This window comes from Mesorhizobium sp. WSM4308 (genome assembly GCF_002294905.1).
Taxonomy (GTDB): domain Bacteria; phylum Pseudomonadota; class Alphaproteobacteria; order Rhizobiales; family Rhizobiaceae; genus Mesorhizobium.
The window spans coordinates 398,333-455,197 of sequence record NZ_NSFW01000001.1 but is presented as its reverse complement, the minus strand read 5'-3'; the positions used below and the strand labels follow the sequence as shown (position 1 = coordinate 455,197).

General features: G+C 63.8%; 52 protein-coding genes and 1 pseudogene (2 of these 53 only partly in view). 29 read left to right on the top strand and 24 right to left on the bottom strand.

Annotated elements, in window-relative coordinates:
• The 3 genes from CK227_RS02145 to fghA form a co-directional block, all read left to right on the top strand.
• Positions 1-1,454: the 3' portion of a GMC family oxidoreductase gene (locus tag CK227_RS02145; RefSeq protein WP_095771298.1), read on the top strand. The gene continues 166 nt to the left of window position 1, outside the view; only the last 1,454 of its 1,620 coding nucleotides appear in the window; its start codon lies off the left edge, out of view; the stop codon is at positions 1,452-1,454.
• A gap of 12 nt (positions 1,455-1,466) precedes the next feature.
• On the top strand, positions 1,467-1,598 hold the full coding sequence (locus tag CK227_RS37775; RefSeq protein ID WP_280951006.1) for a hypothetical protein: 132 nt from the start codon (positions 1,467-1,469) through the stop codon (positions 1,596-1,598).
• A 107-nt stretch (positions 1,599-1,705) separates the two neighbouring features.
• Positions 1,706-2,575: an S-formylglutathione hydrolase gene (gene fghA / locus CK227_RS02140; RefSeq protein ID WP_095771297.1), complete on the top strand. Its 870-nt coding sequence runs from the start codon at positions 1,706-1,708 to the stop codon at positions 2,573-2,575.
• Between the two features lie 120 nt (positions 2,576-2,695).
• On the opposite strand, the gene CK227_RS02135 is transcribed toward fghA, so the two are convergent.
• Positions 2,696-3,979 carry an FAD-binding oxidoreductase gene (locus tag CK227_RS02135; RefSeq protein ID WP_095771464.1) on the bottom strand — a complete coding sequence of 428 codons (1,284 nt, stop codon included), beginning with the start codon at positions 3,977-3,979 and terminating at the stop codon, positions 2,696-2,698.
• A gap of 170 nt (positions 3,980-4,149) precedes the next feature.
• Entirely contained in the window at positions 4,150-5,253 is a 1,104-nt protein-coding gene (locus CK227_RS02130) for a histidinol-phosphate transaminase (RefSeq protein ID WP_095771296.1), read from the bottom strand.
• 231 nt (positions 5,254-5,484) lie between these two features.
• Between CK227_RS02130 and CK227_RS02125 the strand changes: the two genes are divergently transcribed.
• From CK227_RS02125 to CK227_RS02090, 8 genes and pseudogenes are all read left to right on the top strand, one after another.
• The gene (locus CK227_RS02125) at positions 5,485-6,258 is read left to right on the top strand and encodes a glucose 1-dehydrogenase (protein ID WP_095771295.1); all 774 of its coding nucleotides are present in this window, start codon (positions 5,485-5,487) and stop codon (positions 6,256-6,258) included.
• 82 nt (positions 6,259-6,340) lie between these two features.
• Positions 6,341-7,663 carry a histidinol dehydrogenase gene (hisD, locus tag CK227_RS02120; protein WP_095771294.1) on the top strand — a complete coding sequence of 441 codons (1,323 nt, stop codon included), beginning with the start codon at positions 6,341-6,343 and terminating at the stop codon, positions 7,661-7,663.
• A 15-nt stretch (positions 7,664-7,678) separates the two neighbouring features.
• Positions 7,679-8,704, top strand: coding sequence for a zinc-binding dehydrogenase (locus CK227_RS02115; RefSeq protein ID WP_095771293.1), 1,026 nt, complete (start codon positions 7,679-7,681; stop codon positions 8,702-8,704).
• A 31-nt stretch (positions 8,705-8,735) separates the two neighbouring features.
• The gene (hutC, locus tag CK227_RS02110; protein ID WP_019856675.1) at positions 8,736-9,467 is read left to right on the top strand and encodes a histidine utilization repressor; all 732 of its coding nucleotides are present in this window, start codon (positions 8,736-8,738) and stop codon (positions 9,465-9,467) included.
• 110 nt (positions 9,468-9,577) lie between these two features.
• Positions 9,578-10,857, top strand: a pseudogene (locus CK227_RS02105) (hypothetical protein).
• Positions 10,858-11,072: 215 nt separating this feature from the next.
• On the top strand, positions 11,073-12,080 hold the full coding sequence (locus CK227_RS02100; protein ID WP_095771463.1) for an ABC transporter substrate-binding protein: 1,008 nt from the start codon (positions 11,073-11,075) through the stop codon (positions 12,078-12,080).
• Positions 12,081-12,225: 145 nt separating this feature from the next.
• Positions 12,226-12,966: an ABC transporter permease gene (locus CK227_RS02095; protein WP_348628951.1), complete on the top strand. Its 741-nt coding sequence runs from the start codon at positions 12,226-12,228 to the stop codon at positions 12,964-12,966.
• A 10-nt stretch (positions 12,967-12,976) separates the two neighbouring features.
• On the top strand, positions 12,977-13,759 hold the full coding sequence (locus CK227_RS02090) for an ABC transporter ATP-binding protein (RefSeq protein ID WP_095771462.1): 783 nt from the start codon (positions 12,977-12,979) through the stop codon (positions 13,757-13,759).
• Positions 13,760-13,786: 27 nt separating this feature from the next.
• On the opposite strand, the gene CK227_RS02085 is transcribed toward CK227_RS02090, so the two are convergent.
• Together CK227_RS02085 and CK227_RS02080 are read right to left on the bottom strand one after the other, a co-directional pair.
• Positions 13,787-15,679: an ABC transporter ATP-binding protein gene (locus CK227_RS02085; RefSeq protein WP_095771461.1), complete on the bottom strand. Its 1,893-nt coding sequence runs from the start codon at positions 15,677-15,679 to the stop codon at positions 13,787-13,789.
• Positions 15,679-17,535 (bottom strand): ABC transporter ATP-binding protein, encoded by a 1,857-nt coding sequence (locus tag CK227_RS02080; protein ID WP_095771291.1) that lies wholly within the window; start codon positions 17,533-17,535, stop codon positions 15,679-15,681. The genes CK227_RS02085 and CK227_RS02080 overlap by 1 nt, the downstream gene beginning before the upstream one ends.
• Before the next feature lie 340 nt (positions 17,536-17,875).
• Here CK227_RS02080 and CK227_RS02075 point away from each other — a divergent pair, with 340 nt between their 5' ends.
• On the top strand, positions 17,876-19,222 hold the full coding sequence (locus CK227_RS02075; protein WP_095771290.1) for an FAD-binding oxidoreductase: 1,347 nt from the start codon (positions 17,876-17,878) through the stop codon (positions 19,220-19,222).
• Positions 19,223-19,442: 220 nt separating this feature from the next.
• Positions 19,443-20,882, top strand: coding sequence for an NAD(P)-dependent oxidoreductase (locus CK227_RS02070; RefSeq protein ID WP_095771289.1), 1,440 nt, complete (start codon positions 19,443-19,445; stop codon positions 20,880-20,882).
• 70 nt (positions 20,883-20,952) lie between these two features.
• Here the strand turns inward: CK227_RS02070 and CK227_RS02065 are convergent, their stop codons facing one another.
• The 6 genes from CK227_RS02065 to CK227_RS02040 form a co-directional block, all read right to left on the bottom strand.
• On the bottom strand, positions 20,953-22,023 hold the full coding sequence (locus CK227_RS02065; protein ID WP_095771288.1) for an alpha/beta hydrolase: 1,071 nt from the start codon (positions 22,021-22,023) through the stop codon (positions 20,953-20,955).
• A 400-nt stretch (positions 22,024-22,423) separates the two neighbouring features.
• The gene (hutH, locus tag CK227_RS02060; RefSeq protein ID WP_095771287.1) at positions 22,424-23,920 is read right to left on the bottom strand and encodes a histidine ammonia-lyase; all 1,497 of its coding nucleotides are present in this window, start codon (positions 23,918-23,920) and stop codon (positions 22,424-22,426) included.
• A 133-nt stretch (positions 23,921-24,053) separates the two neighbouring features.
• Positions 24,054-25,157: an alcohol dehydrogenase family protein gene (locus CK227_RS02055; RefSeq protein WP_095771286.1), complete on the bottom strand. Its 1,104-nt coding sequence runs from the start codon at positions 25,155-25,157 to the stop codon at positions 24,054-24,056.
• Positions 25,158-25,165: 8 nt separating this feature from the next.
• A complete protein-coding gene (locus CK227_RS02050) occupies positions 25,166-26,545 on the bottom strand; it encodes an aspartate aminotransferase family protein (protein WP_095771285.1) in 1,380 nt (459 codons plus the stop codon).
• A 38-nt stretch (positions 26,546-26,583) separates the two neighbouring features.
• On the bottom strand, positions 26,584-28,077 hold the full coding sequence (locus CK227_RS02045) for an NAD-dependent succinate-semialdehyde dehydrogenase (RefSeq protein ID WP_095771284.1): 1,494 nt from the start codon (positions 28,075-28,077) through the stop codon (positions 26,584-26,586).
• A 130-nt stretch (positions 28,078-28,207) separates the two neighbouring features.
• Positions 28,208-28,699 carry an Lrp/AsnC family transcriptional regulator gene (locus CK227_RS02040; RefSeq protein ID WP_010914600.1) on the bottom strand — a complete coding sequence of 164 codons (492 nt, stop codon included), beginning with the start codon at positions 28,697-28,699 and terminating at the stop codon, positions 28,208-28,210.
• Positions 28,700-28,783: 84 nt separating this feature from the next.
• On the opposite strand from CK227_RS02040, the gene CK227_RS02035 reads away from it, so the two are divergent.
• From CK227_RS02035 to CK227_RS01980, 12 genes are all read left to right on the top strand, one after another.
• Positions 28,784-30,169, top strand: coding sequence for a PLP-dependent aminotransferase family protein (locus CK227_RS02035; protein WP_095771283.1), 1,386 nt, complete (start codon positions 28,784-28,786; stop codon positions 30,167-30,169).
• 180 nt (positions 30,170-30,349) lie between these two features.
• Positions 30,350-31,135: an ectoine/hydroxyectoine ABC transporter ATP-binding protein EhuA gene (gene ehuA / locus CK227_RS02030; protein WP_179296362.1), complete on the top strand. Its 786-nt coding sequence runs from the start codon at positions 30,350-30,352 to the stop codon at positions 31,133-31,135.
• An 81-nt stretch (positions 31,136-31,216) separates the two neighbouring features.
• Positions 31,217-32,068 carry an ectoine/hydroxyectoine ABC transporter substrate-binding protein EhuB gene (ehuB, locus tag CK227_RS02025; RefSeq protein WP_095771281.1) on the top strand — a complete coding sequence of 284 codons (852 nt, stop codon included), beginning with the start codon at positions 31,217-31,219 and terminating at the stop codon, positions 32,066-32,068.
• 160 nt (positions 32,069-32,228) lie between these two features.
• On the top strand, positions 32,229-32,888 hold the full coding sequence (ehuC, locus tag CK227_RS02020; protein ID WP_095771280.1) for an ectoine/hydroxyectoine ABC transporter permease subunit EhuC: 660 nt from the start codon (positions 32,229-32,231) through the stop codon (positions 32,886-32,888).
• Positions 32,888-33,547 (top strand): ectoine/hydroxyectoine ABC transporter permease subunit EhuD, encoded by a 660-nt coding sequence (gene ehuD, locus CK227_RS02015; protein ID WP_095771279.1) that lies wholly within the window; start codon positions 32,888-32,890, stop codon positions 33,545-33,547. Before ehuC ends, ehuD begins: the two co-directional genes overlap by 1 nt.
• A 3-nt stretch (positions 33,548-33,550) precedes the next feature.
• Positions 33,551-34,330 carry an ectoine utilization protein EutA gene (eutA, locus tag CK227_RS02010; RefSeq protein WP_095771278.1) on the top strand — a complete coding sequence of 260 codons (780 nt, stop codon included), beginning with the start codon at positions 33,551-33,553 and terminating at the stop codon, positions 34,328-34,330.
• A 5-nt stretch (positions 34,331-34,335) separates the two neighbouring features.
• On the top strand, positions 34,336-35,322 hold the full coding sequence (eutB, locus tag CK227_RS02005) for a hydroxyectoine utilization dehydratase EutB (protein ID WP_179295786.1): 987 nt from the start codon (positions 34,336-34,338) through the stop codon (positions 35,320-35,322).
• Entirely contained in the window at positions 35,319-36,311 is a 993-nt protein-coding gene (locus tag CK227_RS02000; RefSeq protein WP_095771276.1) for a cyclodeaminase, read from the top strand. The genes eutB and CK227_RS02000 overlap by 4 nt, the downstream gene beginning before the upstream one ends.
• Positions 36,312-36,445: 134 nt before the next feature.
• Positions 36,446-37,624, top strand: coding sequence for an ectoine hydrolase DoeA (doeA, locus tag CK227_RS01995; RefSeq protein WP_095771460.1), 1,179 nt, complete (start codon positions 36,446-36,448; stop codon positions 37,622-37,624).
• 5 nt (positions 37,625-37,629) lie between these two features.
• Complete coding sequence (doeB, locus tag CK227_RS01990) at positions 37,630-38,631, top strand: N(2)-acetyl-L-2,4-diaminobutanoate deacetylase DoeB (protein WP_095771275.1); 1,002 nt, start codon at positions 37,630-37,632, stop codon at positions 38,629-38,631.
• A gap of 218 nt (positions 38,632-38,849) precedes the next feature.
• Entirely contained in the window at positions 38,850-39,971 is a 1,122-nt protein-coding gene (locus tag CK227_RS01985; RefSeq protein WP_095771274.1) for an acyltransferase, read from the top strand.
• 104 nt (positions 39,972-40,075) lie between these two features.
• A complete protein-coding gene (locus tag CK227_RS01980; protein WP_245318042.1) occupies positions 40,076-40,243 on the top strand; it encodes an FCD domain-containing protein in 168 nt (55 codons plus the stop codon).
• 73 nt (positions 40,244-40,316) lie between these two features.
• On the opposite strand, the gene CK227_RS01975 is transcribed toward CK227_RS01980, so the two are convergent.
• The 8 genes from CK227_RS01975 to CK227_RS01940 form a co-directional block, all read right to left on the bottom strand.
• Entirely contained in the window at positions 40,317-40,772 is a 456-nt protein-coding gene (locus tag CK227_RS01975) for a MaoC/PaaZ C-terminal domain-containing protein (RefSeq protein WP_179295795.1), read from the bottom strand.
• Complete coding sequence (locus CK227_RS01970) at positions 40,769-41,845, bottom strand: Gfo/Idh/MocA family oxidoreductase (protein WP_095771272.1); 1,077 nt, start codon at positions 41,843-41,845, stop codon at positions 40,769-40,771. Before CK227_RS01970 ends, CK227_RS01975 begins: the two co-directional genes overlap by 4 nt.
• Positions 41,838-42,167 carry an L-rhamnose mutarotase gene (locus tag CK227_RS01965; protein WP_095771271.1) on the bottom strand — a complete coding sequence of 110 codons (330 nt, stop codon included), beginning with the start codon at positions 42,165-42,167 and terminating at the stop codon, positions 41,838-41,840. The genes CK227_RS01970 and CK227_RS01965 overlap by 8 nt, the downstream gene beginning before the upstream one ends.
• Before the next feature lie 9 nt (positions 42,168-42,176).
• Positions 42,177-43,289 (bottom strand): mandelate racemase/muconate lactonizing enzyme family protein, encoded by a 1,113-nt coding sequence (locus tag CK227_RS01960; protein ID WP_095771270.1) that lies wholly within the window; start codon positions 43,287-43,289, stop codon positions 42,177-42,179.
• A 3-nt stretch (positions 43,290-43,292) separates the two neighbouring features.
• The gene (gene ugpC, locus CK227_RS01955; RefSeq protein ID WP_095771269.1) at positions 43,293-44,390 is read right to left on the bottom strand and encodes a sn-glycerol-3-phosphate ABC transporter ATP-binding protein UgpC; all 1,098 of its coding nucleotides are present in this window, start codon (positions 44,388-44,390) and stop codon (positions 43,293-43,295) included.
• A 4-nt stretch (positions 44,391-44,394) separates the two neighbouring features.
• Positions 44,395-45,261: a carbohydrate ABC transporter permease gene (locus CK227_RS01950; protein WP_038645102.1), complete on the bottom strand. Its 867-nt coding sequence runs from the start codon at positions 45,259-45,261 to the stop codon at positions 44,395-44,397.
• A complete protein-coding gene (locus CK227_RS01945; protein WP_095771268.1) occupies positions 45,261-46,157 on the bottom strand; it encodes a sugar ABC transporter permease in 897 nt (298 codons plus the stop codon). The genes CK227_RS01950 and CK227_RS01945 overlap by 1 nt, the downstream gene beginning before the upstream one ends.
• 124 nt (positions 46,158-46,281) lie before the next feature.
• A complete protein-coding gene (locus tag CK227_RS01940) occupies positions 46,282-47,601 on the bottom strand; it encodes a sugar ABC transporter substrate-binding protein (protein ID WP_095771267.1) in 1,320 nt (439 codons plus the stop codon).
• A 169-nt stretch (positions 47,602-47,770) separates the two neighbouring features.
• On the opposite strand from CK227_RS01940, the gene CK227_RS01935 reads away from it, so the two are divergent.
• Together CK227_RS01935 and CK227_RS01930 are read left to right on the top strand one after the other, a co-directional pair.
• Positions 47,771-48,556 carry an IclR family transcriptional regulator gene (locus tag CK227_RS01935; protein ID WP_095771266.1) on the top strand — a complete coding sequence of 262 codons (786 nt, stop codon included), beginning with the start codon at positions 47,771-47,773 and terminating at the stop codon, positions 48,554-48,556.
• A gap of 65 nt (positions 48,557-48,621) precedes the next feature.
• Complete coding sequence (locus tag CK227_RS01930) at positions 48,622-49,461, top strand: amidohydrolase (protein ID WP_095771265.1); 840 nt, start codon at positions 48,622-48,624, stop codon at positions 49,459-49,461.
• A 62-nt stretch (positions 49,462-49,523) separates the two neighbouring features.
• Here the strand turns inward: CK227_RS01930 and CK227_RS01925 are convergent, their stop codons facing one another.
• The 6 genes from CK227_RS01925 to CK227_RS01900 all read right to left on the bottom strand — a co-directional run bounded on the left by CK227_RS01925 (position 49,524) and on the right by CK227_RS01900 (position 55,289).
• Positions 49,524-50,672, bottom strand: a complete 1,149-nt coding sequence (locus CK227_RS01925) for an extracellular solute-binding protein (RefSeq protein WP_095771459.1) — start codon at positions 50,670-50,672, stop codon at positions 49,524-49,526.
• A 14-nt stretch (positions 50,673-50,686) separates the two neighbouring features.
• Positions 50,687-51,847 (bottom strand): CaiB/BaiF CoA-transferase family protein, encoded by a 1,161-nt coding sequence (locus CK227_RS01920; protein ID WP_095771458.1) that lies wholly within the window; start codon positions 51,845-51,847, stop codon positions 50,687-50,689.
• A 2-nt stretch (positions 51,848-51,849) separates the two neighbouring features.
• A complete protein-coding gene (locus CK227_RS01915; RefSeq protein WP_095771264.1) occupies positions 51,850-52,401 on the bottom strand; it encodes a MaoC family dehydratase in 552 nt (183 codons plus the stop codon).
• 357 nt (positions 52,402-52,758) lie between these two features.
• Complete coding sequence (locus tag CK227_RS01910; protein ID WP_095771263.1) at positions 52,759-53,745, bottom strand: Tim44 domain-containing protein; 987 nt, start codon at positions 53,743-53,745, stop codon at positions 52,759-52,761.
• 63 nt (positions 53,746-53,808) lie between these two features.
• On the bottom strand, positions 53,809-54,102 hold the full coding sequence (locus tag CK227_RS01905) for a zf-TFIIB domain-containing protein (RefSeq protein WP_032929194.1): 294 nt from the start codon (positions 54,100-54,102) through the stop codon (positions 53,809-53,811).
• Positions 54,103-54,299: 197 nt separating this feature from the next.
• The gene (locus CK227_RS01900; protein WP_095771262.1) at positions 54,300-55,289 is read right to left on the bottom strand and encodes a zinc-dependent alcohol dehydrogenase family protein; all 990 of its coding nucleotides are present in this window, start codon (positions 55,287-55,289) and stop codon (positions 54,300-54,302) included.
• Between the two features lie 102 nt (positions 55,290-55,391).
• Between CK227_RS01900 and CK227_RS01895 the strand changes: the two genes are divergently transcribed.
• The gene (locus tag CK227_RS01895) at positions 55,392-56,294 is read left to right on the top strand and encodes a LysR family transcriptional regulator (protein WP_095771261.1); all 903 of its coding nucleotides are present in this window, start codon (positions 55,392-55,394) and stop codon (positions 56,292-56,294) included.
• An 89-nt stretch (positions 56,295-56,383) separates the two neighbouring features.
• On the top strand, positions 56,384-56,865 hold the 5' end (the start) of the coding sequence (locus CK227_RS01890; RefSeq protein WP_095771260.1) for an acetolactate synthase large subunit. The gene runs 1,165 nt beyond the window's last position; 482 of the gene's 1,647 nt are visible here — the first part of the coding sequence; it begins with the start codon at positions 56,384-56,386; its stop codon lies beyond the right edge, outside the window.

The window sequence follows — 56,865 nt, the reverse complement described above, 5'->3', positions numbered from 1 at the left end:
TCGGCTACCTCTTCTGCATGGGCAATCCGCGCACCGACTGGATGATGAAGACCGAACCGGAAGCCGGTCTCAACGGACGCAGCCTCAACTATCCGCGCGGCAAGGTGCTTGGTGGCTGTTCGTCGATCAACGGCATGATCTACATGCGCGGCCAGGCCGCCGACTATGAGGGCTGGCGACAGGCCGGCAATGTCGGCTGGGGTTGGGACGATGTGCTGCCGTATTTCCGCAAGTCGGAAGACTATCACGGCGGCAAGAGCGCCATGCATGGCAGCGGCGGCGAGTGGCGGGTCGAACGGCAGCGTCTGTCCTGGCCGATCCTCGACGCGTTCCGGGACGCCGCCGAGGAACTCGGCATTCCCCGCACCGACGATTTCAACACCGGCACCAATGAAGGCTCGGGCTATTTCGAGGTCAACCAGCGCCAAGGGGTGCGCTGGAACACATCGAAGGCGTTTTTGCGCGGCATTGCGGCGCGTCAGAATCTGCGCGTGGTGACGCGGGCCGAGACCGAACGGCTCGAATTCGACGGCCGGCGCGTCACCGGACTGGTCTTCCGCCAGGGCGACCGCCTGCACAGGGTCAGCGCCGGACAGACGATCCTTGCAGCCGGTGCCATCAACTCGCCGAAGATCCTCGAACTGTCGGGAGTGGGTCGACCCGACCTGCTTTCGAGCATTGGCGTGGATGTTCGACGCGCCTTGCCGGGCGTTGGCGAAAACCTGCAGGATCATCTGCAGATACGCACGGTTTTCAAGGTCGCCAATGCCGCGACGCTCAACCAGCGCTATCACAATCTGATCAGCCGCGCGGCGATGGGGGTGGAATACGCGTTCAAACGCAGCGGGCCGCTGTCGATGGCGCCGAGCCAGCTCGGCATCTTCGCCAGAAGCGATCCTCGGCTCGCAACACCTGATCTGGAATACCATGTGCAACCGCTGAGCACGGACCGCCTGGGCGAGCCGCTGCATCGCTTTCCCGCGGTCACCGTGTCGGTCTGCAATCTGCGTCCGGAAAGCCGTGGCACCGTGCATATGGCATCGTCCGATCCGCGCGAGGCGACGAAGATCCGGCCGAACTATCTCTCCACCGCGGGAGACCGCAGCGTCGCGGTCGCATCGCTGCGCCATGTGCGCAGCCTGATGAAGGCACGGGCCGTGGCACGCTTTGCGCCCGAAGAGATGCTGCCCGGCACGCAATATGACAGCGACGAAGACCTCATCCGCAAGGCCGGCGATATCGGTACGACGATCTTCCACCCCGTCGGCACCTGCAAGATGGGTTCGGACTCGATGGCGGTGGTCGACGACCGGCTACGCGTTCACGGGCTTGCCGGACTGCGCGTGGTCGATGCCTCGATCATGCCGACAATCGTCTCGGGCAACACCAACTCTCCGGTCGTCATGATCGCGGAGAAGGCAGCGGAGATGATCTTGCAGGATCCACGCCGATAGTGCCGTGGCGATGTGCGGCATCCTGCGGATGCCGAAGCCGTCGCGACCTATGCCGGCCACCGTTTCGCGCGCGAACAGGACGCACACGATATCGGTGATGCGCTGCCGTTCCGGCGGGAAGTGGCGGCCCTGGCGGCGGAATAGGCCCGAGCTGCCCTCGCGACCATGGGTCCAATCCATCAGGGTTGCCGCGGTCCCGCCCCATGCCGTAGACAGGCGGCCGTGACGGACGTTGGCGGAGAAGAAACAAGATGTCGGACCGGATGAAGACCCTCTCCTCGGCCAAGTCGCATGGCGGCGTGCAGGGCGTCTATTCCCATGCTTCGTATGCCTGCTCTTGCGACATGATTTTCGCCGTCTTCGTGCCGCCGCAGGCCCGTGAAAAACCTTGCCCGGTCGTGTGGTACCTCTCCGGCCTCACCTGCACCCATGCCAATGTCATGGACAAGGGTGAGTACCGGCGCATGGCTGCGGAGCTTGGCCTGATCGTCGTCTGTCCCGACACCAGCCCGCGCGGAGATATTCCCGACGAGAAGGACAATTGGCAGTTCGGCAGTGGCGCCGGCTTCTACCTCGATGCGACGCAAGCGCCTTACGCCACGAACTACCGCATGTATTCCTATGTCAGCGAGGAATTGCCGGCGTTGATCGCCCGGGAATTTCCGGCCGATATGACGCGCCAGGCGATCTTCGGCCACTCGATGGGCGGGCATGGGGCGCTGACGATCGCGCTCAAGAATCCCGGGCGCTTCAAAAGCTGTTCGGCCTTCGCGCCGATCGTGCAGCCAAGCACCGCCGGCTGGTCGCGGCCCGCTCTCGAAAAATATCTCGGTGCCGACGAGGCGTCATGGCGGGGCTATGATGCCACCTTGCTCATTGAGGATGGCCACCGTTTCCCCGAGCTTTTCGTCGATCAGGGAACGTCTGACGGCTTTCTCAAGGACGGGCTGAGGCCCTGGCTGCTGGAAGCTGCCTGCGCCAAGGCGGGCATTGCGCTGACCTTGCGCATGCAGGACGGCTACGACCATTCGTATTTCTTCATTTCGACATTCATGGACGACCATCTGAGATGGCACGCCGACAGATTGTCTGACCCGGTTCCTGGCACCGGGCAACGCTGAAGCAAGGGAATATACCCGAGCGGGCTAATCCCGCAGCAGGTCGAACATCAGCTTGATGAAGCGGTCCGCGTCGACTTCGTGCGCGATGCGCGCATTGTCAGGTCGGTCGAACGCTTCGTGTCAGAGGCCGAACCGGTCCTTCAGCCGCCCGGACAGGATCGCGGCCTTCACCCCGAGCGGCCAGAGGCGGTGGAACCGGATTGGCTTGAGCGTCGATGTCGGCATGGGAAACGGCGACGTGTCGCTGCCGCGCAGCCGCTGCGCCAGGGCAGCGCCCATCGCCGAGGCCATGGCGACGCCACGGCCGTTGTAGCCAACGCAGATCAGCACGCCGTCCTGCGGCTCGTGAATGTGCACAAGATGGTCCTTGGTGATCGCCACCCGGCCATTCCAGCCATGTGTCCAGCGCGTTCCGGCAAGCGCCGGCCACAGCCGCAGCGCATAGTCGGTGAGGTAGCGAATGGCGGAGGGATCGCCGATCGGCTTCATCGGTCCCCGGCCGCCCATGAGAAGGCGGTTCTGCGCGTCGATGCGGTAGTATACGGTGATATTGCCGGCTTCGTAGACGACCGGCCTTTCAGGGAGAATTGCGGCCGCTGCTGCCGGCGCAAGCGGTTCGGTCGCCGCGATCGCGCTGAACACCGGAACAAGCGACTGCTCCAGGCCCGCCCACAGGGCTCCGGTATAGCCGTTGGTTGCTACAAGCACCTTCTGTGCGCTGACCGAGCCGTTGGCGGTTTTGAGGACCCATCGTCCAGCCTCCCTCTTCAGCGAAAGCACTTCGCTGCCACCGAAAATCCGCGCGCCGGCGTTCCGCGCGGCGGCTGCCAGGCCGATCGTGTATTTCAGGGGATGGAGGTCGCCGCCGCGCGCGTCGAACATGCCGGCTATGTATCTGTCGGTTCCGGTTCGTGTCGCCATCGCCTGTGCATCCAGCATGCTGACCGGCATGCCCCGCCGCTCGCATTGCGCGGCCGTGGTCCGCACCGCGGCTTCCGGCTTCGGCCGGATCGCCGCGCGGATGGTCCCGTTCTGCCGGGCCTCGCAGGCGATCGACAGGCGCTTGATGAGGCCGAAGGTGAAATCCGGCGCACCGTAGGAGAAATCGATCATCCGCGGCCCAAGCTCAGGGCCGAACATCGCCTCGATCGTGTCGGGATCGTATTTGAGGCCGGGATTGACCTGGCCGCCATTCCTGCCCGAAGCGCCCCAGCCCGGCTGGTGCGCTTCCAGCACGGCAACGTCGTCGCCGGCTTCCGCCAGGTGCAAGGCGGTGGAAAGGCCGGTGAAGCCGCCGCCGACAATGGCGACCCTTGCCCGCTGCACGCCGGCAAGGGCGGGGTAGTCGGCGGTGCCGCCGGCCGTTTCGCGGTAGAGGCTCTTCGGTGCGTTGCTCTCTAGCATGCTGGGCATCGTCAAGGCGACCGGGGAGGAACACAGGCCCGAGAGGCTGGACGGAAGCCGTTGGGCGAAAGGGGATGCGCCACCTGCGAAAAACTCCATATGGGGAACGGCAGACCGTCCAAATATCGTGCCCGGTGCGCGCCAGACAATTCAGCATGGCCTTCGGGAAATCACAACAGCCGCGACAGCGCCGCCATGAAGTGGTCGTTCTCCGCTGGCGAGCCGATGCTGACACGCACATAACTGTCGAAATCTTGCTGCTTCCACGGTTTGACAATGACGCCTTCGCGCAGCAGGCCCTCGGCGAAGGCGGCGGCATTTTGCCGGCAGTTGAAGAACAGGAAATTGCCGCGGGAAGGGGCGACGTCGAGGCCCATGTTCCTGAGGAAGCTCTCGACCCGCGTTCTTTCCGCCTTGGCCAGCGCGACGACCCTTGCAAGGTGTTTCTCGTCCGCCAGCGCCGCCAGCGCGGCGGCCTGAGCCATGCCATTGGCGTTGAATGGTGTGCGCACCCTGTCGAGCAGGGCGCGCAATTCCGGGTCGCCGACGATACCGAAGCCGATCCGCAATCCGGCGAGCCCGAACGCCTTGGAAAATGTCCGCAGCACGATCCAGGGCCGGTCACATTTGCAGAGGTAAGGTAGCGACGAGGCATAGTCGTCGCCTTCCGCATATTCGGCATAGGCTTCGTCGACGACGATCAGCGTCTCGTCGCCGGCCGCATCCAGAACCTTCGACAGCTCGCCGGCGGACAGCCAGCTGCCGACCGGGTTCATCGGGTTGGAGAACAGCAGCATGCGGGGCCGCTCGCGCACCGCCTCGATCAGGGCATCGACATTGATGGTGAGGTCGTCGTTGACGGTCACTCGTTTGACGCTCGCGCCCATCAGTGTCGCGTAGTCCTCGTGCAGCGGGAACGATGGATAGAGCGTGACGACGGCATCGCCGGGCCGCAACACGGCACGGCTGATGACGGAGAGAAGGTCCTCCGAGCCATTGCCGAGGATCACCTGATCCGCACCGAACTCATATTTGGCGGCGATAGCCTGGCGCAGTTCGCGCCCGGCCGGATCCGGATAGATCCGGAACATCTCGGCGCCGGCCTGCATCATCGTGGCAAGCGTCGGACTCGGACCAAGCGGGTTTTCATTCGAGCCCAGCTTGGCGATCCTGGCCGGAGCATATCGTTGCATGACCTCGGCGACGGTCAGCCCGGAATTGTAAGGCGACAAGCGCGTGACTTCGGTTCGGACCATGTCTGATGCTTTCGACATTAGCGGGCTCCTCTACGGTCGGCCGACGGACCCCTATCATCGACCGGGTTCTCAAAAACCAGGGTTTCGCTGCATCGTCCCCAGGGGAGCCTGGTCGCCGACGGGCGCGCCAGCGCAGCGAATTTTGTTAGGAGTAGCGTAGCCGAAACTGTTTGTATATGCTTGTATATGTAACTTGATCTGGTAGTCTCGCTATGGGAACGGAAGCTCGACACCGGCAAGGAGGATCACATGCGCAATGCTTCTCTGTTCGATCTCGCCGGCAGGAAAGCGCTTGTCACCGGCGCCAGCCGCGGAATCGGCCGCAGCATCGCCGAGGCGTTGAGCGCTGCCGGCGCCGACGTCGCGGTCACCGCGCGCAGCCTGGCGTCCCTCGACGGGACCACGGCGGCGATCCGTGCGGCCGGCGGGGTTGCGCATGCCGTCGCTCTCGACGTCACCGATGTCGGCCGCTGCCGGACCGCTACCGCCGAGGCTGCGGGCCTGCTTGGCGGTCTCGACATCCTCGTCAACAATGCCGGAATGGAGGAGGTCAGGCCCTCGCTCGACGTCGACGAGGCGCTGTGGGACCGGATCGTCGACACCAATCTCAAGGGGGCGTTCTTCTGCGCCCAGGCGGCTGCACTGCAGATGCGGGATGCCGGGCATGGCGGCGCCATCATCAATCTCTGCTCGCTGACGTCAGAAGTCGGCATTCCCACCGCGGTGCCCTACGGCTCGTCGAAGTCGGGCCTGCTCGGCATGACCAGGGCGCTGGCGGCGGAGTGGGCGGGTCTCGGCATCCGGGTCAACGCCATCGCCCCGGGTTACTTCCGGACGGCGATGACCGATGTGTTCTACAGCAACGAGGCATGGCAGCAGTCCATGCTCGCCAAGATCCCGCAGCAGCGTTTCGGCGATCTCGGCGACCTGCACGGCGTTGCCGTCTTCCTTGCCTCGGATGCGGCGGCCTACATAACCGGCCAGTCCATTCCGGTGGATGGCGGCTTCCTGGCATCGATTTGAGGCGGCGCGCTAAAAGTTCGAAATCAACGTCTTGCGCAACGTAACCGGCCGGCGCGTTGCCTTCCAACAAAGAGGAATATCCATGTCCGACATCAGCTTCCACGATCTGTCATCGCTCGACGCCACCCAGCGGGCCAGCCTGTTGAAGCGCGCCGAGGCCGATCTGTCGGTCTTCGTCGAAAAAGTCCGCCCGATCATCCAGGCCGTCAAGGACGAGGGCGACGCCGCCCTCATCCGGTTCGCCAGGGAGCTCGACAAGGCCAATGTCGCCGAAGGCGGACTGCAGGTGTCGGAAGCCGAGTTCGACGCGGCCTTCGACAAGGTCGAAAAGGATGTCGTGGAGAGCATCGCCTTCGGCATCGACAACATCAGGCGTTTCCATGAGGAGCAGAAGCCGGAAACGATGTGGCTCAAGGAAGTCCGGCCGGGCGCCTATGCCGGCGACCGCTATACGCCGATCGCCTCCGTCGCGCTCTACGTGCCGCGCGGCAAGGGCGCCTTTCCGTCGGTGACGATGATGACATCGGTTCCGGCGGTCATTGCCGGCGTGCCGCAGATCGCCATCGTGACGCCACCGACATCGGATGGTTCGGTGGATGCGGCGACCCTGGTCGCGGCTCGCCTCGCCGGCGTGCACACCGTCTACAAATGCGGCGGCGCCCATGCCGTCGCCGCCGTCGCCTACGGCACCGAGACGGTGAAGCCCGCGCTCAAGATCGTCGGCCCCGGCAGCCCATGGGTGGTGGCGGCGAAGAGCATCCTGTCCTCGGTCATTAACACAGGGCTTCCGGCCGGCCCGTCGGAAGCCATCATCTTTGCCGATGACAGCGTCGACGGCGGCCTTGCCGCGCTCGATCTGCTGATCGAGGCCGAGCACGGACCGGATTCTTCGGCCTATCTGGTGACGCACAGCCGCAAGGTCGCCGAGGCAGCGCTCGCCGCACTCCCGCAACACTGGTCGCGGATGACCGAACAGCGCGTGGAGTTCTCGCGCGCCGTGCTGACGGGCACGCGCGGCGGCGTCGTGCTGACCGCGTCGCTGGAAGACAGCTACCGCTTCATCAACGACTATGCGCCCGAACATCTGGAAATCCTGTCGAACGAGCCGTTCGCGCATCTCGGGCATATCACCGAGGCGGCCGAGATCCTCATGGGCCCGCATACGCCGGTGACCCTTGCCAACTTCGTCCTTGGGCCTAATGCCGTGCTGCCGACCAGCCGCTGGGCGCGCACCTACGGGCCGCTTTCGGTGACTGATTTCGTCAAGCGCTCGTCTGTCGGCTACGTCACCTCGGCCGCCTATCCGGAATTGGCGAAGCATGCCCGCAGGCTCGCCCGCTACGAGGGCTTCAGCTCGCACGAAAACGCGGTCTCGGAGATCCGCGACCGCTACCTCGCCGGCTGAACGGAGACGATCGCGATGAAGGCGGCACGGCTTTATGGACCGAGCGATCTGCGGGTGGAGGACATCGCCGAACCCGGCTTGCCGGATGCCGGCTGGGTGAAGCTCAGGGTCGATGCCGCCGGCATCTGCGGTTCGGACCTGCACAATTTCCGCACCGGCCAATGGATAAGCCGCTCGCCTTCGACCGCCGGCCATGAGCTGACCGGCACGGTGACCGCGCTCGGCGAGGGCGTCGACACGGTCGCCATCGGCGACAGGGTGATTGCCGATTCCCGCTTCTGGTGCGGGGAATGCGCGCAATGCCGTGCCGGCAGGCGCCATCTATGCGCTTCGCTGGGCTTTGTCGGCGAAGTCTGCGACGGCGGCTTCGCCGAACAGGCTGTTCTACCCGCGCGACTGCTGCATGTTGTCGATGCAGCACTTGACGAACGGGTCGCCGCGATGGCGGAGCCGCTCGCGGTGGCGCTGCACGCGGTACGGCGTTTGCCAAAGACGGCAGGCTCGGTGCTTGTCGTCGGCTGCGGGCCGATCGGCGGTATCGCTGCGCTGCTGCTGTCTCGAAGCTTTGCCGGCACCGTGCTTGTCGCCGACCGCAACCAGGCCCGCTGCGCCCGCGTGGCGCGGGTGACCGGCGCAACAATCGTCGACCTTGACCGCGATGCCATTGCCGCCGCGACCGCCAATGCTCCGCTGCTGGCGGCCGTCGAGGCGACCGGCAGCATCGCCGCTTTCAACCAGTTGCTCGGCGTTCTCGATTCCGGCAGCGCTGTGGCGATGGTCGGCATCTTCCATGGCCGTCTCGACATCGACCCCAACCTTCTGGTCGAACGCGAGATCGCGCTGCTGGGGTGCCATGCCTTCGCCGACGAGTTGCCCGACGCCGTGCGGATGCTGGGTGAGTTGAGCGAACCGCTGCTTTCCCTGATCGATCGCGAGATCGGTCTCGACGATGTTGCGGCCACTTATGAGCGGCTGTTGGCGGGGCAAAGCGACGGCTTGAAAACAATCATCCGCATGCGGCAACCTGTCGAGCCGGCTTGATTTCCGATAAATTGCCGGAAAGGATTTTGAAATGATCGATTTGCCCGATACGGCGAGCCCCCTTTACGAGAAGGTGAAGGACTACATCTTGACAAACATCGGTACAGGCCGGTGGGGCAAGGATCGCAAGCTGCCGTCCGAGAATGAGCTGGTGGTTTCGCTGGGTGTCTCGCGCATGACAGTCCACCGGGCCTTGCGGGAACTGACCGCGGCGGGCTTCCTGATCCGGCTGCAAGGTGTCGGCACCTTCATCGCGCCGCCCCGTCCGCAATCGACGCTGATCGAGATCAACAACATCGCGGCCGAGATTGTCGAGCGCGGCAACAGGCATCGCTCGGAAGTTCTCGTGCTGGAAACCATCATGCCTACGAAGGAACTCGCACTGTCCTTCGAGTTCCCAAAGCGCGTCGCGATCTATCACTCGGTCGTCGTCAATTTCGAGAACGATTTGCCGGTGCAACTGGAGGAGCGCTTCGTCAATCCGAGCCTGATCCCCGACTACGACAAGCAGGACTTTTCGAAGACGGCGACCTACGACTACCTCATGCAGAAGACCCCGGTGACCGAGGTCGAGCACATCATCTCGGCGATCCCGGCCGACGCCGAGACGGCGCGGCATCTCAATATCGATGTCGGCAGCTGCTGCCTGTTTCTGCACCGCCGCACATGGACGGGCGCGATCGTCGCCACCATCAGCAAGCTGACTTATGCCGGCAGCCGCTATTCGCTAGGCAGCCGCTATTCCCCCTCCAAGACCAACTGACGCCGAAAGCCAACGCAGATCACGGAATCTTCGACGCAGATGTATGTACATGTACTGATAAGAGCTGTTTCGCGCCTTGCGGACGGATCGGCTGGAAGGGACGGCCGCTGATGCACAGCCGCACGGCGCGGATCCGCGCGCTCGCGCAACACGATGTCGGCGAGGCGCAACACGCGCTGGCGGCCTTGCTGGGCGATCTGTTCGCAATGACCCCCAGCAACGTCCGCATCAATGTCGACAAATACAGCCTCAATTCGACAGCGAGGGCCAGGCCTACTTCTTCAAGTTCCACCAGGAGGAACGCGAGGAAGCCATGACCGGCGAATACTACCGGGCGGAAATCCTGTCGCGTGCCGGCCTGCCGGTCGACCAGCCTGTCCACATGTCCGCCCAGCCGGGTGAGCAGATCCTTGTCTATCGCCGCCGCACCGATCCGAGATTTTCGGATGTGCTGTTTGCGCTGGATGCCGAGGACGATGCCGGCAGGCGGCCCGAGGCGGTTCTCGCCGAGTGCAACCTGTCCGCCAGGCTGCTCGAGGTCTATCTCGAGACGCTGCACCCTGTGACTGTCTCTGAGGTCGCGGCCGAGCCGATCCACCGGCTGTTTCACGAGCGGCTGATCGACGCCGATACGCGGTCGTCGCCGGGCGGCCGGCTGGCGGATTTCTAAGTCGGCAAGCCGTTTGTCTTTCCTGGCATGGAACTTGGCTGGGATCGGTTCTGCCGGCTGAAATTCGTCATCAACGGCCAGCTCTACACCAGCAGCATCGGCGAGCTTTTCGACGCTGCTGCGGAGCGCTTGCGGCCGGACCGGCTGGCCGATGCCGGCGGTGTGGTCGCGCATGGCGACGCCCACAATGCCAATGTCTGGTACACGGAAGAAGCGGGGAGGGCGGATCTGTCCTTCTTCGATCCTGCCTTTGCCGGCTCGCATATCCCGACGCTGCTGGCCGAGGTGAAGGCAACCTTCCACAACATCTTCGCCCATCCGTTCTGGCTCTACGACCCAGCCATCGCGACAGACGCTTTTCGCGCTCAGGCGCGGCTGGACGGAGACCTCATCCATGTCGACACGGACTGGGATTTGAGCCCGGTTCGCCGCGACCTGCTGGAGGTCAAGGCCACTGCTTTGTGGCGACCGTTGCTGCTCGAGCTCAAGCGGCGCGGCATGCTGCCGGCGGATTGGCGGGCGGTCCTGCGTTCAGGGCTTTTCCTGTCGCCAACCCTGGTCATGAACCTGCGCGCCGGCGCGCGCAGCCACACGCCGGTCTCTTCCCTCATCGCCTTTTCAGTCGCGGTCATGGTCGGCAGCGAGCCCGATGCCGGAGCCGATCGGGTGACCGACTTCCTGGACTTGATCGATCCTGAAAGCGCGAGCCGATGCGCCTGATCCATGGGGGAATTGAGCCGTACCAACTTGTATATGCATGTATGTATTTTAGCCTTGACATCTGCTCCCGCGGACGCTGAAATATCCCTGCACTTCACCACGAAGTGGTGGGCAAGACGCCGAGGCACAGTGCCGCAAGAGCAGAAACCCGCAGTCTCACCAGACCGGATGCCTGGGTAAAAAAGCGGTCTGATCATCAAGGGGAACTTGAGATGATGCGTAACCTAGCAGGACAATTTCGCGCGCTCATGATGGCCGCCGCCATCGGGCTCGCCGCCGCGCCAGTGGCCCACGCGGCCGACGCGGCCATTCCCGCGACGCCCGAGGCAGGACCGTTCAAGATCGGCATCGAGCCCTGGCTCGGCTACGGCCAATGGCACGTCGCCGACGCCAAGGGCCTGTTCAAGACGAACGGCCTGTCGGACGTCCAGATCGTCAATTTTGCCGAGGACAAGGACATCAACGCCGCTTTGGCCAGCGGCCAGCTCGACGCCGCCAACATCGCGACCCACACGGCGATGGGCATGGTGGCCGCCGGCCTGCCGGTGAAGATCGTGCTGCTGCTCGACGTCTCGATGACGGCCGACGCCATCATCGCCGGCAAGGACGTCACCTCCATCGCCGACCTCAAGGGCAAGCAGGTTGCTTTCGAGGAAGGCACGACCAGCGATATCCTGCTCAAATACGCGCTCGCCAAGAATGGCATGTCGATCGCCGACGTCCAGCCGGTTCCGATGCCTGCCTCCGACGCCGGCGGCGCGTTGATCGCCGGCCGCGTGCCGGTGGCGGTCACCTACGAGCCCTACCTCACCGTCGCCATGGCGCAGAACAAGGACGTCAAGCTGCTGTTTTCCGCCGGCGAGGATCCCGGCCTGATCAGCGACGTGCTGGTGGTGCGCGACGAGGTCATCAAGTCGCGGCCCGGCCAGGTGTTGGCCATGATCAAGACCTGGGACGCCGCACTCAAGGATTACCATGCAGACACACCCGGCGGCCGCGCCATCATCGCCAAGGCGGTCGGTTCCGACGTCAAGGACCTGAACACCGCTTTCGATGGCGTGCGCTACTATTCACTCGCCGAAAACAAGACGGCGCTGACCGGCGATTTCACCACCAAGACATTCGCCGACGTCGAAGCGGCCGCCAAGAACGCCAAGCTGCTGCAGGCCGACGTGACGCCGGAACAGATGATCGATCCGTCCTTCGTCAAGGCGGCGCAATGATAGAGGCCGGATCGCGGTGGTAGCGCAGATGTCCGCGGAGCCCCCCGCGAAAACCGGCCCGGCCGCGCCAAAGGCGGTCACGAAACAGGCCAGGCGCCGCCGATCCTCCGGGATCGGCGCGCCCATCGCCAGGTCGCGTTTCCTGATGATCGCGGTGGCCGTCTTTGTCGGGCTTGGCCTTGCCTGGTGGGCGGCTACCGGGCTGGAATGGGTGAAGCCCATCTTCCTGCCGTCGCCCGGCAGCGTTGCGACCCAGATCGCCAAGCTCGCCGCCGACGGCACGCTGTGGCTGGACCTCACGGCCTCGGCGTATCGCATTTCCATCGGCTTCCTCATCGCCTCGGCATTGTCCATTCCGATCGGTGTGCTGATCGGCAGCTTCCGCTCCTGGGAGGCTGGTATCGAGCCGCTGGTGGATTTCATCCGCTACATGCCGGTCGTCGCTTTCGTGCCGCTCTCCATCCTGTGGGCCGGTACCGGCGATACGCAGAAATTCCTGATCATCTTCATCGGAACCTTCTTCCAGCAGGTGCTGATGATCATGGACAATGTGAAACGGGTTCCCGCCGATTTCATCGGCCTTGGCCGCACGCTCGGCCTGCCGGACCGCAAGATCCTGACGCGCATCGTCGTGCCCAGCGCCCTGCCGGGCATCTGGGATACGCTTCGCATCAGCCTCGGCTGGGCATGGACCTGGCTGGTGCTTGCCGAACTTGTCGCGGCGACATCCGGCTTGGGCTATCGTATCACCGTGTCGCAGCGCTATTTCCAGACCAACACCATCATCGGCTACATCCTGCTCCTCGGCGTGCTCGGTCTCATCACCGACCAGGTCATGAAGGCGCTGGAGAAGGTTCTGTTCCGGCAGGATGGCCATTCGCAATGAGGAACCGCCGATGACTGTTCCCAAATTGCGCATCGCCGGTCTCGACAAGAGCTTCGGCACCGGCGAGCGGCGCACGGAAGTGCTGCGCGACATCAGCCTCGATCTTGCCGACAATGAGTTCGTCTCGCTCGTCGGCACGTCGGGCTGCGGCAAGAGCACATTGCTGTCGATCGTTGCAGGGCTGCAGGACTTCGACGCCGGCGATCTCAGCATCGATGGCGCGCCGATCCTGCAGCCGGGTCTCGACCGCGGCGTCGTCTTCCAGTCCTACACGCTGCTGCCCTGGCTGACGGCGCGGCAGAACATCGAGTTCGCCCTCAAGGCCGCCGGCTACGATCGCACGGCCTGCCGCGAGATCGCGCTCGAGCATCTCGACCTCGTCAAGCTGTCGCAAAGCGCCGACCGCTATCCGTCCGAACTGTCGGGCGGCATGAAGCAGCGTGTCGCCATTGCGCGCGCACTGTCCTATCGGCCGAAGATGCTGCTGATGGATGAACCGTTCGGCGCGCTCGATGCCTTGACCCGGCATCAGATGCAGGAACTGCTGACCCAGATCTGGGAGGAACACCGGCTGACCGTTCTCTTCGTCACGCATGATGTGGAGGAGGCGGTCTATCTGTCGGACCGCATCGTCGTCATGGGGATCGGGCCGGGACGCATCATGCAGACCTTCAACGTCGACATCGAGCGGCCGCGCCGGGAAGAGGTGATGGAGACCCCGGCCTTCATGGATCTGCAGCGCGGCGTGCACAAGGCGATCCGCGAGGCATCAAGACGCCCCGAAATGGCGTAGACGATTGCGGCCACTTGCAGGCGCCGTTCACGTCGCCTTGCCGACCGCGGCGTCCAGTTCCAACTCGCCTTCCGCAATGTCGTCGAACGAAGCGTAGTTCATGTTGTAGAGGCGGGCGTAGAGGCCCTTCCTCTGCATCAGCTGTTCGTGGTTGCCGCTTTCGACGATTTCGCCATTCTGCAGCACGATGATGCGGTCGGCGCCGCGAATAGTAGCGAGCCGATGGGCGATGACCAGCCCGCTGCGGCCCTCCAGCAGTTTGATCAGCGCCTTCTGGATCAGCATCTCGGTGTAGGAATCGATGCTGGCCGTAGCCTCGTCGAGCACCAGGATCTTGGCGTCGGCCACCAGCGCTCGCGCGAAACTGATGAGCTGGCGCTGGCCGAGCGAAAGGTTGCCGCCGCGCTGTTCGAGTTCGGTATCGTAGCCATCGGGCAACTGTTCGATGAAGTCGTGCGCGCCGACCGCTTGTGCGGCGCGCACCACTTCATCGCGGGTTGCGCCGGTCTTGTGGTAGCGGATGTTCTCCAGCACCGTGCCGGAGAACAGGAACGGCTCCTGCAGCACCATGGCCACCTGGTCGCCGAGCGAATCCTGCGTCAGGTCACGCACGTCATGACCACCGACCAGGACTTGCCCCGACCAGACGTCGTAGAAGCGGTGCACCAGCGCCATCGAACTCGACTTGCCCGATCCCGTCGGGCCGACAAGAGCGACCGTCTCGCCCGGATTGACGCGGAAGGAGATGTTCTTCAGCACCGGCTGGTTCGGCCGGTAGCCGAAAGTGACGTTCCTGAACTCGACCGAGCCGTCCGTATCGCGCGACAAGGCCACCGCATTGTCCTTGTCGCTGACATCCACCGGCACGTCGAGCACTTCGGAGATACGCTGGCCGGAGGCCATGGCGCGCTGCATGACGCTGTACTGCATGGTAAGTGAACGGATCGGGTCGAAGAAGCGTTGGATATAGAACAGGAACGCTACCATGACGCCGACATCGAGGCTGTGCGACAGCACCATCGAACCGCCGACGACAATGACCGTCGCCATGGCGATGCCGGTCAGCGTGTCGACGATCGGCACCATCACCTGCGCATATTTCGCCGACCGCAGATGGGCGTTGAGGTTGGCCAGCACCTTCTCGTCATAGAGGTCGAAATTGACGTGCTGGCGTTCCAGGCTCTGCACGGTGCGCACGCCATGGATGCCTTCGGCGAGTGCCCCGTTGGCGATGGAATTGGTTTCGTGCGCCGCCATGAAGGCGACCTTGGCGCGCGGCAGCCAGAACAGCCGCACGATGAACAGCATCGGCATGGTCGACAGCGTCAGCAGTCCGAGCCGGAAATCGAGCCACAAAAGGACGGTGACGATGCCGAACAGCAGCACGATGTCGCCCACCGACATGACAGACGTTTCGAGGAATTCCTGCATCGAATTGACGTCGCCCTGCAGGCGCGACATCAGCCGGCCGACCTCGGTCTTGTCCATGAAGCTCAGCGACACGCGCTGCAAATGGCTGAACATGGCGCGGCGCAGGTCGGACAGCACATTCTCGGCCACCTTGCCGACGACGCTTTCCTGCACATGGCTTGCGGCGTAGTTGATCAGGATGATCACGGTGAAGGTGAGGATCGCGGAGATCATCACCGAGCGGTCGAGCCTGCCCGCAGCCATGCCGTGGTCAATGGCATAGCGGATGACCAGCGGGATCGCCAGCTGCGTCAGCGTGAACACCAGCACCGCCGCCACCGAGATGAAGATCCGGCCCTGATAGGGTCTGACGAAGCTCCAGATGCGCCTGATGATGCGCGGATCATAGGCCTTGCCGAAAACCTCTTCCTCGTCGCGATGCGAGCCGACGACGGCCTTGGTCGGCCGGCCGCTTTTGTCGTCCTTCTCGTCGTCGTCCTGCGTCGACATCATGCGGCTCCCTCGAGCCGGTCGTTGTCCGGCCGCAGCTGCAGGTCGTAAAGCGCGCGATAGTGACCGCCCAGCGCCAGCAACTCCTCATGCGTGCCGCGCTCGACGATGCGGCCGCCCTCGACGAACAGGATCTGGTCGGCATGCATCAGCGAACTCAGCCGGTGCGAGATGATCAGCGTCACGCGATCCTTGGCGAAACGCTTCATCGCCGAGCGGATACGCTGCTCGGTGCCGGCATCGATTGCCGCGGTGGAATCGTCGAAGACCAGAACCGATGGCCGCAGCATCAGGCTGCGCGCAATGGTCAGGCGCTGGCGCTGGCCGCCGGAAAGCGACGCGCCGCGTTCGCCGACGACCGTGGTATAGCCGGCCGGAAGCCCGATAATATAGTTGTGCAACTGCGCATACTCGGCGGCCTGCCCGATGCGGGTCTCGCGCGCCCAGGGGTTGCCATAGGCGATGTTGTTCTCGATCGAGGTGGTGAACAGGAAGGCGTCCTGCTGCACCACGCCGACCGCCTTGCGCAGCGATTGTAGCGTGACCTTGCTTATGTCCTGGCCGTCGATGGTGATCGTGCCCGAGGTGACGTCGTAGAAGCGCGGGATCAGATGCGCGATGGTCGACTTGCCGCTGCCGGGCGGGCCGACGATCCCTATCGTCTCGCCGGACCTGGCCTCGAAAGAGATGCCGGACAGCGTCGGGCGATCGCCCGCGCCTTCATAGCGGAAGCCGACATTGTCGAAGCACAGCACGCCCTCGGTGATGACGAGCTCCCTGGCGTCGGGCGCATCCTCGATGTCGAGTTCGGTATCGAGCAGTTCGAACAGCCGCGTGCCGCAGGTCGAGGCGCGCGCGAACGAGTTGACCATCAGGCCGAGCTGGCGCACCGGCATCTGCAGGATGGTCATGAAGGTGAGGAACTGCGCCAGCGTACCGACGCTGATCTGGCCCGCGATCACCTTCTGGCCGCCGAACCAGAGCACCAGCCCCATGGCGGCCAGGAAGGAAAAGTTCATGGCGCTGGTGTTGGAGACGCGGATGTCGACGCGCTGATTGGCCAGCTCCAGCGCGTCCTGCTTGGCGCGGTCGAATTTTGCGAGCTCATGGCGCTGCGCCGCGAAGGCGCGCACGACACGGATGCCGCCCAGATTCTCGTCCATCACCCGGCTCAGCACCGACAGCCGCTCCTGCAGCGTCAGCCAGGTGCTGCGCAATCTGAGCTGGGTCACCGAGGATCGCCAGGCGACGAAAGGCACGAAGCTGAGGCTGAGCAGCCCGAGCACGAGGTCGGTGCTGATCAGGAGATAGGCGCCGACGCCGATCAGCACGCTGAGCAGCACCACGCGCAGGATGCCGGTGGAAAAGAACATGCGCACGCCGTCGAGATCGAGCAGACCGAGCGTGATCAGGTCCCCGGTATGGACCTTGTCGTGGAAGGAGAAGCTCAGGCGCTGGATCTTTTCGTAAAAGGCGAGCCGCAATTGATAGCCGGTCTGATGGCCGACGGCCTCGCCATAATAGTTCTGCGCCATGGTGAAGAGACCGCGCAGGATGCTGACGACGAGCAGCGTCAGCGCTGTGTGCCACAGCGCCTGTTCCGCGACAGTGCCGGCACCCGCGGCCATCACGCCTTGCGCCTGGTCGATCGCGCGTCCCAGCAGGCGTGGGATGAAAAGCTGCAGCGTCGCGGCGATGAAGGTCGAGACGAGGGTGATGGCGACCTGCCAAGGATGGCGCAGCGTCATGCGCACGATGCGCAGCAAGGTGCTGAGGCCCTTGCCCCAGGAGGCTTCCGCCACATGGGCAAACGATTTGCCGCGCTTCGCCGCGCCGCTGGTTGCATCCGTCGGCAAGGAAAATATCCAGTCCAATCCGGACATTAGCCCGGACGCATTAAGCAGACTCAGTTCTGATGACGAGATGTTACGCGTGTCCGACTTGACCCTTCAAGGGGCCAATGGCGGCATCGCGCTGTGCCTGACATACGGTGCCGCCGTCGGTCGTCGCCGGGCGCTTCGGTCTTGTCGGCAAAGGTCATGTGGGTGTCGAGGCGACATTTGCTGGCATAAACAATTCATTGCATTGACGCGCAGATTCTCCAGCTCGACCCAGCCTTGACGGACTATCAGGTCTGTCACGCGTCGCCGGCACGGAAGCAGCCAGGGCCGACAAAAAGCAAGAGGGCAGTCTTCCTTGACAAGTTTTCCCTTCACCGAAGCGATGCCGATCCAGTTTCAAGCACCGTTGCCGAAGGCTTCGGAGGTTGTGGTCATCGGCGGCGGCGTCATCGGCGTGACCACGGCCTTGTTCCTGGCGCGGCGCAACATTTCGGTGACATTGCTGGAAAAGGGCCGCATCGCCGGCGAGCAGTCGTCGCGGAACTGGGGCTGGATCCGGCAGCAGGGCCGCGATGCCGATGAACTGCCCGTTGTCATCGAAGCGCAACGCCTCTGGCGGCAACTGGCCGAGGAATGCGGCGAGGACATCGGACTGAAGCAGACGGGCGTTACCTACCTCGCCCGAACCGACAAGGAGATGGCCGGCTTCGCGAAGTTCCTGAAGATCGCTCACGTACACGGCGTCGACACGCGTCTCCTCGGCCAGGGTGAGACGGCCAAGCTGATCCCGGCCATGTCGCGCTCTTTCAAGGGTGCGATGACCACCCCATCGGACATGCGCGCCGAGCCCTGGGTCGCGGTTTCAGCGCTTGCCCGCCTGGCCGCGCGGGAGGGCGTCACCATCATCGAGAATTGTGCGGCGCGCATGCTCGACATATCGGCTGGACGCGTCAGCGGGGTCTGGACCGAGCAGGGCCGTATCGCCACCTCGAGCGCGGTCGTGGCGAGCGGTGCGTGGACGTCGCTCTTCCTGCGCGCGCACGGCGTATCCATCCCGCAGCTCAGCGTCAGGGCGACCGTCGCTGCGACCGGACCCATGCCCGAAATCCATTCGGGCGCCGTGGCCGACGACCATATCGCATTCCGGCGCAGGCAGGATGGCGGTTACACGCTGGCATCGGGAGGCACCAGTCAGCTTTATGTCGGGCCTGACGCCTTTCGTCATGCGACCAAATACGTTCCCGCTCTGATGGCGAATCCTTTTGGCACCTCCTACCTGCCGGCGGCGCCGCGCGGCTATCCGGACGGCTGGTCGACCCCACGCAGGTGGAACGCGGACGAGGAAAGCCCGTTCGAACGGATGCGCATCCTCAATCCCGCCCCCAAAGCCTCGGCATTGCGCGATATCGAGCGCGAATTCTCGGCACTTTTCCCGCAGTTCAAGACGGTGCCGATCAAGGCGACCTGGGCGGGCATGATCGATGCGATGCCGGATGTCGTGCCGGTCGTTGATCGTGCCGCCGCAATTCCGGGTCTCGTCATCGCCACCGGAATGAGCGGTCACGGCTTCGGCATCGGACCCGGGATGGGCCGTGTCGTGTCCGACCTCGTCCAGGGAAACGAGATCGGACATGATCTTCACAGGTTCCGTCAATCCCGCTTCAGCGACGGCAGCCCGATCAAGCTGGGACCCAGCCTTTAGATCGGGCCGCCGGGCGTCACGGGCCAAGAACGTCATCCATGCCTTCGGCAATGGTCATCAAGTCCTCATCGGCGGCGCCGTCACCGGCAAGATCGTGTCGCAACTTGCCGCCGGTTTGCCGCCGACGATCGATCTGACGCCCTTCCGGGCGGATAGGTTCTGATTAATCGGAGCGCGCTGCCGTACCGGCAACCTTTTCGTTCTTGCATGGGGAAACGACGTGACCGCAAACACCAATACCCAGGCCGTCGAGCCGATCGATCCGCAAAGCGCCTACGCCGTGCTGATCAGCGATCTGGTCGGCCTGCGCTTCGGACCTGACGGCAAGCCTGATCCCGGCGAAGTGCGCGCCCATATCGAAGCCAAGGGCGGGCGCTTCCAGCTGTCCGCGCTTGGCGACAAAGCGGGCCTCGAGCGAGGTCGGGTGCATTTCTTCTACCAGCCGGACCTCAGCACCCGCGAGGAGCTGATCGAAGCCGCCGGCGACGGCCGCTATGACGCCGTCATCGCCGCAGCGACCTTCCTGCCTGCCGAAACCGTCTTTGCGCTGGCCGGCGTGCGGATTGGAGCCGGCACCGGCAATATGGGCTCGCGCTCCTGGGGCGGCGGCAGCGGCGAGGGCGGCACCGCGGTGCTGATGAACACGCCCGGCATCAACAGCCGCGCCACCGCGCAGATGGTGATGAAGGCAATCCTGAAAGTGCTGCCGGATCTCCCGGTCGGCTTGCTTCACGACCGGGTGGCACGCGGCGATTTCGACACCGGCAGGGAACTGCGTGTTTTCCCGACCGAAAAACTCGAAGGCAAGACGATCGCGATCATCGGCTACGGCAATATCGGCAGGGAAGTGGCCAAGCTCGCCCGTGCCTTCGGCATGCGCGTGGTGATCCATGCCAGGCCACGGCACCGCGACTGGGTAGAAGCCGAGGGCTTTGCCTTCGCGGCGGACCTCGCCGACGCGGCTGAGGGAGCCGATGTGCTCAGCGTCCATGTCGGCCTGGGCAAGCAGGATACGCAGACCGGCCGCTACGCCAATGCCGGGCTCATCGGCGCCGATGTTCTGAGCCGCATGAACAAGGGCGCTGTGCTGGTCAACTACGATCGCGGCGAGCTCGTCGACGTTGTGGCGCTTGGCGAGGCGCTGGACGCAGGGCGGGTGCGCCACGCCGCCATCGATGCCGATCTGTTCAGGGATGCCTCAACCGGGCGTCTGTCTGGCCCGATGCTGCCTTATCTCGACCTCGTCGAGAGGCACGGCGACAAACTTGAACTTCTGCCGCATGCCGCGGCTGATACGGACCATCCGTCGCGCGTCGCCGGCGCCAAACAGGCCGTCGACCAGCTGTTCGACCTCATCTGCCGCAAATCGGTGACCAATGCCAAAGGCACCGTGCCGCCGGGTTATCTTTCCCTGGGGGCGACGACGCCTCCTGGCATTGGACCGGTGACGGCGGATCATTTTTTGAAATTGACTGCCAGCGACTGCTCCGAACTGGCGGATATCTGTGATCGGCAAAGCCGGCTGTGGAAGGTTCTGTCGGACGCGCCGCCCGCAGAGCGCGGCGCGATTGTCGGCGAACACGGTGAAGAACATGTCCGGCTGATCGACCGCTTCTGTCTTCTGGCCGAGAAACTCAACCTCAGAGGCCCTTATCAATAACGTCGCGCTGCCGGAGCGGGTTATCACGCCAGCAGGTCTGAACGAGACACTCCGCCGCAATCTTCGATATTCAACCCACCGCCGGCTCGATCCGATATCGGTGTGGAACGCCCGTCGCCGCCCGGTTGTGGATCTTGTCGGGCGCCTGGCCCGCCAGCACCGCGACTTCATCGTCGCGCACGGGCGTATAGAGCCGATAATATTGATGGCTATCCATGTTGAGTCCAGCTGGAACGACGTCGCTCACGTCCACCGCACTCACCTTGTCGCTGATGGTTGCCATATTGTCGGGTCCTCCGGCGCCGAGCCGGGGGCCGTTGAATTCGATCCCGGCGCTCAGGAACGTCAGCACCCAATCCTCATGGGTATAGTAGACGGTTACGGCGCGCCCTAGGTCGGGCAGCGCCTTTAGTTTGTCCTGCCGGTCGAACGCGTCGGAATCCTCGTCGGCGGCAGCGAGAATGATCTGATTGAAGATGGTCGGAAGATGTGTGGCCGGTGCGGTTGGTTGAACCTGACCGAGATTTGTATCTAGCGGCTGCGCCAGCAATGACTGAACACCAAAACGCAGCACATAGTTTCCCATACTGTGACAGAGTAGGTGAACGGTCGGACGCGGCGCGGTCCGGGAAAGCCCGGCAAGCTCCGTCACCAGCCTGCGGATAACCCGGGCAAAGGCCGGACCACTCTGTCGTGATGTTGCCCGGTCATGCTGGTAGCCGATCAATGTGCCGGCAGAGGGCCAACTGAAGACGATGATCTCCGCATCTATTCCGTAGAAGCTCAGGATCGTCGCCGCGCGTTCGACGCTGTCGGAAAAGGTGTTGAAGAAGCCGTGCGCGAACAGGATGATCGTCTTTGCCGAAACGAGCGCCGGATGAAGCGCGGCAAACATCTGGTCGCTTCCGCGAATTTGAGCCTTGCCCTTCTCGACGAGTATCTTCTCGTCATACACAGCCAGGGTACCAGGCACGATCTTGCCCTGTTTGGGAGCTCCGGTGACCGTCACCTGGACCTCTCCGTAGCGAATATCGACGCCTTGAGCTTGGCTGAGATTGGGGCCGAAACCGGTGATACGCCCTTGGCTGTTCACAATGGGGTTTCGATTGCTGACGAAATGGACCTTGTAGGTGTTGGCCATGGGCTCCTCCCAGACAGGATCAGGGGTGTCAGGTCAGGCAAACATTCGGCAATGCACTCCAGGGGCGGCACATTCTCGTCTGCGAACCGCATATCGGGGCCTTGGCCCTCTCGGATACTTCCGAATTGCTTGCAGTAGCCAAGCGCAGGTTCCGTTATTTCAACTCATGGAAGAACGAATTTGTTATTCCTAATATGCTCATGCCGTATCGGCAAGCAATTTCGCAACATCTCTTCTTTCATGTCTTGATGCATTGCATGCCACGCATGCGCCGAACATGAGTTTTGCGGCGACCGAACACACCGATGGCCCCGGTGGCGGACCGCGCGCGTTGGTTGCTGGACGTCTGGGGTTCGCGCTGGAAGATCCGGATGCCGACTGTGGCGGACCGGTCGTCGGCTCAGTGGCGCGGACCCGCCACCATCCGCGCCACCCGCGTCATCTCGGTGCTCATCTCGCGGTCGTCGTCGAGCGGGCTGACGAGCGCACGCACGGCGGCGAAGGTGCGCTGCGGCCCTTCGCCCATGCTGTCGAGGACACCGCGCAACTCCACGCCCGTCGCCGCGAAGATCAGCTCCATCGCCACGAGATAGCGCATGCGCTCGATGATCTCCGCCGTCTTGGCCACCACACGCGGCGCCATCGAGGACTGGTCCTCGATGCCGTCCGAAACGGCGAGCGGGCTGAGTGACATCGGGTTGGCCAGGTGCCGGATTTCGGCTTCCAGCGCGGACAAGGGCTTCTGCAGTTCCGCATAGCCCTGACGGCTACCGCCTCTCGCCGACAGGAAACGCGGCAGTTCGGCTGTTGTCGGCGACATCAGCTTCATGCAGCGGTTGGCGGTGCCAACCGCGCAATGCGCGAGTGCCTGGCCGAGCTGCTCCCAGGCGAGCGTCATTGCCGTCAGGTCGAAATTGCCGTTGGAAATCACCCGACCGCCGTCGGCCAGGATCACCGGGTTGTCGCCCGAATGGGTCAGTTCGATCTCGGTAGCCAGCCGCGCCTGTTCGAACGCATTGAGCAGACCGCCCCAGACCTGTGGCACGCAGCGATAGCTGAGCGGATCCTGCAGGCGCCGCGCCGCCCTGTCCTTCCACAAGCCGCTTCCCGCCAGCTCCGCGCGCAACCGCGCGCCGATCTCGCGCTGGCCGAAGGCCGGCCGTGCGGCCAGCGCCTGCTCGTCGATCGCGGTGAGGGAGGAGCGAAACGCCTCGTAGTTGAGCGCCACGGCGGCCAGCGCCCAGTCGATGAGATGGGCGACGTCTTCGAGGCACAGGCACGCCGTTCCGGTCGACAGGCTGTTGGCGACGATGATGGCGTGGCCGTCCTTCTCGCGCAGGTGCAGCGGCTCGAGCCCCGCCAAGGCAAGCGCCTCGGCGGAGGGCATGATCCTGCCCTGGAATTCCGCCTCGCCATCGCCGCGCAGCGACCTCGCCATATGGCCGAGATGGGCAAGGTCGGCCGCGCCGATCGAGCCCCAGGTCGGGATCACCGGATGGACGCCGGCATTGAGCGCCGCGACAAGGCCCATGACCACGCGCTCGGACGCGCCGGTGCCACCGGCGGCCATGCCCGAGATGCGCGCGGTCATCAGTGCCCGCACCGCCTCGGTGGGCAGCGCCGGTCCGATGCCCATGCTGTGGCTGAGCGGTACGCTGTGCTGGAAGGCGATCAGGTCCGCCTGCGCGAGCGGCGTGTCGACACAGGCGCCCAGGCCCGTGGTGACGCCGTACATCGGCTTGCCAAGCCCGGTCAGATGCTCGATCAGGGCGCGGCTCGCCCGGATGCGGCGCATCGCCTCCTCGCCCAGCATCAGTCGGGCGTTGCGGCGTGCGATCTCTGCGACGTCGGCCACGCCGAGCGGCTTGGCATCGAGCAATATCATTCGGCCTGTCATGTCTCGCCTGTATCCCGCGACCAGATGCCCAGCATGACTACGGGCGTCGCCGTTTGTGACGGCTCGCGGACACGACTGCAAGCCATTCCCATTGGGACAGCGGCAGAAGGTGGCTAAAGCGGGGGGCCAGGAACTACGCCGGCCGCTCCGCGACGGCATCAGGTACCACCACCAGCTTGCCGACGAAATCCTTGGCGACGAAGTCGGCCTGTGCGCGGTGAAAATCGGAGAGCCGGTAGACGCCGCCGACCAGTGGCCGGATCTTTTTCGCCTCGATGTAGCCGACGAGCCGGCGGAAATCCGCCCGCGTGCCCTGGCTCGAGCCATGCAACTGCAATTGCTTGAGATACATGGTCCTGAGATCGAGCTGCACGACCGGCCCGGCGATCGCACCGGCGGTGGTGTAGCGGCCTTCGGGCCGCAGAATACGCAGAAGGTCGTTGAAGATCGCGCCGCCGACAAGATCGGCCACCACATCGATCGGCTGGCCGCCGGTCACTTCAGCCACGACCCGCCGCAGATCGGCGACGCCACGGGTGATGACGGCTGCGGCGCCGATGTCGAGCACCGCCTGTTCCTTGCCCTTGCCGACGACGGCGTAGGGAATGGCGCCGCGCGCCCGCGCCAATTGCACGATGCCGGAGCCGACGCCGCCCGAGGCTCCGGTGACGAGCACGCACTCGCCGGCTTTCAAGCCAGCGCGTTCCAGCATCTGTTCGCCGGTCAGGTAGGCGCAGCAGAAGGTGGCGAGTTCCACGTCGCTCATATCCGTGTCGACGACATGCGCATTCTGCGCCGGCACGGTCTGGTACTCGGCGTAACCGCCGTCGCGGCCATGGCCCATATAGTCGATGTCGGCCAGTGAATCGTCGTCGCGGTTGTAGATGGAGAAATCGACCATCACCCGCTCACCGATGCGGTCCGGCGAAACGCCTTCGCCGACGGCAACGATGGTGCCAACCGTGTCGGTGCCCTGGATGCGCGGGAATGTCAGCGTGTTGCCCTGGCGCCGCCAGGTCGACACGGCGCCGGCATCCTCCTCCGTACCATAGGCCCCCTGGCGCACCCAGACGTCGGTGTTGTTCATCCCGCAGGCACTGACCTTGACCAACACTTCACCCGGTGCGGGCGAGGGTACTTTCACATCGGTGCGGTAGACGAGCTTTTCCGGTCCGCCGTGCCCGGTGAGCAGCACGGCGGCCATGGTGGGGGGAACGGTTGCGGTCATGGCGTTCATCGTCGATCTCAGAGATTGGCGAACACGCTTTTCACCGCATCCGCCGTCTTCGAGACGACGATGTCGGCCTCCTCGCGCGTCAAGCAGAGCGGCGGCGCGAAGCCCAGAATGTCGCCCTGCGGCATGGCGCGGCCGATAACCCCGCTGGTGGCCAGCGCCGTCGCCACTTGCGGCCCGATCTTCTGCGAAGCGTCGAAGAACACCCGGTCGTCCTTGTCGGCGACGAACTCGACCGCCGCCAGCATGCCGTCGCCGCGCACGTCGCCAACGTGTCTGTGGCCGCCGACGGCCTTGGCGAGCTCGGCACGGAAATAGGCACCGGTCTCGCCGGCATTCGTCACCAGATCCATCTCGTCGATCAGTTCGAGATTGGCGACACCGGCGGCAACGCAGATCGGGTGCCCCGAATAGGTCCAGCCATGGCCGAGCGAGCCGAGCTTGTCGGACCCATCGACCAGTACCTTCCACACTCCGTCGGCGACGATGACGCCCGACAGCGGCGCATAGGCCGAGGTCAGGCCCTTGGCGATGGTGATCAGGTCCGGCTTGATGCCGTAATGATCGGAGCCGAACATGGTGCCCAGCCGGCCAAAGCCGGTAACCACTTCGTCGGCGACCAGCAGCACATCATACTTCTTCAGCACCGCCTGGATCTTCTCCCAGTAGCCGGCGGGCGGCGGCACGATGCCGCCGGTGCCGAGGATCGGCTCGCCGATAAGGGCTGCGACGGTTTCGGGACCTTCGGCCAGGATCATCTCCTCGAGCTTGTCGGCGCAGTGCTGCGAGAACTGCTCCTCGCTCATCGAGCGGTCGGCGCGGCGGAAATAATAGGGCGCTTCGGTGTGCAGCACCGGCGCGCGCGGCAGGTCGAAGGCGTTGTGGAAGAGCTCCAGCCCGGTCAGCGATCCCGTCATCACGCCCGAGCCGTGATAGCCGCGCCAGCGCGAGATGATCTTCTTCTTCTCCGGCCGGCCGAGCACATTGTTGTAGTACCAGATGAGCTTGATGTTGGTTTCGTTGGCGTCCGAGCCGGAGAGGCCGAAATAGACCCTCGACATGCCCTTCGGCGCGCGGTCGATGATCATCTTGGCCAACGTGATCGAGGCTTCGGTGCCGTGGCCGACATAGGCATGATAGTAGGCGAGGTTCTTCGCCTGGGTGGCGATGGCATCGGCGATCTTCTGGCGGCCATAGCCGACATTGACGCAATAGAGGCCGGCGAAAGCATCGATGCTCTTCCTGCCATTGTTGTCCCAGACGGTCACGCCTTCACCGCCCGCCATGATGCGGGTCGGCGATTCACCGCGCGCATGCGTGCCCATATGCGTCGAGGGATGGAAGAAGTGGTCGCGATCCCAGGCGTTGAGTTCGTTGGACTGGTCGAGCATTTTTTCTACTCCTGACGAAAGGGCGATTCCGCTGCAGCTTAGGCTACATCGAGACAGAGATATTTGAGATCGGTGAACGCTTCGAGCCCGTGGCGCGAGCCTTCGCGACCAATGCCGGACTGCTTGACGCCGCCGAACGGGATCGGCGCGCCGGTGATCTTCACCCGGTTGATGGCAACCATGCCGTAGTCGAGCGCGCGGCCCATGCGTTGCTGCCGCGCGCCGCTCTCGGTCACGACATAGGCAACGAGGCCATATTCGGTGGCATTGGCGCGGGCGATCACCTCGCCCTCGCTGTCGAATGGCGTCACCGCGGCGACCGGCCCAAAAGTCTCCTCGCGCATGATCAGCGCCGCGTCGGAAACGTCGGCCAGCAGCGTCGGCTGGTAGAACAGCGGCCCGGCCTGATGTCGCTTGCCGCCGGCAAGGCAACGTGCGCCGTGGGCGAGCGCATCGGCGACCTGCTCCTCGACTTTCTGGACAGCGCGCTCATGCATCAGCGGCCCGATGTCAGTCGTGTCGTCAAGGCCATTGCCGGTCCGCAGCGCCTCGATCCGCTTGGCGAAGGCGGCGCAGAAGCGATCGTAGATCGGCCGCTGGACGTAGGTGCGGTTGGCGGCGAGGCAATCCTGGCCCGATGTGGCGAATTTGGCGTCGATGGCGATGTTTACCGCTTTGTCGAGATCGGCATCGGCAAAGACGATCAGTGGAGCGTGGCCGCCAAGCTCCATCACCAGCCGCTTCATTGTCGGCGCGCTCTGCGCGGCGATCAGCCTGCCGATCTCGGTCGAGCCGGTAAAACTCATGGCGCGGACGCGCGCGTCTTCGCACATCCGCCCGACGATCGTCGCGGCCTTGCCGGTGACGATGTTGAAGACGCCGGCCGGCAGTCCGGCGCGCTCGCCAAGCTCGGCCAGTGCCAGCGCCGACTGCGGCGTTTCCGAGGACGGATGCGCGACGATGGTGCAGCCGGCGGCAAGGGCGGCGGCCGCCTTGCGGGCCAGCATGGCCGAGGGGAAATTCCACGGCGTGACAATGCCGACGACGCCGAGCGGCTCGCGACGCACCATCATTTCCGCATTCGCCAGATGGCTGGTGACGCTCTCGGCGTTGAGGCGCTTGGCTTCCTCCGCATACCACTCGACGAAAGAGGCGGCATAGTCGATTTCGCCGAGCGATTCCTGCAAGGGCTTGCCCTGTTCCAGGGTCATCAGCAGCGCGAGGTCGCCTTTCGCGGCGATGATCAGCTCGAACCATTTTCGCAGGATTCTTGACCGCTCCTGCGGCAGCAGCGACCGCCAGGCCGGAAAAGCGCGCGCGGCGGCATCGATTGCTTTTGTCGTTTGCCGTGCATCCAGCGCCGCGACGAAGGCGACCGTGCTTCCTGTCGCCGGATCGGTGACCTCAAAGCTTTCGGCGCCCTCGCTCGCCGTCCAGTGGCCGTCGACATAGGCGAGTTCGCGCAGCAGACGGCGGTCGGCGAGGCGGTCGAGCGCCTCATGGCGATGCGAGCGGGCGAAATGCGCGGACATGGTCGAAGCCTCCCGGTTCGGTCTGATCCTGGGAGACTATCCATCGTGGGCAGACAGAGAGGCTGTTTGGGTGTCCTGAAGTAGAGAGATTCTCTCTATTGTGCCGCCTCAGCAGACGATGTCTCCGGCACTACGGCGACACCGGCAGCAACTCGGCGATGGGAAGTGCGATCTCTTCCTTCACCGTCTTGGTGACGATGTAGGTGAAGTAGCGGTCGATGCCGATCTCGCGGTCGAGCAAGCCGTCGACCAGCCGCTGATAGGCATCGATGTCGCGAGCCATCACCTTCAGCACATAGTCGACGCCGCCGCCCACCGACCAGCAGGCGACGATCTCGGGGATATCGCGGATGACACGCTCGAAGCGGTCGAAATCGGCCTGGCGGTGGCTGGCCAACGTCACCTCCATCAGTACGGTGGCCACCGGCGCCACGACGCGCATGGCGATCCTTGCGTGATAGCCCGAGACGATGCCGGCCTTCTCCAGCTTGCGCAGCCGCATCCAGCATGGGGTCGGCGACAGCCCCACCTGCTCGGCCAGCGCCAGCTTGGTGATGCGCCCGTCGCGCTGGATGGCGTCGAGGATTTTGAGGTCGATCGCGTCGAGTTTCGCAGCAGTCATCAGCGCCCACTTTTTTCGTCCACAGTACCATGATGGCGCATTATTTCGATTGTCAATTGCACTGATTTCGATCTCTAATAAGTCATGACATTGTGGCAACCCGATCCCGCGCTCATAAGGCGGCCAGCCTATCAATCGCTTGCCGATCAGTTCGCGCGCGCCATCCATGACGGGCGTCTTGCCAATGGCGCGCGGCTGCCGACACATCGACGGCTGGCCGATGATCTCAAGCTTTCGGTGCAGACGGTCAGCCGCGCCTATGAGGAGTTGATCCGGCGCGGCCTGATTTCGGGCGAGATCGGCCGTGGCAGCTTCGTCCAGACGCAGCGCCGCGAGCCGGAGCCGCCCTATCTGCCCGAGCGTCTCGGCGAGGTCATTGATCTCTCCATCCTGAAGCCGGTCTGCGAGCCGATGCATCTGGAGCGGCTGAAGCAGGCGCTGGGCTGGCTCGCTGAAAACCTGCCGTCGAGTTCGGCGCTGTCTTTCCGGCCCAACATGGTGTTTCCGCGCCATCGTGCGGTGGCGGTCGAATGGCTGAAATTGTGCGGGCTCGACATTTCAGCGCAGAACATCAGCCTGACCAATGGCGCTACCGCCGGCATGACGGTGGCGCTGATGAGCGTGGCGCCGCCTGGCTCGACCGTTGCCACCGAGGCGATCGGCCACCACACGCTGGTGCCGCTGGCCCGCTATCTCGGTTTCAACCTCCAAGGCCTGCCGATCGATGATAACGGCCTGATCCCGGAGGCATTGGACGAGGCCTGCCGCCTTTCCGACATCCGCGCGGTGTTCGTGCAACCCTCGGTGATCAACCCGACGGCAACGCTCATGGACGCGCGGCGGCGCGAAGAAATCGCGGCGGTTGCGCGCAAGCATGACATCGCCATCATCGAGAACGACGTGCTGGGGCCGCTGGTCGAGGACCGGCCGCCGCCGGTCGCCGCCTTTGCCCCGGAGCGTACGCTCTATGTTACCTCTTTCACCAAGATCACCGTGCCCGGCCTGCGCATCGGCTATCTCGCGGCTCCCGACCGCTATGTCGCCGCCGTCGCCAACCGGCATCTGGTGTCGAACTGGATGGCAACGCCGCTGGTAGCCGAGATCGCCACCAAATGGGTGACCGACGGCACGGCGATGGAACTGGTGCGCTGGCAGCGCGCCGCGTTACGGCGGCGGCAGGATATCGCCGCCGAAGTGTTGGCAGGGATCGACTATCGCGCCCGGCGCGACGGGCTGCATGTCTGGCTGCAACTGCCCGACGACCGCGCCGAGGAGGGCTTTGTCGCCCAAGCACGGCTACAGGGCGTGGCGATCGCGCCGGGCACATCGTTCCGCATTTCGGATGCGCCCTGGCATCCGGCGGTGCGCATCTCGCTGGGCTCGACCACCGAAGGGGAACTGCGCGCCGGTCTCGGCGTTGTCACCAAGCTGCTGCTTGGCGATCCGGAGCATTTGCTGCTCGCTATCTGAGCATGTCGCCCAAAGTGCGAAGCGGTTTCGGGACGACGGCATGCCCAAAAAGCCAGCCACGATTGACCGGAAAATGTGCGCAATCAGAATAATTGTCATGATATTATTTTCCCAATTGACATGATTTGGCGCGTTCCGCATCGTTAAGGGCACAGGCTTCTCCAGCACGGGGAAATTCATTTGTCCGCACCCATCATCAAGGTCGATGCCATTTCGAAGAGCTTCGGTGCCTTCAAGGTGCTGGACGGCCTGTCGATGCAGGTCATGCCGCGCGAGAAGCTGGCGCTGATCGGTCCCTCCGGCTCGGGCAAGACCACGATCCTGCGCATCCTGATGACGCTGGAGCGCATCGATGGCGGCCACATCCAGATCGAGGGCGAGCAGCTCTATCATATGGAGCGCAACGGTCAGCTGCTGCCGGCCGACGAGAGGCATCTGGCGCGGATGCGCCAGAAGATCGGCATGGTGTTCCAGCTGTTCAACCTGTTTCCGCACAAGAGCGTCATCGACAATGTGACCCTGGCGCCGATGCTGACCAAGGGCATGCCGCGCCCCGCCGCCGAGAAGCGGGCGATGGAACTGCTCGACATGGTCGGCATGGCCGACAAGGCAAAGGCGATGCCGGCGCAACTGTCGGGCGGCCAGAAGCAGCGCGTGGCGATCGCCAGGGCGCTCGCGCTGCAGCCGAAGATCATGCTGTTCGACGAGGTGACGTCGGCGCTCGATCCGGAACTGGTCGAAGAGGTGCTCAACGTCTTGTGGCGGCTTTGCGCCGAGACCGACATGACCATGCTGCTGGTCACCCACGAAATGGGTTTTGCCCACGACTTTGCCGACCGGGTGCTGTTCTTCGATCGCGGCAAAATCGTCGAGGAAGGCAAGCCCGACGAGATTTTCCGCCATCCCAAGCAGGAGCGCACGCAAGGCTTCCTGAAGAAGATCATCGCGGCCGGACATCGCGTCTGACCGCTTTGCGGGGTGGAGCATCGCCCCAGACAAACCAAGACAAGAAGTCAAACCAAGACAAGAAACAAGGAGTTGGGAACAATGAAGAAACTTGGCATTCTGGCCGGCGTCGCCGGCTTGGCACTGACGGCGGTTCTAGCCGCCTCGATCCCGGGCTCGGCCGACGACAGCAAGCTCGAGCAGTTGAAGGCACAGGGCTTCGCCCGTGTCGCCATCGCGAACGAGCCGCCCTATACGGCGGTTGCCGCCGACGGCAAGGTCTCGGGCGCGGCACCGGACGTGGCGCGCGAGATCTTCAAGCGGCTCGGTGTCGCCGACATCGTCGCCTCGATCTCCGAATATGGCGCCATGATCCCCGGCTTGCAGGCCGGCCGCTTCGACGTCGTCACCGCCGGCCTGTTCATGAAGCCGGAGCGTTGCGCCGCGGTCGCCTATTCCGAGCCTGTGCTGTGCGACGCCGAGGCGATGCTGGTAAAGAAGGGCAATCCGAAAGGCTTCAAGAGCTACGAGGACGTCGCCAAGGACACATCGGCCACGATCGGCGCGCCCGGCGGCGGCACCGAGGAGAAGCTGGCGCTCAACGCCGGCGTGCCGCGCGAACGCGTCATCGTCGTGCCGGACGGCCAGAGCGGCCTGAAGATGGTGCAGGACGGCCGCATCGACGCCTATTCGCTGCCGGTTCTGTCGATCAACGATCTGATGAAGAAGGCCAACGACCCGAACCTCGAAGTCATTGCCCCGGTGCAGGGCGCCCCTGTCTATTGCGACGGCGCCGCCTTCAAGAAGGGCGACGAGGCGCTGCGCGATCAGTTCGACGTCGAACTCGCCAAGATGAAGAAGTCGGGCGAGTTCGCCAAGATCATCGAGCCCTACGGTTTCTCGGCCGCCGCCGCCATGTCGACGACGCGCGACAAGCTCTGCGCGGCGAAGTAGCTGCTCCTCCCTTCTCCCCGTTTACGGGGAGAAGGTGGCCCGAAGGGCCGGATGAGGGGCGGCACTAACTTTCGCAAGGATGGCTCAGCCCCTCATCTGCCTGTCGGCATCTTCTCCCGGGAACGGGGAGAAGGAAGGCTAAACCAACGTTGGAAACCGAATGACCCAGTGGTCCGGCTATCTCGGCCTGATATTGCAGGGAGCGCTTGTCACCATCGAGCTGACGCTGATGGGGTCGGCGCTTGCCCTGATCATGGCCTTTCTTGCCGGCATGGGACGGCTGTCACGTTTCTTCGTTTTGCGGGCGCTCGCCACCGCCTATATCGAATTCTTCCGCGGCACCTCGATCTTCGTGCAGCTGTTCTTCGCCTATTTCGTGCTGCCTTTGATCGGCCTCGAACTGACCCCGCTGCAGGCCGGCGTGCTGGCGCTGGGCCTGAACGTCGGCGCCTATGCCGCCGAAGTGGTGCGCGGGGCCGTGCAGTCGATCGGCCGTGAACAGCATGAGGCCTGCATCGCGCTCAATCTCGGTCGCTGGCAAGGCCTGCGCCATGTCATCCTGCCGCAGGCCTTTCTGGTGATGCTGCCGACCTTCGGCAACAACGCCATCGAGCTGCTCAAGGCCACCTCCGTGGTCTCGCTGATCTCGCTCGCGGACCTGACCTTCCAGGCGCAGGTGGTGCGCGCCCAGACCGGCAACACGATGGTGCCGTTCGCCACCATCCTGGTCATCTATTTCATCCTGGCGCTGCTCATTTCGTGGGGCGTGCGCTCGCTGGAGCGCCGCATGGCGCGCGGCCTCGATGGGGTGCGCGTCTGATGGAGTGGGACTGGAATTTCGTATGGCAGATCATGCCGACGCTGATCCAGGGGGTGAAGATCACCATCCTGGCCACGCTGCTCGGCTCGGTACTGGCGGCGATCGTCGGGCTGGGCATCGCGCTTGCGCGCCGCTCGCCCAACAAGGCCCTGTCACGCACCGTCGGCTGGGCGGCCGAATTCATCCGCGGCACGCCGCTTTTGGTGCAGCTCTATTTCATCTTCTACGTGCTGCCCGACATCGGCATCCTGCTGCCGCCGCTGGTCGCCGGTGTCATCGGGCTCGGGCTGCATTACGGCACCTACACGGCGGAGGTCTACCGCGCCGGCATCGACAATGTACCACGTGGCCAGTGGGAGGCCGCCAAGGCCTGCAATCTCAGCGCCCGGCAGACCTGGACCCACGTCATCATCCCGCAAGCCATCCCGCCGATGATCCCGGCGCTGGCCAATTATTTCATCGCCATGTTCAAGGAGACGCCGTTGCTCTCGGCGATCACCGTGCTGGAACTGATGAACCAGGCCAAAAGCGTCGCCAACACCTACTATCGCTACATCGAGCCGATCACGCTGGTCGGTGCCTTCTTCCTCGCCATCAGTCTTTGTTCGGTCGTGCTGCTGCGCTGGCTGGAACGCCGTTACGGCAAGATCGAGAGATAGCCGATGAAACCTTTGCCCGAGATCAAGGTCTATCCGAAACGGCCATCACTCGACGAGCGTCCGCTCGACAAGCGCGTCGGCCTGATCATCCTGGCCACGGATCACACCAGCGAACCGGATTTTCGCCGCATGGTGGCAAGCGAGCGCATCGGCGTCTATGTCGCGCGCATTCCCTATGCCAATCCGACGACGCCGGAAAATCTGCGCAAGATGCAGCCGGCGCTGACGGCGGGCGCGGCCCTGATCCTGCCCGACGAGAAGCTCGACGCCATCTGCTACTCCTGTACGTCGGCCTCGGTGGTGATCGGTGATGCCGAGATCGAGACGGCGATCCAGGCGGCCAAGCCTGGCGTTCCCATGGTCACCCCGCCAATGGCCGGCGTGCGCGGGCTGAATGCCTTCGGCCTGCGCCGGATCAGCATTCTGACCCCCTACACGGTCGAAACCTCCAGGCCGATGGCGGCCTACTTCGCCGCGCGTGGTTTCGAGATCGCCAGCTTCACCTGTCTCGGCTTCGAGGACGACCGCGAGATGGCGCGCATCCCCCCGACAGCCCTTGTCGATCTCGCGCGCCAGGCGACCCACCCGCAGGCCGATGCCCTGTTTGTGTCCTGCACGGCGCTGCGCGGCGCGCTTGCGGTCACCGACATGGAACAGGCAATCGGCCGTCCTGTGGTGACCAGCAACCAGGCAACAGCCTGGAACTGCTTGCGGCTGTGTGGCGACGAGACGCCGCGTCCCGAATTCGGGCGGCTGCTGACGCTACCGCTGCTGCACGATTGATGACGATGGCGACCGTCTCCCTTGGCGATATCCGCGCCGCTCGCGACCGCATCGCCGGCAAAGTCGAGCGCACGTCGACCGTTTTGTCCCCGATCCTTTCCGAGCGTCTCGGTGTCCCCGTGCATCTCAAGCTCGAACATCGCCAGACCACCGGCAGTTTCAAGCTGCGCGGCGCCTCGAATGCCGTCGCCTCGTTGAGCTCGGAGCAAAAGGCACGCGGCGTGGTCGCCGCTTCGACCGGCAATCACGGTCGCGCGCTGGCACATGCGGCGAAGCTTGAAGGCATGCGCGCGGTGATCTGCATGTCGCGGCTGGTGCCCCAGAACAAGCTGGACGAAATCCGCCGGCTCGGCGCGGAGGTCCGCATCGTCGGCGACAGCCAGGACGACGCGCAGCAGGAGGTCGAGCGGCTTGTGGCGGAGGAGGAGCTCATCATGCTGCCGCCTTTCGACCATCCCGATGTCGTCGCCGGGCAAGGTACGCTCGGGCTCGAGATGATCGAGCAGGTTCCTGACGCCGGTCTCGTGCTGGTACAGCTTTCCGGCGGCGGCTTGGCTTCTGGCGTTGCCGCAGCCGTCAAGGGCGTCAGCCCCGCCACAAAAATCATCGGAGTTTCGATGGCCCGGGGTGCTGCGATGAAGGCGAGCCTCGATGCCGGCCGGCCTGTCCTGGTGGAGGAACTGCCGACGCTGGCGGATTCGCTTGGGGGTGGCATCGGCCTCGACAATAGGCTGACCTTCGCCATGTGCCGCGACCTGCTCGACGACGTCGTCCTGCTCAGCGAGGACGAGATCGCCGCCGGCATCCGCCATGCATATGCGCAGGAGCGCGAGATCGTCGAGGGCGCCGGTGCGGTCGGCGTCGCCGCGCTGATTTCTGGCAAGGTGAAGCCGAGCGGGCCGGTGGTTGCGCTTCTCTCCGGTCGCAACATCGATATGGACGCGCACCGCAAGATCGTCTGCGGCGACGCAATCGCGGAGCGTGCAGCATGAGCCGGATGACCATCCTCACCGAGAAAGAACTGCGCAAGATCGTGACGCTCGATCTCGATGCGGTCGCCTGCGTCGAGAACGCTTTTCGCGCGCTCGCCACTCTGCCCGTGGCGATGCCGCCGATCCTGCGGCTCGACATTCCCGAGCATCGCGGCGAGGTCGACGTGAAGTCCGCTTATGTGCCCGGTATCGACGGCTTCGCAGTGAAGATCAGCTCCGGCTTCTTCGACAATCCAAAACTCGGCCTGCCGAGCGGTGGCGGCATGATGGTGCTGCTTTCGGCAAGGACCGGCGTGGTCGAGGCGCTGCTGCTCGACAATGGCTACCTGACCGATGTCCGCACGGCCGCTGCCGGCGCGGTCGCGGCGAAGCATCTGTCGCGCGAGGACTCCACCGTGGCAGCGATCTTCGGCGCCGGTTTGCAGGCGGGCCTGCAACTGGAGGCACTGCGTCTTGTCAGGCCGATCGCCGAGGCACGCATCTGGGCGCGCGACGCCACCAAGGCCGAAGCCACTGCTGCCCGCTTGCGCGAAAGACTGGGCATTGTCGTGCGCGCGGAGCCTGATGCAGCAAATGCCGTTGCCGGCGCCGACATCATCGTCACCACCACACCATCGACCGAGCCGCTGATCAAGGCCGGCTTCATCGCCGCCGGCCAGCACATCACCGCCATGGGCTCGGACGCCGAACACAAGAACGAGATCGCGCCGGCCATCCTGCGCATGGCCGATCTCTATGTCGCCGACAGCGCGCGCCAGACGCGGCGTCTGGGCGAACTGCATCATGCCATCGCGGCAGGAGTGATGGCCGCCGACGAAGAAGTGACCGAACTCGGCCAGATCATCGCGGGCGAACGACACGGAAGACGCTCGGCCAGCGATATCACCATCGCCGACCTCACCGGCACCGGCGTGCAGGACACGGCGATCGCCACGTTCGCCCGCGACCGCGCGCGGGCGGCCAATGCCGGAACCACTTTTGAGAGCTGATGCTGGCCGCAAAGCATGACCCGGAAAAGTGCGAACCGGTTTCCGATCAGATCATGCTCAAGCAAAAATTCCTGGAGCCGGGTTCGACGAAGTTGAAACAGGCTCCAGGGCCCAACAAACGAGGAAGCAAAAGAATGCAACCGAACCTGAAATTCTCGCGCGGCGAATTTGCGGATCGCCTCGCCAAGACGCGGCGAGCCATGGAGGCCAAGGGCGTCGATCTCCTGATCGTCAGCGACCCTTCCAACATGGCCTGGCTGACCGGTTATGACGGCTGGTCCTTCTACGTGCACCAGGCGGTCATCGTGCCGCCCTCGGGCGAGCCCGTCTGGTACGGCCGCGGTCAGGACGCCAACGGCGCCAGGCGCACCGCCTATCTCGTGCAGGACAACATCGTCGGCTACGCCGACCACTATGTGCAGTCGACGGAACGCCATCCGATGGACTTCCTGTCCAGCGTGCTCGTCGATCGTGGTTGGGGCAAGCTCACCATCGGTGTCGAGATGGACAATTACTGGTTCTCCGCCGCCGCCTTCGCCTCGCTGCAGAAGCATCTGCCCAATGCCCGCTTCGTCGACGCCACCGCCCTGGTCAACTGGCAGCGCGCGGTGAAGAGCCCGACCGAGATCGACTACATGCGCAAGGCCGCCCGCATCGTCGAAGCCATGCACCAACGCATCTTCGACAGAATAGAGATCGGCATGCGCAAATGCGATCTCGTCGCCGAGATCTATGATGCCGGCACGCGCGGCGTCGACGGCATTGGCGGCGACTATCCGGCGATCGTGCCGCTGCTGCCGTCCGGCGTGGACGCCTCGGCGCCGCATCTGACCTGGGACGACCAGCCGATGAAGCGGGGCGAGGGCACCTTCTTCGAGATCGCCGGCTGCTACAACCGTTACCATTGTCCGCTGTCGCGCACCGTCTTCCTCGGCAAGCCGACGCAGGAGTTCCTCGATGCCGAGAAGGCGACACTGGAAGGCATGGAGGCGGGGCTCGCCGCCGCCAAGCCCGGCAACGCCTGCGAGGACATCGCCAATGCCTTCTTCGCCGTGCTGAAAAGGTATGGCATCGTCAAGGACAACCGCACCGGCTACTCGATCGGTCTGTCCTATCCGCCGGACTGGGGCGAACGCACGATGAGCCTGCGCCCCGGTGACCGCACCGAACTCAAGCCCGGCATGACCTTCCACTTCATGACCGGCCTCTGGCTGGAGACGATGGGGCTGGAGATCACCGAGTCCATCCTGATCACCGAAACCGGTGTAGAGTGCCTGGCCAATGTTCCGCGCAAACTGGTGGTGAAGAATTGAGCCCGATGTCCAGCGTCCGCCCGTCGCCGATCGCGCCGACCGTCGAATTCGACCGTGACGGCGTCCAGCACGGTTTCCTGCGCCTGCCCTACAGCCGAGACGACTCGGCCTGGGGTTCGGTGATGATCCCGATCTGCGTCATCCGCAACGGCAAGGGGCCGACGGCGCTGCTTTCCGGCGGCAACCACGGCGACGAGTATGAAGGGCCGCTGGCGCTCTACGATCTCGCCCGCACGCTCGACCCGAAAAATGTCAGCGGTACGGTGATCATCGTGCCGGCGATGAACTATCCAGCCTTCCGCGCCGGCACGCGGACCTCGCCGATCGACAAGGGCAACATGAACCGCAGCTTTCCCGGACGGCCGGACGGCACGGTGACCGAGAAGATCGCCGACTATTTCCAGCGTGAACTGCTGCCTCGAGCCGACATCGTCTTCGACTTTCATTCTGGGGGAAAGACGCTGGACTTCGTGCCGTTCTGCGCGGCCCACACACTGCCCGACAAGGCGCTGGAGCAAAAAGCCTTCGATGCGGTGGCGGCATTCTCGGCTCCGTTCGCGATGCGCATGATCGAAATCGACTCGGTCGGCATGTACGACACGGCGGCCGAGGAGATGGGCAAGGTCTTCGTCAGCACCGAACTGGGCGGTGGCGGCACCTCGCGTGCGCAAACCGTGCGTATCGCGCGGCGCGGCATTCTCAATGTGCTGCGCCATGCCGGCATCGTGGATGGCGCGGTCGAGAAGAGCAGAACTCGATGGCTGGACATGCCGTCAGGCGATTGCTTCTCCTTCGCCGAGGAGGACGGCATGATCGAAACCATGGTCGATCTCGGCGAGCCCATCGAAGAGGGCGCGGTGCTGGCACGGATCCATTCGGTTGGCCGCACAGGCATTGCCCCGCAGGAGATCCGGGCAAAAATGCCGGGCATGTTGGCGGCACGGCATTTTCCCGGCCTGGTCAAGGCCGGGGACTGCGCGGCGGTGGTAGCCGTGGAGGTCGATTGATCGACACGGCTGCGTCCCGGTACATCCCGCGCGGTTTCCGGCGATTGCGGCTGGCCGCGCCGGACATCAATTTTCTCCATCTGATGGAAGTGTAAATTAACGAGAGGCAGACAAACTAGGCATTGGCGAGCGGACCCTCGCTCTGCGGCCACGGTTGCGGGTATTGGACCGCGCGACATGGCGATGATCGTTGAACGCCCGGACGCCTGGTCTGAATCATGAGATCTTCGACTGGAGAACACTATCCGGCGCTGGACCATATTCGTGGCCTAGCGGCGTTCCTGGTCTTCACCTGGCATTTCCTCCATCAGTCTCCCGAGGGGCCGGTGCCCTATGATTTCGTGCCTGCCGTGCCCATTTTCAGCCTGCTGGATGAGGGGTTCACCGGAGTTTCATTGTTCATGGCGCTCTCCGGCTACCTGTTCGCCAAGCTTCTTGATGGGAAACAAGTCAGCTATCTGCCCTTCTTCGCCAACCGGGCGCTGAGGTTGCTTCCGCTCTTGCTGGCCGTGATAGCCGTCGAGGCTTGCCGCGTATCTATGGCAGGCCAACCCCTGGGCGGCTATTTCACCGACGTCGGGAAGGGGGTGATCTTTCCCACCCTCCCGAACGGCGGTTGGTCGATAACCGTGGAAGCTCACTTCTACATCCTGCTGCCGTTCCTGCTGATGGCGTCCAGACGCTTCCTGTTCGCCCCTTTGCTGTTTATCGCTGCAGCCATTTTGCTGAGGTGGGCGCTTTACGCGCAGTTCGGCGAGGTGCAGTCGGCGGCGGCCTGGACCATCATTGGCCATGCCGATCAGTTTCTCGCCGGCATCCTTGCCTTCCATCTCCGCGCCTATGCGAAGGACCGGCACTGGCTGGCGCTGGCCGTACTGCTGGCCTTTTCGGGGTTCTTCTGGTGGTTTGATGCCGCCGGGGGATTCTACCAGCTACAGCGATACCCCTCGCCACATTGGATATGGATCATCCTGCCGACGGTGGAGGCGGCGGCCTATTCATTTGGGATCGCCTATTACGACACCAGCTTTCCAAGGAAGCGAACAGGCCTGCCATTCAAGATCCTGGAGAAGGCTGGGGCCTACAGCTATTCGATCTATCTCCTGCACCTGTTCTTCGTCATGCAACTGGCGGCGTTCATAAACACGAACGTCATGGGCATAAGCAATTTCTACATTGCCTGCCTCTGGTCCTTGCTGTGTTTCCTGGCGACGATCCCGATCGGCTATCTCAGCTACACCTGCATCGAAGCGCCATTTCTGCGCCTGCGCATACGGTATGCGGAGCCAGCCGTAGCTGATCCGGTCCTGTTCAAGGATCGGCCGGCCACGGCAGCATAGGCGCCACGCCTGCGCTGGGCAGAGCCCTGCAGAGATTTTCGACAGAGACCATCGGCGCGGGGAATCTCGCTATCAATGCTGGCCAGTCTGCAGCGGGCCCGCGCATGTCGCACCATCGCGCCCGATCGCAGGCGGAACATCGCGACCTGCTGGCCGCCTGCCGCCGGCGCGACGGCAAGAAGGCCGGGAGCATTCTGCGGCAGCACCTGCGCGAAGGAAGCGATACGCTCGTCAATGCGATAGAGGGCGGCGGCCTGTCGCGAAAATCATAGTCGGGATGGTCCTGCTGCTCGGGGCTTGAGCGCATCACCGCGCGCGACCGGTTCGTAAGAACCACGCTGTTTTTCAGCTCTGCGCCGGCTTGCGTTCGACGACGTAGATATGATCGGCCGCGAGCACCACTTCGCCGCGCTGGTTGATCACCTCGCAGCGTTCGATCACGCGTCCCGAGCCCGGCCGCTTGGGATCGTCTTCCTTGGCCGCAATGGTGGTGCGCGTGCGGATCGTGTCGCCGATGAACACCGGCTTGATGAAGCGCAGCCGGTCATAGCCATAGGAGAACGCGACGGGGTTGATAATGCTTGCCGTCAGCCCGATGCCGACCGAGAACACCAGCGTGCCATGCGCGATGCGCTGGCCGAACGGCGTCGTCTTCATGTATTCGGCGTCCATGTGGTGCGGAAAGAAATCGCCGGTGTGGCCGGCATGGACGACGAAGTCGGTTTCGGTGATGGTGCGGCCGCTGGTCAGCCGCGAAGAGCCGATCTCATAATCTTCGAAATATTGGATTTGTTCCATCAGGGTCTTTCCGCGATCGGCGTCGCCGGCGCCGCGCTCGATCTATAGGCGGCTTCCACCAGCGCCATGGTGCTCCAGGCGTCCTCGACCGAACTGACCAGTTCGCCGTCTTCTCCTGATGCGAAGCGCTGGACATTGGCCATGCGCCCGACGAAGGCGTCGGGGAACCATTCGCCGGCAAGCGGTATCGCGATCCAGTCCGTTGCGCCCTTCGGATGGATTTCCAGAATGTCCGGTTCGCCCCGGGGATAGTCGAGGTTGAGGCCGAGCTTGAGATAGGCCGCGCCCTCGGTGCCGCAGATGCGGAACTCGCAGGCCTGGTGGCGGCGGCCGAATTTGTGGTCATGGTTGATCGACAGCGCGCAGCGCACCCTGTCGCCATAGTCGAGAATGGCGCTGGTGCGCGTCTGCGCCACCTTGTGGTTGGGATGGCCGAGCGTCTTGGCGTGGACGCCTTTGGGATCGCCGAGCAATTGCCTGATCAGGTCGAGATAATGGATCGAATGCATGGCGATCTCGACGCGCGGCGCCTTGAGCAGGAACTCCCACAACTCCCACGGTGTTGCCAGCGCCAGCCAGGCATCGAAGTCGACGACTTCACCGAGCCAGCCCCTGGCGACGGCGTCCTTGAGCGCCAGCATCATCGGCGCGAAGCGCAGCTGGAAGTTCACGGCCGCCTTGAGGTTCTTGGCGCGGCAGATTTCGAGGATTTCGGTGGCCTCGCCGAGATAGTTGCCCATCGGCTTCTGGATCAATGCGACCACGCCGTCGGGCAGAGCTTCCAGGATCTCGGCGTGCCGTCCCGGCGGGGTCGCCAGATCGAAGATCGCATCCTGGACGGCTGCGGCTTCGTCGACCGAACGGAACGCCGTCACGCCCCATTTTTCGGCCAGGGTTTTCGCCTTGGCCTGGTCCGGATCATAGAGGCCGGCAATTGGAAAGCCGGCTTTGCGATAGGCGGGAAAATGCGCGTCGCCGACGATCGATCCGGCACCAAAAGTGACGATCGGGCGAGGCTTCGAGGGTTTTGGCCAGGACTGAGCGAGTAAGGCAGGGTCGAAACCGCCCTCAGTCATGGTGAAAGACCTCGTCCGTGCTAGCCCACCATTCACCCTCCTTGCGGGTCGCGAGCGGCTCCTGGCATGGTATGCAGACCGCCCACCATTCCTGCGTCTTCGGATCGGCGGCCATCTTGGCCATGTCGGCCGCATAGTCGGTGCCGTGATATTCGAAATAGGAGAACAGCAGATTCTCCGGCCGCTTCAGATAGATCGAATAATTCTTGATGTTGCAGGCCGAGATCATGGTCAGCACGTCGGGCCAGACGGCGGCATGCAGGCGGACATACTCCTCGACCTTTTCCGGCTTCAACCCCAGCACCATGCCCATTCGCTGCATATCCGACTCCTACTTCGTGATCGCCGTGGTGAATTCGGCGATGCTCATGGCCTTGACCGCGTCCCAATCCCAGTCGATGCCGATGCCCGGTTCGTCGGGCGCCAGCGCATGCCCATCCTCGATGCGCATATGCTTGCCGGTCAACTGGTCGAGTTGCGGAATGTACTCGACATACCTGCCGTTCTGAACCGCGCAGGTCAAGCTGACATGCAGCTCCATCAGGAAATGCGGGCAGACCGGAATGTCGAAGGCCTCTGCCGCATGGGCGATCTTGAGCCATGGCGTGATGCCGCCGATGCGGCCGACATCGACCTGCACGATCGAGCAGGCGCCTTTCTGCATATATTCGCGGAAATGGCGGATCGAATAGACCGACTCGCCAATGGCGATCGGCGTCTGCGTCGAGTTGGACAACCTGATATGGCCGTCAACATCGTCGGCCGGCAGCGGCTCCTCGATCCAGGCGAGATCGAGTTCGCGCAGCCGCGCCGCGCGCCGGATCGCCTCGTCGACCGAAAACCCCTGGTTGGCATCGGTCATGATCTCGTAGCCGTCGCCCACCGCCTTGCGCACCGCCGACAGGCGGGCGAGATCTTCCGACCCGTGCGGCCTGCCGATCTTCACCTTTGAGCCGCGGAAGCCCTTGGCCTTGGCGGCCAGTGCGTCGTCGACAAGTGCTGCCGTCTCGATGTGCAGCCAGCCGCCCTCGGTGGTGTAGAGCGGGCAGCGATCCTTGGCACCGCCGGCCAGTTTCCACAGCGGCAGGTTCTGCTTCTTCGCCCTGAGATCCCAGAGCGCCGTATCGATCGCCGCGATAGCAATGGCGGTGATCGCACCGATGGTGGTCGCATGGGTGGCGAATTCGAGATCGTGCCAGATCGCCTCGATCATGTCGGGGTCTTGGCCGATCAGGCGTGGCGCCAGATGGTCGGACAAGAGCCGCATCACCGAGGAGCCGCCGGTGCCGATCGTGTAGCTGTAACCGGTGCCGACCGCGCCGTCGGAATCGGTGATGGTGACGATCGGCGTTTCCTGGCTGACGAAACTCTGGATGGCGTCGGTGCGCTTGACCTTGGGCACAAGGTCCACCATCCGCAGTTCGACTTTCTCGATTCTAGCCATCGGTCAGCTCCGCAATGTCTTTCCGGTCTCGGCGGCAAACAGATGCGCCTGCGACAGGTCGAGGCTCATCGCCACCCGCTCGCCGGAGCGCAACGGGCGCGGGTTCAGCATGCGCGAAACCCAGTCCGTGCCGTTGAACTCGACGAACACCAGCGTCTCGTTGCCGAGCGGTTCGGTGACGGTGATCGGCAGCTCGATCTGATGGACGTCGGCCGCGCCGCCGGAGCTGATGCCATGGCCGGTCGGATAGATGTCATCAGGCCGCAGACCGAACACGACCTTGTCGCCGGTCGCGACATTGGCCTTGAACTGGGCGGGCAGCGGCAGCTTTTCGCCGCTGGCGAAAACCAGTTGGCCGTCGTCGACAGTCGCCTCGTGCAAATTCATCGGCGGCGAACCGATGAAGCCGGCGACGAAGCGTGTCGCCGGGCGGCGGAAGACTTCGTCTGGCGTGCCGACCTGTTCGATATGGCCGTCGCGCATGATGACGATGCGGTCGGCAAGCGTCATCGCCTCGACCTGGTCGTGGGTGACGTAGATCACCGTCGACTGCACCTTGGTATGGAGCTTCTTGATCTCGGTGCGCATCTGCGTCCTGAGCTTGGCGTCGAGATTGGAAAGCGGCTCGTCGAAGAGAAACACGTCAGGGTCGCGCACGATGGCGCGGCCCATGGCTACGCGCTGGCGCTGGCCGCCCGACAGTTGCGACGGGCGGCGGTCGAGCAGCGTATCGAGGCCGAGAATGGCCGAGGCCTCGGCGACGCGGCGCTCCATGTCTTCCTTGGCCGCGCCGGCGATCTTCAGCGAGAAGCCGAGGTTTTCGCGCACCGTCATATGCGGATAGAGCGCATAGGACTGGAACACCATCGAGATGTTGCGCGAGCGCGGCGGCAGATCGTTGACGATACGTCCGCCGATCTCGATCGAGCCGGCGCTGATTTCTTCCAGTCCGGCGATCATGCGCAAAGTCGTCGACTTTCCGCAGCCCGACGGGCCGACCAGCGCGATGAATTCGCGGTCGGCGATATCGAGATCGATGCCATGCACGATCCCGATATTGCCGTAGCGCTTGGTCAGCTTTTTGAGGGAAACGGTTGCCATGGGATCAGCCTTTCACCGCGCCGGAGGTCAGGCCGCCGACAAGGTGTTTCTGGACGATGTAGGTGAGGGTGAGTGCGGGAATGATCATCACCACGGCCAGCGCGCACATGCCGCGCCAGTCGATGGTGAATTCGGCCGTGTAGTCGAGCAGGCCGACCGGCAGCGTCTTGGCGCTCACCGAACGGGTCAGCTGCGAAGCCAGCGCGAACTCGTTCCAGCAGGTCAGGAAGGCAAAGATGGCGGCGGAAGCGATGCCCGGTCCGGCGAGCGGAAACTCGACCTGCCAGAAAGCCTGCCAGCGCGTGCAGCCATCGATTTGTGCTGCCTCCGCGAGGTCTTTCGGCACCTGGCGGAAGAAGCCGTCGATCAGCCAGATGGTGAACGGCACGTTGAGCGCGACATAGGCCAGGATCAGCCCGAAATGCGTGTCGATGATGCCGAGCCGCACATAGAGGAAGAACAAAGGCAGCGACAGCGCGATGCCAGGCACCGTGCGCGTCAGCATCAGGCCGAGGAACACGCTCGATTTGCCGCGGAAGCGGTAGCGCGCGAAGGCATAGCCGCCGGCCATGCCGATGGCCACCGCAATGATCGTCGAGGTCACCGAGATGATCAGCGAGTTGCGGAAATATTCGATGACCGGGATGCCGCCTTTGCCGATGCCTGAGAACATTGCGATGTAAGCGTCGAACGAGATCTCCTGCGGGATCCACACCGGCGGCTTGGCCATGATCTCGACGGTCGGCCGGAGAGAGGACAGCACGATCCAGAGGCCGGGCAGGCAGATCGTCAGCATCGCCAGGAACAGGCCGACGCGATGGACGATGCCCAGCAGCCGGCGCTTCAGGCGGGCGGAAGAATTCTCGTCCATCACCACTCCGCACCGATCTGCGTGCGCGCCGCGGCGAGCTTGTTGAAGAAATAGACGGTGAAGGCGATCGACAGCAGGATCGAGAAGTAGGCCATGGCGTTCGCCATGCCCATGCGGCCGTCGCTGTAGGCGGTGCGTGCCACCAGCGTCCACAACAGCTCGGTGCGGCCCGCCGGTCCGCCATCGGTCATGATCTTGACGATGTCATAGGCGCGCGCCACGTCGAGCGAACGGATGGTCATGGCGATATAGGCGAAAGGCATGACGAACGGCCACGTCACATAGCGGAAGGTCTGCCACGGCGTGCAGCCATCGACCCGCGCCGCCTCGATCGGTTCCTTGGGCATTGCGAGCAGTCCGGCGAGGATCAGGATCGCGAAGATCGCGGTCGACGACCATATCTCGGCGACCGAGATGGCGATGAAGGCGAGGTGGCCCTCGATCAGCCACGGGATGGCATCCCTGGTGATGCCGAGCGACTGCAGGGCGTTGTTCACCAGGCCGATATTGTCGTTGAACATGAACTTGAACTGGAAGCCGACGAGGATCGGCGAGAACATCATCGGAAACATCATCAGCGTGCGCAGGATGCGCTGGCCGCGCGTCGCCTTCTCGACCAGCATGGCGAGCCCCAGGCCTAGCAGCATTTCGAGATTGAGCGCGATGGTCAGCAGCAGCACCGTGCGCCCGAACGCCCACCAGAAATCGGAGTTGGCCAGGATCGAGAGATAGTTCCTGAAGCCGACGAAGACGAAGAACGTTTCGGGCCTGGTCAGGCGGAACGGTGTGAAGCTGGAATAGAGCGACAGAAGCAGCGGCACGACGACGACCGCGGCCAGCACGATGAAGGCTGGAAGCAGCAGCAGAAATGGCGCCGATGGCTTGAAGCCCTTCATCAGAATCCTGTGGGGTTTTGCATTGCGTGGGTGGGACACCGAAAGGCGATGTGCATCGCGGAGCTTCCGACGAGACGCGATCGCCTCCCCCATTCGTCATGGGGGAGGCAGCCTTGGGACTGTTCTAAAGCTTGCCGGCATCCTGCAGGATCTGCGTCGCCTTGGCGGCGGCTTCGTCCAATGCCTGCTTGGAGGTCTTGTCGCCCAGGATCGCCGCCTGCAGCTCAGGATAGACGGCGTTCGAAATCTCGATCCACTCAGGCGTCTGCGGCACGGCGAAGGCGTGCTTGGCTTCTTCCTGGAAGGCGGAAAGAACCTCCTTCTTGTAGGGATCGTTTTCGGCCTGCTTCAAGTCCCAATCCCACACGGCCGTGCGTGTCGGCAGCGGGCCTGCTGCGGCTTCCAGCTTCTGGCTGTCCTCATTGGTCAGCCACCAAACCAGCGAGGCTGCGGCCTCCTTGTTCGGGCAGTTCTCGGTCACCGAGAAACCGTGGAAACCGGACCAGCCAGTGCGCTTGCCGGAAGAACCCTTCGGCGCGACCTTCACGCCGACATTGCCCGCCACCTTCGACGACTTCGGGTCGTTGAAGAAGCCGGCCCAGCCCGGCCAGTCCAAATTGATGGCGACGGTGCCCGAGGCAAAGCCCTGGCCGAGATCGTCCCAGAGATAGTTGGTCGTTCCGGCCGGCACGGCCTTGGCCTTGTAGAGATTGACGAACCAGTCGAGCGCCCGGATGCCGGCCTCCGAGTTGAAGACCGGCTTGCCGTCCTTGTCGAGATACTCGCCGCCCTCGGCGATCACCATCTCGTAGAAGCGGCCATTGATCGCCTCTTCCTTGCCGGCGAACTGCGTGCCGTAGAAATTGGGCGGGTTGGCGAAGAACTCGGCCTGGTCGGTGACTTCCTTCCAGCTGTCCGGCGGCACCAGGTCATAGCCGTATTTGGCCTTGAACTTGGCCTTGTTGTCGGCGTTCTCGTAGAGGCTCTTCTGGTAGTAGAGCGCCGAGACGTCGAACTGCGCGCGCGGCAGCATCTCCAGCTTGCCGTCGATGGTTGCCGCCTTGATCGTCGACGGCACGAAGGCGTCGATCTCTTCCTTGGGTAGCAATTTGCTGAGGTCTGTGTAGATGCCGGTATATTGCGGCGCGAAGGACGAATGGTTCCAGCCGACGCACCAGTTGGTGCTGCCAGAGGCGATGTCGGACTTCAATTCCTTGTCGATGTCGAAGCCATTCTTCTTGGTCAGGATGTTGACCTTGGCGCCGGTGGCCTTCTCCCATTCAGGAATGCGCTCATAGAGCTTTTCATATTGCTGGCCGCCGATCAGTTTCACGTCGACGGTGACGCCTTCGAACTTGCCGGGCAGGTCGCCGGCAAGGGCCGTGCCTGCACCGAATGCAAGCACCAATGCGCCGGCGGAGACGCCGGAAAGCAGTCTGTTCATTGGTTTCCTCCCTGGGTGCGCCTTAGCGGCGACCGCAACCTGTCCACGTGACAGGAAATGCGACATTCATATACAAACAAAACATTCATACGTACGTCAAGGCGAAATTTGTTTCCGCCGGCCGCATTCCTGCGTATATGAAGAATCGAATTCACTGGAGGGATGAGCCATGGACGACAGCGAAGACGAGCGCTACCGCGCGCCGGCGCTCGACAAGGGGCTCGACATCCTCGAACTGCTGGCCGGCGTCGACGGAGGCCTGACCCAGGCCGAAATCGCCAAGAAACTCGACCGCAGCCCGAACGAATTCTATCGCATGCTCGACCGGCTGGTGCGGCGCGGCTATGTCACAAGGCTGGATGGTGACCGCTATTCGCTGACGCTGAAACTGTTCGGCCTGGCGCAACTGCACGCTCCGGTGCGGCGGCTGGTTTCCTACGCCACGCCGCTGATGCGCGAACTGGCCGAGACCTCGCAGCAGGCCAATCAACTCGTTGTTTTTGATCGCGGTTCCGCCGTCGTCATCGCCCAGCAGGAGGCGCCGAACTACTGGGGCATCTCGATCCGGGTGGGTTCCCACATCAGCCTGTTCGACACCGGTTCGGGCCATGTACTGCTTGCCTTCCGCTCGCAGGAAGAGCGGCAGATGATGATCTCCGAACACGTCCGCAGCACCGACAAGACGGCCCAATCGACCGAGTTCTTCACCCGGCTCGACCAGATCCGCGACCGTGGCTACGAGATGATGGCCTCGATGCAGACCGCCGGCGTCTTCAACCTGTCGGCTCCGGTGCGCAGTTCCGACGGCAAGGCCATCGCCGCCCTGTCCATTCCCTACATTACCGTGGTCAATGCGCCGTCCGCGCCCGATATCACCAGGACGATCGAGCTGTTGCTGGCGACGTGCGAGAAGCTGTCGCATCTGGCCGGATCGGCTGTAGGGTCGGCAGCATAAATTCTTATTTGAATGAAGAATTCCTCCGTGAGATGATTTGACAACGCCAATTTGGAGGAGCTCCAGTGATCATCGACACCCATCTGCATCTCATCGATCGCTCGGCCTTGCGCTATCCCTGGCTTGCCGGCGTGCCGCCGCTCAACCGCGATTTCTCCTACGAGGACTATGCCACCGAGGCGCAGCGTGTCGGCGTCGAGCGCGTGCTGCACATGGAGGTCGATGTCGATCCGGCTGACATTGAAGCCGAGACCGCACGGGTGGAAGGTCTGTCGCGACAGGCCGGCAGCATGCTGGTCGGGGCGATCGCGTCCTGCCGGCCGGAAGACGCGGATTTCCCGGCCTATCTCGAAAGGCAGCGGGCAAATCCTTTCGTCAGGGGTTTCCGCCGCGTGCTCCATGTCATGCCCGATGATCTGTCGGAAGGCGCGGTGTTTCGTGACAACATCAAGCGGCTTGGCGGCATCGGCCTGACTTTCGATCTCGTCGTGCTGCCGCACCAGATTCCGAAAGCAATAGCGCTGGCCGACCTCGCACCCGACGTCCAGTTCGTTCTCGACCATTGCGGCGTCCCCGACATCAAGGGCGGAGCCGAGCATCCCTGGCGCGAGCATATGAGCGAGATCGCGCGGCGTCCGAACGTCATGGCCAAGATTTCCGGTGTGGTCGCCTATGCCGATTCCGGCAGCTGGACGGTCGGGACGCTGCGGCCCTATGTCGAGCACAGCATCGCTGCGTTCGGCTGGGACCGTGTGGTCTGGGGCAGCGACTGGCCGGTCTGCACGCTTGGTGGCGGCTTGTCGACTTGGGTGGCAGCGACCCACGCGCTGCTTTCCGGTTGCAGCGTCGCGGAGCGCGAGAGGTTGCTGTCGGGCAATGCCCGCAAGCTCTGGCGGTTGGAATAGTTGGATTTGCCTCGGCGTCTCGCCGGGGCGTAGCCCAGACGTTCTCCTCCGCCCGGTTTCGCTCAGGCTCCTCTCTCAGCAGCGGCGCCGGACACCTGCGCGGCGGCACTCTCCCGGAACAGGCCGACGAGATCAGCGACGACCCGGGCGGCTTTGTGCCCGGAGGTCATGGCCGACAGGATGCGGTCGGACGCCGCCTGCTGGAACGCCATGTAGCCATCATGACGCGGCCGCACCCATGCGCCCTCCAGCGTCGCGCGCGTGTCGCGATAGAAATTGCCGGTCGCGGCATTGACGGTCTGGTCCTCCCAGGCGGCAGCATGGCCTGGTTGGCCACCGGCAGCAGCATAGGCGCCGCGCTGCACGTCGCTGCTGGCGACCCAATAGGCGAAGTCCGTCGCTGCATCTTTCGCCTTGGAAAAGGCTGACACCGCTATGCCCGTGCCGCCGAGCGCTGAGCCGATAGGGCCGCTGGAGCCGACAGCCGGGATGTCGGTGAAGGCCAGCCGGTGCGCGCGAAACCCTGACATCGCATAGGAAACGTAGCCGTAGATGAGTGGAGCGCAGACAATGCGTGAATCGGCCTCCGCCATGCGTTCGGAAACCGCGATCGGATCCATCTCCAAACAGGCCGGGTCGACCACCGCGGCGATCTCTCGCATCATCTCGAAGACTTCGCAGCCGGTCTCGCTATCGATGAGATCGCGGGACGGATCGGTCGCGCAAGCGTGCCCGAGATTGCCGGCAAGCGTATAGAACACCATCAGCGCATGCGGCGGCCGCAACGGCAAAAGCACGCGGCCTTGCCGGGCGAGGTCGAGCACCTCGCTCCAGCGCGCCGGCGGCGCGTCGAGCGCGTCCGGCCGCCATGCCTGGACCTGGCTGGCCGCATCGATCGGAAACGCCCATTGCCGTCCTTGCCAGGCGTAGCTCGGATAGGACTGGCCGACGCTGTCTGAGGCGAGCGCTGTGCGCTCGGCCTCGCGGCCGCCGACATCCAGCGGCGCGAGGCAGCGTTCCGCCGTGATCTGGCCGACATGCGGGTGGTCGATGACAATTAGATCATAGGCGCGCGCCAGTTCCTCGACCGGAAAGGATTCGAAATCCTGCAGCGAGCGCTTGTCCCAGTGGATGGCGACGCCGGTCCTCTGCTGCCAAAAAGACGAGCAGGCGACCATCGGATCATAGCCGCGCGGATGGCTCCAGGTCATGCCCTTGAGCGTGGTCACAGGCCGAACTCCTCGCGGATCGCGGCACTGTGCTCGCCGATGCGCGGCGCGGCCCGATCGACCTTGGCCCTGACACCGTCGACCCTGAGCGGCGAACTGGTGGTGAGGATCGAGACATCGTCCTCGCGCGTCACCGTCTGCAGCATGTCGAGCGACTGAAAGCCTTCACTGGCTAGCATCTCCGGCCAGGTCAGCACCTTGGCGCACCAGATGTCGGCCGGCTCGAGAATATCAAGCCATTCGTCGATGGTTTTGCTGGCGATCCTCTGCGCGATGATCGCCTTGATGTCGTCGCGCGCGGTGAACCACGAGGCCGGTCTGTCGCGATAAGGCGCCAACTCATTGAGCGACAGCAGGTCGGCGAGTTTCGGGATCGGCGTCATGGCGATGGCGAGATAGCCGTCCTTGGCCGGGTAGACGCCGTAAGGCGCCGAGAGATAGGCATGCGCGCTGCGGAAGCTGGAGCGCCTGGGCAAGCGGCGGCCGTCATTGAGATGCGTGGTCAGCACCTCGAACTGGAAGTCGACCAGTGCTTCCAGGAGGCTGGTTTCGATATGGCTGCCCTGGCCGGTGATGCCGCGCCGCACCAGCGCCGCCAGAATGCCTTGCGCGCAGGCGGCACCCGCCAGCATGTCGCCGATGGCCAGCCCGAAGGGCACGGGTCCCTGGTCCTCGTCGCCATTGAGCCACATCACGCCGGAACGGGATTGCGCCAGCAAATCCTGGCCGGGCCGCTTGACCCATGGGCCGTCCTCGCCATAGCCGCTGATCGATGCGTAGACGAGCCGCGGGTTGATCTTGCGGACGGCTTCGTAGTCGAGGCCGAGCCGCTCGATGACGCCGGGCCGGAAATTCTGGATAAGCACATCGGCCTTGGCCAGAAGCCCGCGCAGCGCTTCGAGATCCGCCTCGTTCTTCAGGTCGATGGCAAAACTTTCCTTGGCGCGGTTGATGGCATGAAAGATCGTGGAATCGCCGCCGATCTCGGTGTCGCTGAGGTAGAGCCGGCGAGACAGGTCGCCGCCATCCGGGCGCTCGATCTTGATCACGCGCGCACCGAGGTCGAGCAGCCGCAGCGAGCAATAAGGCCCGGACAGAAACTGGCTCATGTCGACGACGACGAGACCGGCAAGCGGCAATTCGGCCAAAGCCGGCATTTTCATTTCTCCGTCTTGCCGACGAAATCGGCCGGGTTGCGGTACTTCACCGTCTGCAGGTGCTCGCAATAGAGGACCAACTCGCCTTCGCCCTTGAACACTTCGTAGCTGGCACGGATCAGTCCCATCTCTCTGTAGCGCGGCTTCTTGTCGAGGTTGGAGCGGATCGAATAGATCGTGTCACCTATGAAGACAGGCTTGATGAAACGGAGCTTGTCATAGCCATAGGAAAAGGCGTTGACGCAGTTGGTGGCGACCAGCCCCAGCCCGGCCGAAAAGACGAAAGCGCCGGCGATCAGCCGCTTGCCGAAAATGCCTTCGCTTTCGGCGAACATCTGGTCCTGCACATAGGGGTGGATGTCGAGCACCAGCGTGTTGAAGAGGTGGCTGTCGCCCTCCGCCATCGTGCGCCGCAACGAGCGGATTTTCTGGCCGACCGGCCAGTCCTCATAGAACCAGTTCTCGGCGTTCCACACCGGCAATGCCGCGTGCGCCTCAGGCATGTTTTGCGGATAGGTCGAGGCAACGCCGACAGTGGGTGCGAAGTCGCTCATGGCCGGCTCCGGCAGTCTCGCAGCAGGCTCAGGCCAGCCATATGCACACGCCTCAAAGCGCCGGACTGCATGACGTCTCCTCCCGCTAATCTTCTTTTGTAAATAGTATTTTCACATATGGGGCAATGTTGCAAGCGAGGGCGGGCGAAATTTTGCCAATCCCGCGCGCTCACGCGCGGGCCGGCAGGGGAGGAAATCATGAAAAAGGATTGCCTGGTCTTTGTGGTCCGGGAGGCGCCTTATTTCAGTGCGCAGGCCTGCTGACGGACATCGGACGCACCATCGAGATCGGCACGCCTATGTGCGTCAGGATCGTGCGCTAAGGCGCCCCGCGACGACCCTTTTTCAATAGCCGGCTCAGGCCTGTTGTATTGCCGAGAGTTTCCAGCTCGAGCCATTCTGACGCGTGAAAGTCCACAGTTCGGTCGTCTCTGTCGGATGATCTTCGTCGCCCTCGACGACCTTGCCACTGCCGCGTTCGCGCATCACGTCGCGAGACTCGTAGCGCAGCGCGGCCGTGGCGTAGTCGCGGTCGTCCTCGCGCCAGCTTTCCGCGATGTCGGCCTGCAGCAAGGTGATATCGGAGACCTCGTTCCGAAGACCTTTCTGGGCATTGTCGGCCAGCTCTTCCGAGAGATAGGACACCATCTCGGGCGTTGTCGCCCGGCGCAGGGCGGCATGGTCTTCGCGCCCAAATGCTTCCTGGACGTCGGTCAACAGCTTCTGGAATGCGTCGAGGTCGCTCTGAGCCAGCGTGATCTCCTCGGAGACGTCAGCCGGAGAGCCTCCGCCCGAACCTCCGCCAAAGCCGGGGATTGTGAACGAGCCGGCCGTTTGCTGCTGTGCCGGAGCGCGGTTCTCAAATCGCGGCGCCTGGGCATTGCCGGCACCGGCGAGCGCCGGGGTGGGGCCTTGCGCCGACCGCGAGCGGAAGAAGCGGATGGCCAGCATGATCGCGCCACTGATGAGCAGGGCTTGAAGCAGGAAGCCGAACATGCCGGCCAGGCCGCCGAACCCTTGGCCGACGAGCAGGCCGATCAGGCCGCCGAGCAGCAGGCCGCGCATCATCGTTCCGCCAAAACCGCTCATGAAGCCCGGCCGCTGTGGGCCGGCCTGCGGCTGCCGGGTGGCAGCGTTCACACCGGTGTTGGGTGTCATCGAACGCTCGACGGGAGCGATCGGCGCCGGCGCGGTCCTGGTCGGCGGCGCCGACTGGAACGTGCGCGTGCCGCGACTGCCGAAACTGCCGCCGCGCCGCGCCTCGGCATGATCGATCGCGATCATGGAGAATGCAAGGAACAGCCCGGCAAACAGGGTTGCAAATCGACTGGTGCGAGACATCATCGCAGATGAACCTTTATCGATGTGGTTTTTTGGAAATTTCAGCAGGCGCCGGGCGTCATGCGGTCAATCGAATAATTCCTCGAAGAAGGATTTCTTCCGCTTGGGATAGCGATGGCCCTGCGAGCGCGAATAGTCGTCATCGCGGCCGTGTTGCGGCTGGGAGAAGGCTGCCGGCTGTGGCTGCGGCGCAGGCGACGCCTCCCTGCCGGAACGCTCGATGATCTTGTCGAGTTCGCCTCGATCAAGCCAGACGCCACGGCACTGCGGACAATAGTCGATCTCGATACCCTGGCGTTCGCTCATCACGAGCGCGACACGGCAGGAGGGGCAAACCAAACCAAGGAGGGAAGATGTCATACGGGGCTCCAAACCGAAAGGATTGAGCCCGCTTGACCGAAAAAGGTGGAAACGGGCCCGTTAAAGCGGTCCGACATCACAATCACCAGAAGCGATCGTCAGAGGGGCCCGGCCCGCTCCAGAGAGTTAGGAATGCGGAGCCAGGCCTTCAAGGGCGATATTGCCGGCAAGAATGATTTGTTGGCCGCTGCCGTCGCTCAAACCGTTACGACGATCTTGCCGAACTGCTCGTTCGATTCGAGGTAGCGGTGCGCCTCGACGATCTGGTCGAAAGCAAAGATCCTGTCGATGATCGGCCTCAGCGCGCCGGTTTCCAGGCCTTCGAGGATGAACGCCTTGGCGATCTCCAGCTTCTCTGGGGCGCCGGTGATCTCGTGCACGAGATAACCACGCAACGTCAGCGTCTTGCCCAACACGGCAGCCAAGGGGAACGGCGTCGGCTCGGGGCTCAGTCCACCATATTCGATGAGAATGCCGCCCTTTGACATTGCCGCTGTCAGCGGCTCGAAGATCGGACCGCCGATTGCATCGAGCACGACGCGCACGCCCTGCGGTCCCGCGATCTCGCTCAATCGTGCGGCGACATCTTCCTCGGCCAGGACCACAACATGCGCCGCGCCGGCATCGAGCAAGGCCTGTTTCTTTGCCGATGTTCGCGTCACCGCGATCGCTGTCGCGCCAACCTTGTTGGCGATCTGGATCGCGGCAAGCCCGACGCTGCTGGAGGCAGCGGTGATGACGACAGCGTCTACACTGCTCAGTCTGGCGATGTCGATCAGGGCGCCATAGGCGGTGAGATATTGCATCCAGACAGCCGCCGCTGTCTGCCAGTCGAGCGACGGTGGGTGCTTGACGATGAGCCCGGCGGGATAGGTGACCAGCTCGCCGTAAGCCGGCCAGCGCGCCATCGATTGCGGCGGGATGACGCTGACGGCGTCGCCCGGGACGAAATCGTTCACGCCTTCGCCTACCGTTTCGACAATTCCCGCCGCCTCGAGACCAAGCCCGGAGGGCAGGGCGGGCATCTCGATATAGCTGCCCGCACGCAGCAGTGCCTCGGCGCGATTGAGGCCGAGTGCCTTGACGCGGATTTGAACCTCTCCCGCACCCGCTGGAGCGAGATCGATATCCTCGATGCGCAGGACTTCTGGACCGCCATGCTGATGGAAGCAGACAGTACGAGCCATTCGGGTTACTCCAAATTATCTGTACCGAATAGGCTATGTAGCCAGAGACTTGATAGATAAATGGGCGTAAGGGTAAAGCAGTAGAAACCATAGGTTTCGAATATGGATAGGCTCGAGAGCATGGCCGTGTTCGTCAAGGCAGTCGACCTTGGCTCGTTCGCGGCAGCGGCGGTAGCGCTCGACCTGTCCGGGCCGATGGTGGGCAAGCATGTCCGTTCTCTCGAAGAGCGGCTCGGCGTTCGCCTCATCAATCGCTCCACGCGCCGCCAGAGCCTGACCGATTTCGGTCGCGCCTATTATGAACGCTGCCGCATCGTGCTGGCCGAGGCGGAAGCCGCCGATGCGCTGGCCGCCGACCAGTTTTCGGAACCGAGAGGCAGACTGCGCGTGACCATGCCGGCGCATTTCGGCCGCCACTGCGTCACCCCCGTGCTGCTGAAGCTGGCGCGGCACTATCCGATGCTGGAACTCGATTTGTCACTCAGCGACCGCTTCGCCGATCTTGCCGAAGACGGCTTTGACCTTGCCATCCGCACCGGCGATCTGGACGATAAGGCGGGCATCATCGCCCGCCGCGTTGCGCGGCAAGGCATGGTCGTCTGTGCCTCGCCCGCCTATCTCGGGCTTCATGGCGAGCCGCGGCGGATCGAAGACCTCGCCGATCATCAGGCGATTGTCTATCGCAGGCTTGGCCAGGTCGTTCAGCCCTGGCTGTTTGCGCGTGAAGGGCAATCCGCACAGGAGATCATGCCGACCGGCCGCTTGCGGCTCGACGATCTCGATGCCATCGCCGATGCAGCGGCAGAAGGCATGGGGTTGGCGTGGTTGCCATGGTGGCTGGTCCGCGCGCGCATAGAGGCCGGTGGGCTGGTCGCGCTGTTGCCGGACCAGCCGCACTATCTCTACGACTGCCACGCGCTCTGGCTGCAGACGCCGCATCTGCCGCTCAAGGTTAGGCTCGCCATCGATGCGCTGGCGGCCGCCCTGCCGAAACTGATGGGCTGATCGCCAACAGAGCAGGCTTGCGCTTTTTGAGGTGCCGCTTTCCAATGCCATATGAAGGCGGAACATGTGCATTGCAGGAGAGGCGGTTCATGACCAAAGGTTCGGATCTGTTCGTGGCGGCTCTCGAGAATGAAGGGGTCGACCGGATTTTCGGCATTCCGGGCGAGGAGAATCTCGACATCGTCGAATCGATCCGCCGCTCGTCGATCCAGTTGATCCTGACCCGGCATGAGCAGGCGGCTGCTTTCATGGCCGCCACCTATGGCAGGCTCACCGGCAAGGCAGGCGTGTGCATCACCACGCTTGGCCCTGGCGCACTCAATCTGACGACCGGCGCGGCCTATGCGCTGCTCGGCGCGATGCCGATGATCATGATCACCGGCCAGAAGGGCATCTTGTCATCGCGGCAGGCGCGCTTCCAGATCGTCGACATCGTCGCGGCGATGAAGCCGCTGACCAAGCTGTCGCGCCAGATCGTCTCGCCCAAGATGATCCCCTCGCTGGTGCGAGAGGCCTTCCGCGTTGCCCAGGAAGAGCGGCCCGGCCCGGTGCATCTGGAACTGCCGGAAGA

What these genes read in the sequence shown, in the direction of transcription:
- fghA (WP_095771297.1), top strand. Translation starts at nt 1,706, where the DNA reads ATGTCGGACCGGATGAAGACCCTCTCCTCGGCCAAGTCGCATGGCGGC.
- hutH (WP_095771287.1), bottom strand. Translation starts at nt 23,920, where the DNA reads ATGACAGGCCGAATGATATTGCTCGATGCCAAGCCGCTCGGCGTGGCC.
- CK227_RS02000 (WP_095771276.1), top strand. Translation starts at nt 35,319, where the DNA reads ATGAGCCGGATGACCATCCTCACCGAGAAAGAACTGCGCAAGATCGTG.
- CK227_RS02125 (WP_095771295.1), top strand. Translation starts at nt 5,485, where the DNA reads ATGCGCAATGCTTCTCTGTTCGATCTCGCCGGCAGGAAAGCGCTTGTC.
- CK227_RS02095 (WP_348628951.1), top strand. Translation starts at nt 12,226, where the DNA reads ATGATCGCGGTGGCCGTCTTTGTCGGGCTTGGCCTTGCCTGGTGGGCG.
- CK227_RS02040 (WP_010914600.1), bottom strand. Translation starts at nt 28,699, where the DNA reads ATGACTGCTGCGAAACTCGACGCGATCGACCTCAAAATCCTCGACGCC.
- CK227_RS01900 (WP_095771262.1), bottom strand. Translation starts at nt 55,289, where the DNA reads ATGGCTCGTACTGTCTGCTTCCATCAGCATGGCGGTCCAGAAGTCCTG.
- CK227_RS01965 (WP_095771271.1), bottom strand. Translation starts at nt 42,167, where the DNA reads ATGCAGCGAATGGGCATGGTGCTGGGGTTGAAGCCGGAAAAGGTCGAG.
- CK227_RS01915 (WP_095771264.1), bottom strand. Translation starts at nt 52,401, where the DNA reads ATGAGCGACTTCGCACCCACTGTCGGCGTTGCCTCGACCTATCCGCAA.
- ehuB (WP_095771281.1), top strand. Translation starts at nt 31,217, where the DNA reads ATGAAGAAACTTGGCATTCTGGCCGGCGTCGCCGGCTTGGCACTGACG.
- CK227_RS02045 (WP_095771284.1), bottom strand. Translation starts at nt 28,077, where the DNA reads ATGTCCGCGCATTTCGCCCGCTCGCATCGCCATGAGGCGCTCGACCGC.
- CK227_RS02050 (WP_095771285.1), bottom strand. Translation starts at nt 26,545, where the DNA reads ATGCTCGACCAGTCCAACGAACTCAACGCCTGGGATCGCGACCACTTC.
- doeB (WP_095771275.1), top strand. Translation starts at nt 37,630, where the DNA reads ATGTCCAGCGTCCGCCCGTCGCCGATCGCGCCGACCGTCGAATTCGAC.
- CK227_RS01910 (WP_095771263.1), bottom strand. Translation starts at nt 53,745, where the DNA reads ATGATGTCTCGCACCAGTCGATTTGCAACCCTGTTTGCCGGGCTGTTC.
- CK227_RS02065 (WP_095771288.1), bottom strand. Translation starts at nt 22,023, where the DNA reads ATGGCCAACACCTACAAGGTCCATTTCGTCAGCAATCGAAACCCCATT.
- ehuC (WP_095771280.1), top strand. Translation starts at nt 32,229, where the DNA reads ATGACCCAGTGGTCCGGCTATCTCGGCCTGATATTGCAGGGAGCGCTT.
- CK227_RS02130 (WP_095771296.1), bottom strand. Translation starts at nt 5,253, where the DNA reads ATGTCGAAAGCATCAGACATGGTCCGAACCGAAGTCACGCGCTTGTCG.
- hutC (WP_019856675.1), top strand. Translation starts at nt 8,736, where the DNA reads ATGATCGATTTGCCCGATACGGCGAGCCCCCTTTACGAGAAGGTGAAG.
- CK227_RS01935 (WP_095771266.1), top strand. Translation starts at nt 47,771, where the DNA reads ATGGACGACAGCGAAGACGAGCGCTACCGCGCGCCGGCGCTCGACAAG.
- CK227_RS01945 (WP_095771268.1), bottom strand. Translation starts at nt 46,157, where the DNA reads ATGAAGGGCTTCAAGCCATCGGCGCCATTTCTGCTGCTGCTTCCAGCC.
- CK227_RS01980 (WP_245318042.1), top strand. Translation starts at nt 40,076, where the DNA reads ATGTCGCACCATCGCGCCCGATCGCAGGCGGAACATCGCGACCTGCTG.
- CK227_RS01925 (WP_095771459.1), bottom strand. Translation starts at nt 50,672, where the DNA reads ATGACCTGGAGCCATCCGCGCGGCTATGATCCGATGGTCGCCTGCTCG.
- CK227_RS02085 (WP_095771461.1), bottom strand. Translation starts at nt 15,679, where the DNA reads ATGTCGACGCAGGACGACGACGAGAAGGACGACAAAAGCGGCCGGCCG.
- CK227_RS02115 (WP_095771293.1), top strand. Translation starts at nt 7,679, where the DNA reads ATGAAGGCGGCACGGCTTTATGGACCGAGCGATCTGCGGGTGGAGGAC.
- CK227_RS01985 (WP_095771274.1), top strand. Translation starts at nt 38,850, where the DNA reads ATGAGATCTTCGACTGGAGAACACTATCCGGCGCTGGACCATATTCGT.
- hisD (WP_095771294.1), top strand. Translation starts at nt 6,341, where the DNA reads ATGTCCGACATCAGCTTCCACGATCTGTCATCGCTCGACGCCACCCAG.
- ugpC (WP_095771269.1), bottom strand. Translation starts at nt 44,390, where the DNA reads ATGGCAACCGTTTCCCTCAAAAAGCTGACCAAGCGCTACGGCAATATC.
- CK227_RS01905 (WP_032929194.1), bottom strand. Translation starts at nt 54,102, where the DNA reads ATGACATCTTCCCTCCTTGGTTTGGTTTGCCCCTCCTGCCGTGTCGCG.
- eutA (WP_095771278.1), top strand. Translation starts at nt 33,551, where the DNA reads ATGAAACCTTTGCCCGAGATCAAGGTCTATCCGAAACGGCCATCACTC.
- CK227_RS02135 (WP_095771464.1), bottom strand. Translation starts at nt 3,979, where the DNA reads ATGCTAGAGAGCAACGCACCGAAGAGCCTCTACCGCGAAACGGCCGGC.
- CK227_RS01920 (WP_095771458.1), bottom strand. Translation starts at nt 51,847, where the DNA reads ATGCCGGCTTTGGCCGAATTGCCGCTTGCCGGTCTCGTCGTCGTCGAC.
- CK227_RS01940 (WP_095771267.1), bottom strand. Translation starts at nt 47,601, where the DNA reads ATGAACAGACTGCTTTCCGGCGTCTCCGCCGGCGCATTGGTGCTTGCA.
- CK227_RS02100 (WP_095771463.1), top strand. Translation starts at nt 11,073, where the DNA reads ATGCGTAACCTAGCAGGACAATTTCGCGCGCTCATGATGGCCGCCGCC.
- CK227_RS02090 (WP_095771462.1), top strand. Translation starts at nt 12,977, where the DNA reads ATGACTGTTCCCAAATTGCGCATCGCCGGTCTCGACAAGAGCTTCGGC.
- doeA (WP_095771460.1), top strand. Translation starts at nt 36,446, where the DNA reads ATGCAACCGAACCTGAAATTCTCGCGCGGCGAATTTGCGGATCGCCTC.
- CK227_RS01970 (WP_095771272.1), bottom strand. Translation starts at nt 41,845, where the DNA reads ATGACTGAGGGCGGTTTCGACCCTGCCTTACTCGCTCAGTCCTGGCCA.
- ehuD (WP_095771279.1), top strand. Translation starts at nt 32,888, where the DNA reads ATGGAGTGGGACTGGAATTTCGTATGGCAGATCATGCCGACGCTGATC.
- CK227_RS02035 (WP_095771283.1), top strand. Translation starts at nt 28,784, where the DNA reads ATGACATTGTGGCAACCCGATCCCGCGCTCATAAGGCGGCCAGCCTAT.
- eutB (WP_179295786.1), top strand. Translation starts at nt 34,336, where the DNA reads ATGGCGACCGTCTCCCTTGGCGATATCCGCGCCGCTCGCGACCGCATC.
- CK227_RS02055 (WP_095771286.1), bottom strand. Translation starts at nt 25,157, where the DNA reads ATGAACGCCATGACCGCAACCGTTCCCCCCACCATGGCCGCCGTGCTG.
- CK227_RS01950 (WP_038645102.1), bottom strand. Translation starts at nt 45,261, where the DNA reads ATGGACGAGAATTCTTCCGCCCGCCTGAAGCGCCGGCTGCTGGGCATC.
- CK227_RS01895 (WP_095771261.1), top strand. Translation starts at nt 55,392, where the DNA reads ATGGATAGGCTCGAGAGCATGGCCGTGTTCGTCAAGGCAGTCGACCTT.
- CK227_RS01960 (WP_095771270.1), bottom strand. Translation starts at nt 43,289, where the DNA reads ATGGCTAGAATCGAGAAAGTCGAACTGCGGATGGTGGACCTTGTGCCC.